The sequence below is a fragment of the Micromonospora sp. NPDC053740 genome, from assembly GCF_040677775.1.
GTDB lineage: Bacteria > Actinomycetota > Actinomycetes > Mycobacteriales > Micromonosporaceae > Micromonospora > Micromonospora alfalfae.
On record NZ_JBFASO010000009.1, the window covers coordinates 1 to 57,671 of the forward strand.

The 57,671-nt window shown below is 72.8% G+C and carries 41 protein-coding genes, 1 tRNA gene and 2 pseudogenes (1 of these 44 running past the window's edge); 37 read left to right on the top strand and 7 right to left on the bottom strand.

Annotation, left to right across the window (positions count from 1 at the left end; all coding sequences use genetic code 11):
• Window positions 1–472 precede the first annotated feature (472 nt).
• Entirely contained in the window at window positions 473–2,170 is a 1,698-nt protein-coding gene (locus tag AB0K35_RS22830; protein WP_363887392.1) for a hypothetical protein, read from the bottom strand.
• Here AB0K35_RS22830 and AB0K35_RS22835 point away from each other — a divergent pair.
• A pseudogene (locus AB0K35_RS22835) lies at window positions 2,159–2,830 on the top strand (hypothetical protein); the annotation flags it as partial. The gene AB0K35_RS22830 and the pseudogene AB0K35_RS22835 overlap by 12 nt on opposite strands.
• Before the next feature lie 401 nt (window positions 2,831–3,231).
• The gene (locus AB0K35_RS22840) at window positions 3,232–4,263 is read left to right on the top strand and encodes an HAD-IIA family hydrolase (protein ID WP_238670860.1); all 1,032 of its coding nucleotides are present in this window, start codon (window positions 3,232–3,234) and stop codon (window positions 4,261–4,263) included.
• Window positions 4,264–4,275: 12 nt separating this feature from the next.
• On the opposite strand, the gene AB0K35_RS22845 is transcribed toward AB0K35_RS22840, so the two are convergent.
• On the bottom strand, window positions 4,276–4,614 hold the full coding sequence (locus AB0K35_RS22845) for an SCP2 sterol-binding domain-containing protein (RefSeq protein ID WP_238670859.1): 339 nt from the start codon (window positions 4,612–4,614) through the stop codon (window positions 4,276–4,278).
• Window positions 4,615–4,725: 111 nt separating this feature from the next.
• On the opposite strand from AB0K35_RS22845, the gene AB0K35_RS22850 reads away from it, so the two are divergent.
• The 5 genes from AB0K35_RS22850 to AB0K35_RS22870 all read left to right on the top strand — a co-directional run bounded on the left by AB0K35_RS22850 (window position 4,726) and on the right by AB0K35_RS22870 (window position 11,358).
• A complete protein-coding gene (locus AB0K35_RS22850; RefSeq protein WP_238670858.1) occupies window positions 4,726–5,316 on the top strand; it encodes a hypothetical protein in 591 nt (196 codons plus the stop codon).
• Window positions 5,313–5,588: a hypothetical protein gene (locus AB0K35_RS22855; RefSeq protein WP_238670857.1), complete on the top strand. Its 276-nt coding sequence runs from the start codon at window positions 5,313–5,315 to the stop codon at window positions 5,586–5,588. The genes AB0K35_RS22850 and AB0K35_RS22855 overlap by 4 nt, the downstream gene beginning before the upstream one ends.
• Before the next feature lie 38 nt (window positions 5,589–5,626).
• The gene (locus tag AB0K35_RS22860; RefSeq protein WP_238670856.1) at window positions 5,627–6,487 is read left to right on the top strand and encodes a TlyA family RNA methyltransferase; all 861 of its coding nucleotides are present in this window, start codon (window positions 5,627–5,629) and stop codon (window positions 6,485–6,487) included.
• 109 nt (window positions 6,488–6,596) lie between these two features.
• Entirely contained in the window at window positions 6,597–7,481 is an 885-nt protein-coding gene (locus AB0K35_RS22865) for an NAD kinase (protein WP_238670855.1), read from the top strand.
• A gap of 157 nt (window positions 7,482–7,638) precedes the next feature.
• The gene (locus AB0K35_RS22870; protein WP_363887397.1) at window positions 7,639–11,358 is read left to right on the top strand and encodes a S8 family serine peptidase; all 3,720 of its coding nucleotides are present in this window, start codon (window positions 7,639–7,641) and stop codon (window positions 11,356–11,358) included.
• A gap of 79 nt (window positions 11,359–11,437) precedes the next feature.
• Here the strand turns inward: AB0K35_RS22870 and AB0K35_RS22875 are convergent, their stop codons facing one another.
• Window positions 11,438–12,457, bottom strand: coding sequence for a helix-turn-helix domain-containing protein (locus AB0K35_RS22875; RefSeq protein WP_238670853.1), 1,020 nt, complete (start codon window positions 12,455–12,457; stop codon window positions 11,438–11,440).
• Window positions 12,458–12,546: 89 nt separating this feature from the next.
• Here AB0K35_RS22875 and recN point away from each other — a divergent pair, with 89 nt between their 5' ends.
• From recN to AB0K35_RS22920, 9 genes are all read left to right on the top strand, one after another.
• A complete protein-coding gene (gene recN, locus AB0K35_RS22880; protein WP_363887837.1) occupies window positions 12,547–14,304 on the top strand; it encodes a DNA repair protein RecN in 1,758 nt (585 codons plus the stop codon).
• A gap of 119 nt (window positions 14,305–14,423) precedes the next feature.
• Window positions 14,424–15,602 carry a putative cytokinetic ring protein SteA gene (gene steA, locus AB0K35_RS22885; RefSeq protein WP_091407271.1) on the top strand — a complete coding sequence of 393 codons (1,179 nt, stop codon included), beginning with the start codon at window positions 14,424–14,426 and terminating at the stop codon, window positions 15,600–15,602.
• A 27-nt stretch (window positions 15,603–15,629) separates the two neighbouring features.
• Window positions 15,630–16,571 (top strand): copper transporter, encoded by a 942-nt coding sequence (locus AB0K35_RS22890; RefSeq protein ID WP_238670852.1) that lies wholly within the window; start codon window positions 15,630–15,632, stop codon window positions 16,569–16,571.
• A gap of 67 nt (window positions 16,572–16,638) precedes the next feature.
• A complete protein-coding gene (locus tag AB0K35_RS22895; protein WP_363887400.1) occupies window positions 16,639–17,505 on the top strand; it encodes a hypothetical protein in 867 nt (288 codons plus the stop codon).
• Between the two features lies 1 nt (window position 17,506).
• Entirely contained in the window at window positions 17,507–19,195 is a 1,689-nt protein-coding gene (locus tag AB0K35_RS22900) for a lipid II flippase MurJ (protein WP_238670850.1), read from the top strand.
• Window positions 19,192–20,361: a glycosyltransferase family 4 protein gene (locus AB0K35_RS22905; RefSeq protein ID WP_363887402.1), complete on the top strand. Its 1,170-nt coding sequence runs from the start codon at window positions 19,192–19,194 to the stop codon at window positions 20,359–20,361. Before AB0K35_RS22900 ends, AB0K35_RS22905 begins: the two co-directional genes overlap by 4 nt.
• The gene (locus AB0K35_RS22910) at window positions 20,361–22,775 is read left to right on the top strand and encodes a hypothetical protein (RefSeq protein ID WP_238670848.1); all 2,415 of its coding nucleotides are present in this window, start codon (window positions 20,361–20,363) and stop codon (window positions 22,773–22,775) included. Before AB0K35_RS22905 ends, AB0K35_RS22910 begins: the two co-directional genes overlap by 1 nt.
• A 163-nt stretch (window positions 22,776–22,938) precedes the next feature.
• Complete coding sequence (locus AB0K35_RS22915) at window positions 22,939–24,690, top strand: CTP synthase (RefSeq protein ID WP_112697923.1); 1,752 nt, start codon at window positions 22,939–22,941, stop codon at window positions 24,688–24,690.
• A gap of 76 nt (window positions 24,691–24,766) precedes the next feature.
• Window positions 24,767–25,372, top strand: coding sequence for an NUDIX hydrolase (locus AB0K35_RS22920; protein WP_363887405.1), 606 nt, complete (start codon window positions 24,767–24,769; stop codon window positions 25,370–25,372).
• 83 nt (window positions 25,373–25,455) lie between these two features.
• Here AB0K35_RS22920 and AB0K35_RS22925 read toward each other — a convergent pair whose 3' ends face one another.
• On the bottom strand, window positions 25,456–25,797 hold the full coding sequence (locus AB0K35_RS22925) for a TM2 domain-containing protein (protein WP_091407251.1): 342 nt from the start codon (window positions 25,795–25,797) through the stop codon (window positions 25,456–25,458).
• Window positions 25,798–26,023: 226 nt separating this feature from the next.
• On the opposite strand from AB0K35_RS22925, the gene ald reads away from it, so the two are divergent.
• The 9 genes from ald to AB0K35_RS22970 all read left to right on the top strand — a co-directional run bounded on the left by ald (window position 26,024) and on the right by AB0K35_RS22970 (window position 34,826).
• Window positions 26,024–27,139 (top strand): alanine dehydrogenase, encoded by a 1,116-nt coding sequence (ald, locus tag AB0K35_RS22930; protein ID WP_238670846.1) that lies wholly within the window; start codon window positions 26,024–26,026, stop codon window positions 27,137–27,139.
• Window positions 27,140–27,177: 38 nt separating this feature from the next.
• On the top strand, window positions 27,178–28,143 hold the full coding sequence (locus tag AB0K35_RS22935) for a site-specific tyrosine recombinase XerD (protein WP_238670845.1): 966 nt from the start codon (window positions 27,178–27,180) through the stop codon (window positions 28,141–28,143).
• 179 nt (window positions 28,144–28,322) lie between these two features.
• Window positions 28,323–29,246: a ParA family protein gene (locus AB0K35_RS22940; protein WP_124817891.1), complete on the top strand. Its 924-nt coding sequence runs from the start codon at window positions 28,323–28,325 to the stop codon at window positions 29,244–29,246.
• 41 nt (window positions 29,247–29,287) lie between these two features.
• Window positions 29,288–30,361, top strand: coding sequence for a segregation/condensation protein A (locus AB0K35_RS22945; RefSeq protein WP_363887408.1), 1,074 nt, complete (start codon window positions 29,288–29,290; stop codon window positions 30,359–30,361).
• A complete protein-coding gene (gene scpB / locus AB0K35_RS22950) occupies window positions 30,354–31,454 on the top strand; it encodes an SMC-Scp complex subunit ScpB (RefSeq protein WP_363887410.1) in 1,101 nt (366 codons plus the stop codon). Before AB0K35_RS22945 ends, scpB begins: the two co-directional genes overlap by 8 nt.
• Window positions 31,441–32,211, top strand: a complete 771-nt coding sequence (locus AB0K35_RS22955; RefSeq protein ID WP_238659881.1) for a pseudouridine synthase — start codon at window positions 31,441–31,443, stop codon at window positions 32,209–32,211. Before scpB ends, AB0K35_RS22955 begins: the two co-directional genes overlap by 14 nt.
• A gap of 194 nt (window positions 32,212–32,405) precedes the next feature.
• Window positions 32,406–33,140: a (d)CMP kinase gene (gene cmk, locus AB0K35_RS22960; RefSeq protein WP_363887412.1), complete on the top strand. Its 735-nt coding sequence runs from the start codon at window positions 32,406–32,408 to the stop codon at window positions 33,138–33,140.
• Window positions 33,137–34,543, top strand: a complete 1,407-nt coding sequence (gene der, locus AB0K35_RS22965; protein ID WP_238670841.1) for a ribosome biogenesis GTPase Der — start codon at window positions 33,137–33,139, stop codon at window positions 34,541–34,543. Before cmk ends, der begins: the two co-directional genes overlap by 4 nt.
• Before the next feature lie 209 nt (window positions 34,544–34,752).
• Window positions 34,753–34,826: transfer RNA gene (locus AB0K35_RS22970), tRNA-Pro, on the top strand.
• 216 nt (window positions 34,827–35,042) lie between these two features.
• Here AB0K35_RS22970 and AB0K35_RS22975 read toward each other — a convergent pair.
• Window positions 35,043–35,537, bottom strand: a complete 495-nt coding sequence (locus AB0K35_RS22975; RefSeq protein WP_334510015.1) for an N-acetyltransferase — start codon at window positions 35,535–35,537, stop codon at window positions 35,043–35,045.
• Window positions 35,538–36,549: 1,012 nt separating this feature from the next.
• On the opposite strand from AB0K35_RS22975, the pseudogene AB0K35_RS22980 reads away from it, so the two are divergent.
• Window positions 36,550–36,921 (top strand): annotated as a pseudogene (locus AB0K35_RS22980) (transposase); the annotation flags it as partial.
• A gap of 66 nt (window positions 36,922–36,987) precedes the next feature.
• On the opposite strand, the gene AB0K35_RS22985 reads toward AB0K35_RS22980, so the two are convergent.
• Window positions 36,988–38,235 carry an MFS transporter gene (locus tag AB0K35_RS22985; protein WP_363887415.1) on the bottom strand — a complete coding sequence of 416 codons (1,248 nt, stop codon included), beginning with the start codon at window positions 38,233–38,235 and terminating at the stop codon, window positions 36,988–36,990.
• 437 nt (window positions 38,236–38,672) lie between these two features.
• On the opposite strand from AB0K35_RS22985, the gene AB0K35_RS22990 reads away from it, so the two are divergent.
• The 11 genes from AB0K35_RS22990 to AB0K35_RS23040 all read left to right on the top strand — a co-directional run bounded on the left by AB0K35_RS22990 (window position 38,673) and on the right by AB0K35_RS23040 (window position 57,456).
• Complete coding sequence (locus AB0K35_RS22990) at window positions 38,673–39,425, top strand: response regulator transcription factor (RefSeq protein WP_363887418.1); 753 nt, start codon at window positions 38,673–38,675, stop codon at window positions 39,423–39,425.
• A gap of 5 nt (window positions 39,426–39,430) precedes the next feature.
• The gene (locus AB0K35_RS22995; protein ID WP_363887420.1) at window positions 39,431–40,270 is read left to right on the top strand and encodes an aminoglycoside phosphotransferase family protein; all 840 of its coding nucleotides are present in this window, start codon (window positions 39,431–39,433) and stop codon (window positions 40,268–40,270) included.
• A 164-nt stretch (window positions 40,271–40,434) separates the two neighbouring features.
• Window positions 40,435–43,662 (top strand): amino acid adenylation domain-containing protein, encoded by a 3,228-nt coding sequence (locus AB0K35_RS23000; RefSeq protein ID WP_363887422.1) that lies wholly within the window; start codon window positions 40,435–40,437, stop codon window positions 43,660–43,662.
• Window positions 43,655–45,910, top strand: a complete 2,256-nt coding sequence (locus AB0K35_RS23005) for a beta-ketoacyl synthase N-terminal-like domain-containing protein (protein WP_363887425.1) — start codon at window positions 43,655–43,657, stop codon at window positions 45,908–45,910. The genes AB0K35_RS23000 and AB0K35_RS23005 overlap by 8 nt, the downstream gene beginning before the upstream one ends.
• Window positions 45,910–46,176, top strand: coding sequence for a phosphopantetheine-binding protein (locus AB0K35_RS23010; RefSeq protein WP_238668638.1), 267 nt, complete (start codon window positions 45,910–45,912; stop codon window positions 46,174–46,176). The genes AB0K35_RS23005 and AB0K35_RS23010 overlap by 1 nt, the downstream gene beginning before the upstream one ends.
• Window positions 46,176–49,568, top strand: a complete 3,393-nt coding sequence (locus tag AB0K35_RS23015; RefSeq protein WP_363887428.1) for an amino acid adenylation domain-containing protein — start codon at window positions 46,176–46,178, stop codon at window positions 49,566–49,568. The genes AB0K35_RS23010 and AB0K35_RS23015 overlap by 1 nt, the downstream gene beginning before the upstream one ends.
• A complete protein-coding gene (locus tag AB0K35_RS23020) occupies window positions 49,565–52,447 on the top strand; it encodes a type I polyketide synthase (RefSeq protein WP_363887431.1) in 2,883 nt (960 codons plus the stop codon). The genes AB0K35_RS23015 and AB0K35_RS23020 overlap by 4 nt, the downstream gene beginning before the upstream one ends.
• The gene (locus AB0K35_RS23025; RefSeq protein ID WP_363887433.1) at window positions 52,444–54,432 is read left to right on the top strand and encodes an amino acid adenylation domain-containing protein; all 1,989 of its coding nucleotides are present in this window, start codon (window positions 52,444–52,446) and stop codon (window positions 54,430–54,432) included. Before AB0K35_RS23020 ends, AB0K35_RS23025 begins: the two co-directional genes overlap by 4 nt.
• Window positions 54,433–54,794: 362 nt before the next feature.
• Window positions 54,795–55,628 carry a type II CAAX endopeptidase family protein gene (locus AB0K35_RS23030; protein ID WP_363887436.1) on the top strand — a complete coding sequence of 278 codons (834 nt, stop codon included), beginning with the start codon at window positions 54,795–54,797 and terminating at the stop codon, window positions 55,626–55,628.
• The gene (locus tag AB0K35_RS23035) at window positions 55,625–56,800 is read left to right on the top strand and encodes a histidine kinase (protein WP_363887438.1); all 1,176 of its coding nucleotides are present in this window, start codon (window positions 55,625–55,627) and stop codon (window positions 56,798–56,800) included. The genes AB0K35_RS23030 and AB0K35_RS23035 overlap by 4 nt, the downstream gene beginning before the upstream one ends.
• Window positions 56,797–57,456 (top strand): response regulator transcription factor, encoded by a 660-nt coding sequence (locus AB0K35_RS23040; RefSeq protein WP_238668632.1) that lies wholly within the window; start codon window positions 56,797–56,799, stop codon window positions 57,454–57,456. The genes AB0K35_RS23035 and AB0K35_RS23040 overlap by 4 nt, the downstream gene beginning before the upstream one ends.
• Window positions 57,457–57,587: 131 nt before the next feature.
• On the opposite strand, the gene AB0K35_RS23045 is transcribed toward AB0K35_RS23040, so the two are convergent.
• Window positions 57,588–57,671, bottom strand: the 3' portion of a protein-coding gene (locus tag AB0K35_RS23045) for an NAD(P)-binding domain-containing protein (protein WP_363887441.1). Its footprint extends 585 nt past the window's final position; 84 of the gene's 669 nt are visible here — the last part of the coding sequence; its start codon lies off the right edge, out of view; its stop codon occupies window positions 57,588–57,590.

Genomic DNA, 57,671 nt, shown 5'->3' on the forward strand with positions numbered 1-57,671 from the left:
CGATGGTACTGCACTCGTGAGGGTGTGGGAGAGTAGGACGCCGCCGGACAATCTTCCAGTCGAGGGCCGCCCCATCCGGGTCGGCCCTCGACTGCGTAGCGCCATTGGTGGCGCAATCAGGAAGGATGTACCTGTGAGTTCAGGACCGCAGGGCGGAGACCGTCCCCGTCGTTACGAAGACCGTACTGACGGCGCGGGCGGAAGCGACCGCGGCCCACGCCGCGATGATCAAGGCCGGCCCCCGTACCGGGGAGACCGCGACAGCGGCGGCGGCAGCCGAGGCGGATACGCCGGCGGCCGTGACTCTGGCTCCCGTGGTGGTGACCGGGACAGCTCGCGCTCCAGCGCCCCCCGTGAGGGCGGCTACCGTGGCGGCGACCGCCGTGAGGGTGGCTTCCGGGGCGGCGACCGCGACGGTTCGCGTTCCAGCGCTCCGCGTGAAGGTGGCTACCGTGGCGGCGACCGTGATGGGTCACGCTCGGGTGCTCCGCGTGAGGGTGGTTTCCGGTCCGGCGCTCCCCGTGAGGGTGGTTTCCGCGGTGGCGACCGGGACGGTTCGCGTTCCAGCGCTCCGCGCGAGGGTGGCTACCGTGGCGGCGACCGTGACGGTGGTTTCCGTGGCGGCGACCGCCGTGAGGGTGGTTTCCGGGGCGGCGACCGCGATGGTTCGCGCTCGGGCGCTCCCCGTGAGGGTGGCTTCCGGGGCGGCGACCGTGACGGTTCGCGTTCCAGCGCTCCGCGTGAAGGTGGTTTCCGGGGCGGTGACCGTGAGGGTGGTTTCCGTGGTGGTGACCGTCGTGAGGGCGGTTACCAGGGCGGTGACCGCACTCGTTCCGGCCCGCCGCGCGAGGGTGGCTTCCGCGGTGGTGACCGCGACGGTGGCTTCCGCGGCGGCGACCGTCGCGAAGGCGGTTTCCGGGGCGGCGACCGTGACGGTTCGCGTTCCAGTGCCCCCCGTGAGGGCGGGTTCCGCGGCGGTGACCGTGACGGTTCGCGTTCCAGCGCCCCGCGTGAGGGTGGTTTCCGCGGTGGTGACCGTGACGGTGGCTTCCGTGGCGGGGACCGTCGTGAAGGCGGCTTCCGCGGCGGTGACCGGGACGGTTCGCGTTCCAGCGCCCCGCGTGAGGGCGGTTTCCGTGGCGGCGACCGTGACGGTGGCTTCCGTGGCGGCGACCGCCGTGAAGGTGGTTTCCGGGGTGGCGACCGTGACGGTTCGCGTTCCAGCGCTCCCCGTGAGGGTGGTTTCCGGGGCGGTGACCGCGAGGGTGGTTTCCGTGGGGGCGACCGTCGTGAGGGCGGTTACCAGGGCGGCGACCGCACTCGTTCCGGCCCGCCGCGCGAAGGTGGCTTCCGGGGCGGGGACCGGGACGGTTCGCGTTCGGGCGCTCCTCGTGAGGGTGGTTTCCGTGGCGGCGACCGGGACAGCTCGCGTTCCAGTGCCCCCCGTGAGGGTGGTTTCCGCGGCGGCGACCGGGACGGCTCGCGTTCCAGTGCCCCGCGTGAGGGCGGTTTCCGGGGCGGTGACCGTGAGGGTGGTTTCCGTGGTGGTGACCGTCGTGAGGGCGGCTACCAGGGCGGCGACCGCACTCGCTCCGGCCCACCGCGCGAAGGTGGCTTCCGCGGTGGTGACCGCGACGGTGGCTTCCGCGGCGGCGACCGTCGCGAAGGCGGTTTCCGCGGCGGCGACCGGGACAGCTCGCGTTCCAGTGCCCCCCGTGAGGGTGGTTTCCGCGGCGGCGACCGGGACAGCTCGCGTTCCAGTGCCCCCCGTGAGGGCGGCTTCCGCAGCGGCGACCGGGACAGCTCGCGTTCCAGCGCCCCCCGTGAGGGCGGCTTCCGGGGCGGCGACCGTCGTGAAGGTGGCTACCGTGGCGGGGACCGTGACGGTTCGCGCTCGGGTGCCCCGCGTGAGGGTGGCTTCCGTGGCGGTGACCGCGAGGGCGGCTACCGGGGCGGAGAGCGTACCGGGGGTTTCCGGTCCGACGATCGGCCGCGTCGCGAGGGGGAGTTCCGTCGCGATGACCGCGCGGGTGGCTCCGAGTCGGCCGAGGGTGGGCGTAGCTCGGCCCCGGCGCTGCCGGACGACATTGTCGCGACCGACCTCGACAAGGACGTCCGCGCTGAACTGCTCTCGCTGAACAAGCCGGTCGCCGAGACGGTGGCCCGGCACCTGGTCGCCACCGGGCAGCTGATCGACGAGGACCCCGCCGAGGCGTTGGCGCACGCGCTGGCCGCCCGGCGGCTCGCGTCGCGCATCTCCGCTGTCCGTGAGGCGGTCGGCCTGGCCGCGTACCGCGCGGGAGAGTGGCAGTCGGCGATTGCCGAGCTGCGCACGTACCACCGGATGAGCGGACTGCAGAGTCACCTGGCCGTGCTCGCGGACTGCGAGCGGGCTCTCGGCCGGCCGGAGCGGGCCATTGACCTGTTCCGTGGCGCGGACCGGGAGAAGCTGGACCAGGCCGTGGCGATCGAACTGCTGATCGTCGCCGCCGGGGCGCGGGGTGACCTCGGGCAGAAGGACGCCGCTGTCGCGATGCTCCAGGTTCCGGACCTCACCAACGAGGCCACAGTGCCGTGGACGGCCCGGTTGCGGTACGCGTACGCCGACGCGCTGCTCGCGGTGGGTCGGCGCGAAGAGGCCCGCGAATGGTTCTCCCGCGCTGCCGACGTGGACACCGAGGGCGAGACCGACGCCGCCGAGCGGCTGCTCGAACTCGACGGCGTGCTCATCGAGGGTGACGACGAGGACGAGGCCGCCGAGGAGACCGCCGCGGGCCCGGGTGCTCCCGGCGCGGTGCCGGCCCGACCCGACGCCGACCTGGCCGGCGACGACGACGATCGCGACGACGACGATCGCGACGACGACGACGACGACGACGATGACGATCGCGACGACGACGACGACGACGATGACGATCGCGACGACGACGACGACGACGATGACGATCGCGACGACGATGACGATGACGACGACGACGATGACGATCGCGACGACGACGACGATGACGAGGACTTCGACGACGACGAGGAGGACGACGCTGTCGGCCGTCCCGCTGACGACGAAGGCTTCGACGACGAAGACGAGGACCGCCACCCCACCGAGAGCGGCAACGCCGACGCGGCCACCACTGGCGGCAGCGGCGTGACGGACGGGGACGCGGCGAGCAGCGACGCAGCGACCGCCGACGAGACCGTCCCGGCCCGGGACGACGAGTCGGGGTCGACGCAGCGGTGAGCGCGGGCGTGGGGGAGCGGCTGGTCGACGGGTACACCCTGGTCGTCTTCGACCTGGACGGCGTGATCTACCTGATCGACCGGCCGATCCCCGGCGCCGTCGATGCGGTGGCCCGGCTGCACGCCGAGGGACGGGCGGTGGCGTACGCCACCAACAACGCGTCACGCCGGTCCAGCGAGGTCGCGGACCTGCTGACCGGGATGGGCGTGCCGGCCCGGCCGGAGGAGGTCCTCACCTCCGCGGCCGCCTCGGCCGAGTTGCTGCGCGACCGGCTGCCCGTCGGCGCGTCGGTGCTGGTGGTCGGTGCGGAGGCGCTGCGCGCGGAACTGCGCGCGGTCGGCCTGAACCCGGTCACGCAGGCCGACGAGAAGCCGGCCGCGGTGGTGCAGGGGTACGGCCCGCAGGTCGGCTGGGCCGAGCTGGCCGAAGCGTCGGTCGCGGTGCGGGCGGGTGCGATCTGGATCGCCACCAACACCGATCGGACCCTGCCCAGTGGGCGGGGACCGCTGCCCGGCAACGGTTCGCTGGTCGCCGTGCTGCGTACGGCACTGGAGCGGGACCCCGACGTGGTGGTCGGCAAGCCGGAGCCGGCGCTGTTCGAGACCGCAGCCAAGCGCAGTGGCGGTGGGCGGAGCCTGGTGGTGGGTGACCGGCTGGACACCGACATCGAGGGTGCCCGCCGGGCCGGGCTGGACAGCCTGCTCGTGCTCACCGGCGTCAGCGGCGTACCGGAACTGCTGGCCGCCGAGCCGCGGCGACGTCCCACGTACGTCGCGAAAGACCTGGCGGGGCTCTTCGACCCGGCTGCCGCCGTGCGGGTCCCGGGCCCGGCGGACGCCGGCGGCTGGTCCGTGACCGACCGGGACGGCACGCTTGAGCTGGCCGGGGCCGGCCGGCCGCTGGACGCCCTGGCGGCGCTCTGCGCGGTGGCCTGGTCGGCGCCGGTGCCGGCGCTGCCGAAGATCCGTCCGGTGGGCGCGGACGCGGCCCACGCGGTGGAGAGTTTCGGGCTGACCGCGACGGCGTGAGCCGGGCGGTCGTCAGAGCAGCTTGCGCAACTTGAGCAGGTCGAACGGGTTGGCCTTGATCGACACCCGGCGGGAGGTCACCGCGCTGGTGACGTCCAGGTCGCCCCGGACCAGGGCGAGCAGGTCGTCGCTGGACGTGCTCATCGCGATCTTGGCCTTGGGGTCGTCGCCGTCGGTCAGCTCGACCAGTCGGCCGCCGGTGATCCGGCCGTGGAACGCGGTGTCCAGGTCGGTGATCCGGCAGGCGAGCGTCCGGTCCAGGTCGATCCGTTCGCGCACCGTCTCGGCGTTGCGATCCAACCGAGCGGCCAGCTCCTGCAACGCCTGCCGGCACTCGTCCACGCTGGCCACATCTCCCCCTCGCTGATCGCCACGCCGTCCTCGGCACCGTACCGCACGGGTCGGTCGGAGGTGCCCGGTAGCGTGACACCTGCACACCCCGCCCCGTGGAAGGACTCAGGCATGCAGGACGCGTGGCGCGCCTACCTCGAGCTGGCCATGGGCCTTGCGGAGGCGCCCCGGAAGAAGGCCCAGGACGTGGCACGTCGCCTCGTCGGCTCCGGCGGTGCGACCGCCGCCCAACTCCAGGCCCTCGGCGAGGAGCTGGTCACCACCGGCGCCGCCAACCGGGAGGCGCTGACCAAGCTGGTCCGCTTCGAGGTCGACCGGGCCCTCGGCGCTGTCGGTCTGGCGACCGCCGACGAGGTGGCCGAGCTGACCCGGCGGGTGCACGACCTGGAACGGCAGTTGCGGGAGGCGCGGTCCACCGAGCCGGCCGATGCGCCGACCGCCGGCCCCACGCCACAACCCGACCCGACCGTCGCCGCGCAGCCTGGCACCGGTCTCGTGCCGTCCGATACCGCGGCCGGTGCTCCGGTCTCCGCGCCGGTGGCGAAGAAGGCCGTCGCGAAGAAGGCGGTCGCGAAGAAGGCCATCGCCAAGAAGGCGCCGGCGACGATCAGCCGGACCTCCGACGAGGACGTCCCGACGCCGGCCGTGATGCCCGCCAAGAAAGCGGCGGTCCGCAAGCAGCGGCCGGACGACGCCGAATGACCCGCCCCGGTCCGCCGGCTGGCGGCTCGTTCCCGGCCCGACCCGGTCCGCCGGGTGGCGGCTCGTTCCCGGCCCGGCCGGGCCCGCCGGTGGGTGCCCGCCCCGGACCGCCGCCGGATCTCGGGGACGACGAGCCACGGCATCCGGCGGTGGACGCCGCCGTGCGGGCCATCGCCAACGCGGCGACGCTCGCTCCCGCCGACCAGATCGCCCAGTACGAGGCGGCCTACGAGACGCTGCGGGAAACCCTCGCCACAATCGACCAGACCTGAGCGGGACGACCAGGCCTGAGCAGACCGGAGAACCACCCATGGCACGTCGTAACCGGCTGGACGCCGAACTCGTCCGCCGCGGTCTGGCCCGCTCCCGTGAGCAGGCCGCCGCGTTGGTGGAGGCCGGCCGGGTCCAACTGCGGGGCGTGGTCGCCCGCAAGGCGGCCGCGATGGTCGACCCCGCCGACCCGCTCCTGGTGACCGGTGCGGACCCGGCCGAGGAGTACGTCTCCCGGGGCGGGCACAAGCTCGCCGGCGCGCTGGCCGCGTTCGCCCCCGGTGGGCTGCACGTGGCCGGGCGGCGTTGCCTGGACGCGGGAGCGTCGACCGGTGGGTTCACCGACGTGTTGTTGCGCGCCGACGCGGCCGAGGTGGTGGCCGTGGACGTCGGCTACGGGCAGCTCGCCTGGCCGCTGCGGACGAACGAGCGGGTCCGCGTCCTGGAGCGCACGAATGTCCGTACCCTCGATGCGGACACGATCGGTGGCCCGGTCGACCTGACGGTGGCCGACCTGTCGTTCATCTCGTTGCGACTGGTGCTGCCGGCGCTGGCCGGCTGCACCCGCGACGACGGTGACCTGGCGTTGATGGTCAAGCCGCAGTTCGAGGTCGGCAAGGACCGGGTCGGTGCCGGCGGTGTGGTCCGCGATCCGGAGCTGCGCGCCGAAGCGGTGCTGGACGTGGCCGCGACGGCCGCGCGGCTCGGCCTCGGACTGGCCGACGTTGCGGCCAGCCCGTTGCCCGGGCCGAGCGGCAACGTGGAGTTCTTCGTATGGTTGCGCCGGGGCGCACCAGAGGCCGACCCGGAGCGGGTGCGGGCCGTGGTGGCGGCCGGGCCGGACGGCTCGACGACGGCCGGCGACGTGCCGGACGTGGCGGCGGAGGAGGTCGCAGGGTGAACGCGCGCAGTGAGGGCGTCGCAACGGGCCGCGCGGTGACACGCGGCAGTGCCGAGGTGTCGTCGCCGGTGGCGCGACGCCGCCCGCTCCGGCGTGAGTGGGCGGCCCGATGAGCCGGACCGCGCTGCTGGTGACCCACACCGGCCGTCGGCGCAGCACGGAGCACGCCCGGTCGGTCGCCGCCGACCTGATCGACGCCGGTTTCGAGGTACGGGTGGTCGCCGACGAGGCCGACGACCTCGACCTGCCCGGCGTGGTGCCGGTCGCCGGCCCAGAGGCCGCCGAGGGCGCCGAGATCGTCTTCGCGCTCGGTGGGGACGGCACCTTCCTGCGCGCCGCCGAGCTGGCCCGGCCCGCCAAGGCGCCGCTGCTCGGCATCAACCTCGGCAAGGTGGGCTTCCTGGCGGAGGCGGAGATCGACGATCTGGACACCGCCGTCCGGGACGTCGTCGGCCGCAACTACACGGTCGACGAGCGGTTGACCCTGGACGTCACCGCCGAGTTCGACGGTGGGCCGACGATCGAGTCCTGGGCGCTCAACGAGATCAGCATCGAGAAGGGCGAGCGGGCCCAGATGCTTGAGCTGCTCGTGGACGTGGACGGCCGGCCGCTGTCGCGTTACGGCTGCGACGGTGTCGTCTGCGCCACTCCCACCGGCTCCACCGCGTACGCGTTCTCCGGTGGCGGCCCGGTGGTCTGGCCGGAGGTGGAGGCGCTGCTGCTGGTGCCGATCAGCGCGCACGCGTTGTTCAGCCGCCCGTTGGTCACGGCCCCGACGTCCACCTTCGTGATCACCGTGGACCCGTTCACCACCCTCGCCGTGCTCTCCTGCGACGGCCGGCGCGTCTACGACCTGCCACCCGGCGCGCGGGTGACGGTGCGCCGGGGCGCCCTGCCGGTACGCATCGTGCGGCTGCGCCCCCGCCCGTTCACCGACCGGCTGGTGGCCAAGTTCGGCCTCCCCGTGCACGGTTGGCGTGGCAGCCGCCGGTGACCGCGGCGCACACTGTCGGTGGATGTCGGTTGTCCACCTGACGACATGTCGCCGCTGCGGCGGCGGGCGACTAGTGACCTGATGACACGCTCCGACGCAGACTCCGATCGGCCCTCGTCTACGGATGACGGCCTGGAGGAGTAGAGGAGCCCATCGCATGCACTGGTCCCCACGCTGGCTCGCCGTCGGCGCGGTCGGCGCGTTGGTGGTCGGCGTCGCCGCACCGGCGTCCGCCGACCCGCCCGCCCGGCCCACCGGCCCGACGTCGGGCACGCCCGCCCAGCACGCACCCGTCCGCATCACCCTGATCACCGGCGACCAGGTCGACCTGGTGCAGGCGGCACCCGGTCGGGTCGCCGCCACCGTCCACCCCGGCCCGGGGCGCAACCGGATCGCCTTCCAGACGGTCGAGGCCGACGGCGGGTTGCGGGTTCTGCCCAGCGACGTCATGCCGTACCTCTCCGCGGGGGTGCTCGACCCCGATCTGTTCGACGTGCAGGAGTTGGCGGCCGACGGGTACGGCGACGCCGCGCAGGGCGCGTTGCCGCTGATCGTCCGCTATCAGGAGCCGGCCGCCGGACGGGTCAGGCCGCTGGCCGGCGCGACCGACGCGCGTCCCCTGGAGAGCATCAACGGCGCCGCGCTGCGGGTTGGCAAGGGTGACCTGGGTGGTCTGTGGACGTCGCTGCGCGGCGCGCCCGGGCAGCGGGTGACAGCCGGTTCGCCGGCCCGGCTCGGCGCCGGCGTCGCACGGATCTGGCTGGACGGGAAGGTCCGCCCGACGCTGGAGCACAGCGTGCCGCAGATCGGTGCCCCGATCGCCTGGGCCGCCGGCCGGGACGGTGCCGGCGTCAAGGTGGCGGTGCTCGACACCGGCGTCGACGCCACCCACCCCGACCTGGCCGGCCGGGTCGCCGAGGCGCAGGACTTCTCCGGCAGCGGCAGCGCCCGCGACGGGCACGGCCACGGCACCCACGTGGCCGCCACCATCGCCGGCAGCGGGGCGGCGTCCGACGGGAAACGCAAGGGCGTCGCCCCGGGCGCGCGGTTGCTGGTCGGCAAGGTGCTCGACGACGGTGGCTCCGGCTACAGCTCGTCCATCATCGCGGGCATGGAGTGGGCCGCCCACTCCGGCGCGAAGGTGGTCAGCATGAGCCTCGGTGGCGACCCGACCGACGGCACCGATCCGATGAGCCAGGCGGTGAACGACCTGACCGCTGAGACCGGCGCGCTGTTCGTGGTCGCCGCCGGCAACTCGGGCGCCGCGCGTACCGTCGGCGCGCCCGGCGCGGCCGCGTCGGCGCTCACCGTCGGCGCTGTGGACGGTGCCGACAACCTTGCGGAGTTCTCCAGCAGGGGCCCTCGCCTCGGCGACAACGGCCTCAAGCCGGAGATCACCGCGCCGGGCGTCGGCATCGTCGCCGCCCGGGCCGCGGGCACCGCCATGGGTACGCCGGTGGACGACGCGTACACGACCGCGTCCGGCACCTCGATGGCCACCCCGCACGTGGCCGGGGCGGCGGCGATCCTCGCCCAGGAACACCCCGACTGGTCCGCCGCGAAGCTCAAGGACGCGTTGGTCAGCACCACGAAGGCGAACCCGGCGTTGACCGTCTTCGAGCAGGGCGCCGGCCGGGTCGACGTGGCCCGCGCGCTCGGCCAGCGGGTGTACGGGTCCGGCACCGCGGACTTCGGCCGGCTCAGCACCGGTGGTGCACCCGCCGAGCGGACAGTGACGTATACCAACGGCGGCACGGCCCCGCGGACCCTGCGGTTGGCACTGGAGCTGCGCAACCTGGACACCCGGGCGGCCGAGACCGACGGGGTCGCTGTCGGCGGCGCCGAGGTGACAGTGCCGGCCGGCGGCAGCGTCGCCGTGCCGCTGCGGGCGGACCCGGCGAAGCTGGACCGTGGTGTGCACAGTGGATGGCTGGTGGCCACCGGCGCGGACGGCGTCGCCGTGCGTACCGCTGTCGCGCTCACCCTCAGCGGTCCGCTGCACACGGTGACGGTGAAGGCGCTGGACATGCAGGGTCAGCCCGGTCTCGCGTCGGTGCTCACCCTCTTCGGTGAGCAGCCCGAATCCGACTGGCTCGGCTGGGTGGGCGGCGAGGTGCAACTCCAGGTCGAGGAGGGCCCCTACCTGGTCGAGGCGTTGATCGAACACGGCGCACCGCTGGACGAGCAGATCACCCTGGTCACCGACCCGGAGCTGCTGGTCGACCGGGACCTCACGGTGGTGCTCGACCCGCGCAAGGGCACCCCGGTGCGGATCGAGACGCCGAAGCCCACCGAGCAGCGCTCGACGATCAGCTTCTACGAGCACCGGGTCTTCGGCAACGGCCGGCAGGTCGACCACGGCGTGATGACCTACAGCACCATTCAGCAGGTCAACGTCACCCCGACCCGCCCGCTGCGGCAGGGCGAGTTCGAGTTCGCGTCGCGCTGGCAACTGGTCGCGCCGATGGTGGACGCGAAGATCAGCGGGGTGTCCGGTCCGCTGGACATCAACCTGATGGGCTACTCGCCAGCGACGGCCGACCGGCGCAGGCTGCCGCTGATCTGGGCCGGCACCGGCACCCCCGCCGAGCTGACCCGGGTACGCGGCGCCGCGGCACTGCTCACCACCAGCCCGGACGCCTCGGAGGAGGAGCAGATCGCGGCGGCGGCCGCCGCTGGCGCGATTGTGGCGCTTGTCGTCCGACCCGCCGACCAGAGCGCGTGGACGTCGTGGACGCCGTTGGGTGACCGGCTGCCGATCCCTTCGATGGCGGTGGCGTACGACGACGGGCAGAAAATCATCGCGGCGGTCCGGAAGCGCCACACGACGCTGGATCTGACGTTGACAGTGGAAAGTCCGTACCTGTACGACGTGTGGCAGGTCTCGAAGGACCGGGTCCCGGAGCGGATCCTGCACAAGGTCACCGAGCGCAACACCGCCGAGGTGACCAGCCACTACGGGAACGTCGGCGGGGAGTGGGCCAGCGAGCAGCGGTTCGGGTGGCGTCAGTGGCAGGACACCGCGTGGAACGACAACCAGCGGCTGGTCCGCGCCGGCACCACCCGGCGAGAGTTCGTCAGCTCCGGCGACAACTGGTGGCAGCAACGGGTGCTGCACAAGCTCATGTTCATGCAGTGGGGGCAGCTGACCGGTGGCCTGACCCAGCAGCCCCGGCGCTACGCCGCCGACGACCGGGTGACCGAAACCTGGCACGCGCCGGTGCTCCGGCCGGCCGTCCCGGCCAGCGGGGCGCGGGTGCCCACCCGCACCGGTGACAACCTGGAGTTGTGGGTGCCCGAGTTCGTCGACGCCGAGGGGCACTACAGCGTGGCCGGCGAGAGCGAGGAGTCGGACACCGTCACCGCACGGGTCAGCCGCGACGGGCAGCAGATCGCGGACCTGTCCGACGGTTGGGCGTCGGTGCCCACGACCGCCGGGGCCGCCCGCTACCGCCTGGACGTGACCACCCAGCGGTCCTCGGCCGACTGGCGTTACGGCACGCGGACCGACACGGCCTGGGAGTTCACCTCGGCCCGACCGGCGGGCGACACCGCCACGCCGTTGTCGCTGCTCCAGGTGGACTACCGGGTGCCGGCCGACCTGCGCGCCACGGTACGCGGCAACCGGCCGCACCAGCTCGGGCTGACAGTGCGGCAGCCGGCCGGGGTGCTGGCGCCGACCGGTACCAGCGTCCGGGTGCAGGTCTCCTTCGACGGGGGCGTCACCTGGCGCAACGCGCCGACCACGGGGTCGGGCACCCGGTACACCGCTACCGTGCCGGCGGGGCGCGGAACGGTGTCGCTGCGGGTGCGCGCCGCCGACCGGGCCGGGAACACCGTCGACCAGACGGTGCTCCAGGCGTACGGGCTGCGCTGATCGGGTGGGGCGGGGCGGCCTGGCCGTCCCGCCCCGCCGGTTGAGGGTCCGCCGTCGGTCGACGGCGGGCCCTTTGGCGTCAGAGCCAGCCGCGTCGGGCCACCTGGAACGCCAACCCGGGCCGGGTGTCCACGCCGGCGGCGGCCATCAGGTCGGCGATCCGCCGTTGCACTGTCCGCCGGCTCACCCCGAGCTGGGAGGCGATGGACTTGTCCGGTACGCCCGCCACGAACAGCGACAGCAGCCGGGCCTCGTCGGCGTCGGGCTGGTAACCGTCGCCCGGCTGCTCCGCGGGCTCCGGCCGTCGAGCCTCGGGGGCCGCGACGGCGAGGGGGTCGTCGAGGCGCAGCCGGGTGGCCACCCGCCAGTGACTCTCGAAGAGGGCGAGCAGCGCGTCGAGCAGTTGGCTGCGGCCGATCACGGCGGCGCTCGGTTCGCCGCCGTCGCGGTCGGGCACCAACGGGCAGATGGCCGTGCTGGCGTCCACTATGGCCAGTCGGACGGGCAGCCGGTCCAGGACGCGGGCCTGCTCCCCGGCGGCGACCCCCTTGGCCAGGTCGGCCAACGCGCCCGGCTCCAGCAGCAGGTCACGCTCGTAGATGGCCCGGTAGCTCACCCCACGGGCCAGCGCGTCGAACTCCTCGACGTTCTCCGGGCCGGCCATGGCCAGGGGATTCGCCCGGCAGAACCAGAGCACCTCGGTACGCGCCGAGTTCTGCAGGTCGCGCAGGCGGTCGCGAAGAACCCGGGCGCCGGTGATCACCTCGACCAGATGGTCGACGTGGTGTCGGCGCAGCCCGGAGCGGTACTCCTCGGCCAGTTGGGTGACCAGTCGGCGGGCCGACTCCAGGTCCTCCTGACGCCGCAGCAGCGTCCCGCCGAGGGCGACGTCCGGGGCGGTCGGGCGCAGCGGGGCGTCCGGGTCGTTGTCGCTGCGCTGCACGAGGCCCTTGCCGCGCAGTGCCTCGACCTGGGCGACGACCTGCTCATGGGGTCGGTGCAGGCGACGGGCCAACTCGTCGATGCGGGCCGTGGTGAGCTGGAGCAGGCAGCGGTAGAGCTCCTCCTCAGCCGAGGTCAGGCCGATCACGTCCAACACGGGGCAGAACTGTACGTCGGCCGGGTACGGGCCGTACCCGGGCCCGTCGGCTGGTCAATTGTCGGGCCTCGCGTCTACTGTCGGTGGCTGTGCTGGAAGAGCTGCGCATCACCGGACTGGGCGTCATCGAAGACACCACGCTGCCGTTGACCGGCGGCATGAACGTCATCACCGGCGAGACCGGTGCGGGCAAGACGATGGTGGTCACCGGCCTCGGCCTGCTCTTCGGCGGCCGGGCCGACGCCGGGCGGGTCCGCGCCCAACCCGGCCGCGCCGTGGTGGAGGGGCGGCTGCGGCTGCACGGGCGGGTCGCCGACGCCGTGCACGCGCGGATCGTCGAGGCCGGCGGCGAACCCGACGAGGACGGCTCGGTGCTGCTGAGCCGCACGGTGACGGTGGAGGGGCGCTCACGCGCCCACGTCGGCGGCCGGAGCATGCCGGTGTCGATGCTCGGTGAGGTCGGCGAGCAGGCGGTCGCCGTGCACGGCCAGTCCGACCAGCTGCGGCTGCTGCGCCCGGCCGAACAGCGGGCCGCACTGGACCGGTTCGCCGGCCCCGCGCACGAGAAGCTGCTCGACGCGCTGCGCGAGGCGTACACGGGGTGGCGTCGGGTCGTCGACGACCTGGCCGACCGCCGACGCAACGCCCGCGAGCGCAACCAGGAGGCCGACCTGCTGCGGTTGGGCCTCGACGAGATCACCCGGGTCGATCCGCAGCCCGGTGAGGACGACGAGCTGAAGACCGAGGCGCAGCGGCTGGAGCACGCCGAGGGCCTGCGGACGGCCGCGCAGATCGCCCAGCAGTGCGTGGCCGGTGGCGCGGAGGCCGCCGAGGAGACCCCGGACGCGGCGGGGCTGCTCGGCACCGCCCGGCGGACGCTGGAGGCGCAGTCCGGCACCGATCCGGCCCTCGGTGAGCTGGCGGCCCGCCTGGAGGAGGCGGCCACGCTGGTCACCGACGTGTCCGCGGAGCTGTCGGCGTACCTGGCGACGCTGGACGCGGACCCGGCCCGGTTGCAGCACGTCTATGAGCGGCGGGCGGCGCTGCGCGGGTTGACCCGCAAGTACGCCGACGACGTCGACGGGGTGATCGCCTGGGCCGATCGGGCGCGCACCCGACTGTCCGACCTGGACATGTCCGACGACGTGCTCGACGAGTTGGAGCGGGAGGGCCAGCGGCTCGCCGTCGAGGTGGCCGACCTGGCCGGGCGGGTGTCCGCCTCCCGGCAGGAGGCGGCGGTCCGCTTCGCCGACCAGGTCACCGTCGAGCTGGCCGGGCTGGCCATGCCGCACGCGCGGATCGAGGTGGCGGTGCTGCCCCGTCCGGCCGGGCGTGCCGAGCCGACGCTTGCGGTGAACGGCGTCGAGGTGGGTGTCACTTCGGACGGCGGTGACGAGGTGGAGCTGCGGTTGCTGGCCCACCCGGGCGCGCCGTCGCTGCCGTTGCAGCGCGGCGCCTCCGGCGGTGAGCTGTCCCGGGTGATGCTCGCCATCGAGGTCGTGTTCGCCGGCTCCGGCGGCCCGCCCACGTTGGTCTTCGACGAGGTCGACGCGGGGGTCGGCGGGCAGGCGGCGGTGGAGATCGGCCGCCGGTTGGCCCGGCTGGCCCGCAGCCACCAGGTGCTGGTGGTCACGCACCTGCCGCAGGTGGCCGCCTTCGCCGACCGGCACCTGGTGGTGGCGAAGGACACCGGCGGCGCGGTGACGACCAGCGGGGTGCGGGTGGTGGAGGACACCGAGCGTGCCCGGGAGTTGGCGCGCATGCTGGCGGGTTTGCCCGATTCAGATCTGGGTATCGCCCACGCCGAGGAGCTTCTGGCAGTGGCCGCCAAGGAAAGGCGGTTGTGACGCCGCGTATTGTGAGCGCAAGCACACCGGCTTGTGCCGGTGTGTGCTTCCCTGGGTAGGCGGCCCTGCTCAGGCATGTCGCGACAGAAAAGCCTGCCTCACATGCCAGGATGGTCACGATGCGTCTACCCACGTTGCGCCGGAACCGGAACTCCGAACCGGGCAGAGTCCTCGGCACCGCGCGCCTTGATCGCCGGACGAAACGCCTGGTCGGTCGGCTGCGCCCCGGTGACATCGCGGTCATCGACCACGTCGATCTGGACCGGGTGGCGGCCGACTCGCTCGTCGCCGTCGGGGTCGCGGCGGTGCTCAACGCCAAGCCCTCGGTCTCCGGCCGTTACCCGAACCTCGGCCCGGAGGTGTTGATCGCCGCCGGCATTCCGCTCCTCGACGACCTGGGGGAGGGCGTCTTCGAGCGCATCCGCGAGGGCGACCAGGTGCGCATCGAGGGCAACACGGTCTTCGCCGGTGACGAGCCGGTGGCCCACGGCAGCCTTCAGGACGCCGAGTCGGTCGGCAAGGCGATGGCGGACGCCCGGGAGGGTCTGTCGGTGCAGTTGGAGGCGTTCGCCGCCAACACGATGGACTACCTGCGTCAGGAACGTGACCTGCTGCTCGATGGTGTCGGGGTGCCGGACATCGAGACCCAGATGCAGGGTCGGCACTGCCTGATCGTGGTGCGCGGCTACGACTACAAGGCCGACCTTGACGTGCTGCGCCCGTACATCCGGGAGTTCAAGCCGGTGCTCATCGGCGTCGACGGCGGCGCGGACGCCCTGGTCGAGGCCGGCTACACCCCCGACATGATCATCGGGGACATGGATTCGGTCACCGACGACGTGCTGCGCTGCGGCGCCGAGGTGATCGTGCACGCGTACCCGGACGGGCGCGCGCCCGGCCTGCCCCGGGTCAACGGCCTCGGTGTGCCGGCGATCACCTTCCCGGCCGCGGCGACCAGCGAGGACCTGGCCATGCTGCTCGCCGACGAGAAGGGCGCCTCGCTGCTGGTGGCGGTCGGCACCCACGCCACCCTCGTCGAGTTTCTCGACAAGGGTCGCGGCGGGATGGCCTCGACGTTCCTGACCCGGCTGAAGGTCGGTGGCAAGCTTGTCGACGCCAAGGGGGTGAGCCGGCTCTACCGGCAGAGCATCTCCGGCTCGTCGCTGCTGCTGCTGGTGCTGTCGGCGATCGCGGCGATGGCGTCCGCGGTGGCCGTGTCGACAGTCGGAAAGGCGTACCTGGGCGTGGTCGCCGAGTGGTGGGACAATTTCGTGTTCCAGCTGTACCGGCTTTTCTAGTTCCCGACCGATCAAGAGGCTGCAAGCGTGATCAACTTCCGCTACCACGTGGTGTCCCTCACCGCGGTCTTCCTGGCTCTGGCGATCGGCCTGGTGGTCGGCACAGCCGCCCTCAACGGCCCGGTCGCCGACTCGCTCAAGGAGCAGGTCACCGGGCTACGCAAGGACAACCAGCAGTGGCGTCAGACGGTCAGCAACATGGAGAAGCAACTCGCGCTGGAAGAGGAGTTCGCCGAGGAGACCTCCCAGATCCTCCTTCCCGGCACCCTCACCGCGCGTCGGGTCGTGGTTGTCAGCCTGCCCAACGGGCGCGACCACACCGAGAGCGTGCTCAAGAAGCTCCAGCAGGCCGGGGCGACCATCACCGGCCAGGTCGACCTCCAGGACAAGTTCATCAACCCGGACAACAACTCCAACCTGCTGGAGTTGGCCGTCACCGCCGCCCGCCCGACCGCGCAGACCACCGGCCTGCCGGGCAACGGGCACGGCGTGGAGACCTCCAGCGCGCTGCTGGCCAGCGTCCTGCTGGACCGGGCCCAGGGCGTCGCGCCGGTCAGTGACGCCGACCGCCGGGCGGTGCTCGCCGCCTACAACAACGCCGGCTACCTGACCACCGACAGCAACAAGGTCACCGCCTCGGCCGAGGCGGTCGTCGTGGTCAGCGGTCAGCCGTACGTCGACAAGGACTCCGACAAGCGGGACGAGTCGGTGGTCAAGATCGCCGAGCAGTTCGACCGCACCGGGGCGATCGTGGTGGCCGGCAATGGTTCCGTCGGCGGCAACCTGGTCGGCGTGGTGCGCGGCGACCCGGTGCTCGCCCAGACCATCTCCACGGTCGACAACGCCAACACCGTGCAGGGCCAGGTGGTCACCACCCTCGCCCTGGTGCAGCAACTCACCGAGAAGAAGGCCGGGCAGTACGGCGTCGGCGACAACGCCGCGTCGCTGCTGCCTAGACTGCCCCAGTGAGCGAACGACGTACCCCCGTGTCCGGATCCGACCAGGTGGCGCGTGACCGAGCCAGTGAGGTGACGGCGTGAGCACCCTGGGCCGCCTGCTGATCGCCGGCGCGGGCGCCGCGGCGGCACGCTACGCGCTGCGTGAGGCGCGCACCTCGCCGGCCGGCCCCGCGCTGGAGCGCACCAACTTCCGTGGCCGCACGGTGAGCCTGGCCGCCGGGCCGGCGCTCGCCGTCGGCGTTGCCGCCGCCGGTGCGTTCGGTGCCACCGGCGGTGCCGCCGGTGGGGCCGCAGTGGTCGCCGGTCTCGGCGCGGGCGGCGTCGGCCTGTACGACGACGTGGTCGGCGCGCGGCCGGAGCAGAAGACTGCCAAGGGCTTCGCCGGGCACCTCGCCGCGCTGCGCGAGGGGCGGGTCACCGCCGGTCTGGTCAAGGTCGTCGGGGTGGGCGCCGCCGGGCTGGGCGCCGCCGCGCTGCTCGCCGCCGACTCCCGGGTCGCCGCGCACCCGCGCCGGCAGCGGCACGGTGCGTTCGGCCGGGGTGTCGACGTGCTGCTCGGCGCCGGCGTGATCGCCGGCACGGCCAACCTGCTCAACCTGCTCGACCTGCGGCCGGGCCGCGCCCTCAAATCCGGGCTGCTGCTCGCCGCGCCGCTGACCGGCGGCCCGCAGGGCGGGATCGCCGCGGGCGCGGCCGGCGCCGCCGCCGGCCTGCTCCGCGACGACCTGGCCGAGGACGTGATGCTCGGCGACAGTGGCGCGAACGCGCTCGGGGCGGTCCTCGGCGTCGCGCTCGCCGCCCGTACCGGCCCACTCGGCCGGGCCGGTCTGCTCGCCGTCCTGGCCGGGCTCACCGCCGCCAGCGAGAAGGTCAGCTTCACCGCGGTGATCCAGCGGACCCCGGGGCTACGCGAACTCGACGCACTGGGCCGACGCGCCGACTGACGTGAACAGACCGGCACCCCTCGCCGGCGCCGGCCGGCTGGCCGGGGCAGCCGCGCTCATCGCCGTCCTCACCGTGGCCAGCCGACTCGCCGGCTTCGGTCGCACCGCAGTGTTCACCTGGAGCTTGGCGCCCACCGACCTCGGTGGCACCTACGTGGTGGCCAACGCGGTGCCGAACTTCATCTTCGAGATCGTCGCCGGGGGAGCGCTGGCCAGCCTCGTCGTGCCGCTGCTCGCTGGCGCCGTCGCGGCGGGCGACCGGACGGCCGTGGCCCGGACCACCGGTGCGCTGCTGACCTGGACGCTGGCCCTGCTGGTCCCGCTGGCGCTGCTCGTGGTGCTGCTCGCCGGCCCGGTGGTCGAGTCGCTGGGCCATCACCTGACCACCGCCCAGCAGCAGAGCGGCGTGCGGATGCTGCGGGTCTTCGCGCCGCAACTGCCGCTGTACGGGGTCGGCATCGTGCTCACCGGCGTGCTCCAGGCACACCGCCGTTTCGCCTGGCCGGTGCTCGCCCCGTTGCTGTCCAGCCTCACCGTCATCGTCGTGTACCTGGGCTTCACCGTCACGCAGGGCCGGTACGCCACTGTCGGCGGGGTCAGCCCCGGCGGTGAGCTGCTGCTCTCCGGCGGCACCACCCTCGGCGTGGTGGTGCTGTCGCTGTCGTTGTTGATTCCGGTCCGCCGGTTGCGCCTCGGGCTGCGGCCCGGGTTCGGGTTCCCCACCGACGCGCGGGCCCGGGTCGGCGGGTTGGCGGTGGCCGGCGCGGTCACCGTCACCACCCAGCAGATCGCTCTGATCGTCAGCCTGAACCAGGTCACCGCCGGTGCGCGGAGCAACCCGGGTGTCTACAACCTGGCGCAGACCGTCTACCTGTTGCCGTGGGCGGTGCTGGCGGTGCCGCTGGCCATCGCCGCCTACCCGACCCTGGCGGCGGCGCGGGCCGCCGGGGACGAGCAGACCTACCGCACGACCCTGGCACCGGCAGTCCGCGGTGTGCTCCTGTTCAGTTGCCTCGGCACGGCCGCGTTGATCGGGACCGCCGGGCCGGTCGGGCACTTCTTCTTCCCGTCGGACACCGCGTCGACCGCCGCCGCCGCGATCATCGGGTACGCCCCCGGCCTGGTCGGCTACGGCCTCTTCGCGGTGCTCACCCGGGCGCTCTACGCCAGGGGCGAGACCCGGGCGGCGACGCTGGCCACGGCGGTCGGCTTCCTGGTGGTGCCGGCTGTCGTCCTGCTGCTCGGCGCGGTGCTGCCACTGCGGGACCGGGTGCTCGCTGTGACGTCCGCGAACTCGGTGGGGATGCTGGTGCTCGGCGCCCTGCTGCTCCTGGCGGTGCTGCGCAGCGCCGGCCGTCCCGCCCTCGCCGGAGCGGCACGGGCCGCAGCGGCCGGTGGCCTCGCCGGTGTGCTCGCCGGGCTCGCCGGGTGGGGCCTGAGCCGTTGGCTCGACCAGTCGGACGGCGGCACCCCGACGACGGCGGCGGCGTTCGGTCAGGGCATGCTGTCCGGGGTTCTGGTTGGGGTTGTGTTCCTCGCCGTGGTCTGGTTCGTCGACCGGCGGGACGTACAGCCACTGCTCGCCGGGGTGCTGCGGCGTCTGGGCCGGCGGAGGCCGTCCGACGGTGCGCCGACACCGGGCGCGGGCTCCGCGGAGCGGGGCGACGGGAAGGAGACGGCGACGCGATGACTGAGCCAGCTCTGCCTGCCGGCTGGTCGGGCACCGTCGCGTTGGTGCTCGCGTCCAGCACCGGCGGGGTCGGCCAGCACGTCCGTTCGGTGGCCCGTGGCCTCGTCGCGGGCGGCACCACCGTCCTGGTCTGCGGGCCCGCCGCCACTCAGGAGCAGTTCGACTTCACCGGTGTCGGTGCGCGGTTCGCGCCGGTGGAGATCCCGGCCAGCCCGACTCCGGCCGACGCGCGGGCGGTGCTCGCGCTACGCCGGGTGCTCGCTGCCGCTCACGTCGACGTGGTGCACGCGCACGGCCTGCGGGCCGGGTTGGTCGCGGTGCTGGCCCGTCCGGCCGCCCCGTTGATCGTCACCTGGCACAACGCGGTGCTCGCGGGGGGACTGCGGGGCGGTGTGTCCCGGCTCGTCGAACGGGTGGTCGCCCGGGGCGTCCGGGTGGCGCTCGGCGCCTCCGCGGACCTGGTGCGACGGGCCGCCGAGGTGGGTGCCGCCGACGCCCGGCTCGCCCCGGTCGCCGCGCCGACGCTGCCCGCGCCGCGTCGACGCCCGGCGGCGGTACGCGCCGAGTTCGGCGTCCGCCCGGACCAGCCGTTGATCGTCTCGGTTGGTCGGTTGCACCCACAGAAGCGCTACGACGTGCTGATCGACGCGGCGGCCCGCTGGCGTACGCGTACCCCGCCGCCGGTCGTGGTGATCGCGGGCAGCGGGCCGGCGTATCTGCCGCTGGCCGCCCGGACCTCCGCCGCCCGCGCCCCGGTGACCCTGCTGGGGCACCGCACCGACGTGGCCGACCTGCTCGCCGGCGCCGACCTGGCCGTGGTGACCAGCGACTGGGAGGCGCGACAACTCTTCGCCCAGGAGGCGCTGCGCGCCGGTGTGCCGCTGGTGGCCACCGCTGTCGGCGGGCTCCCGGACCTGGTCGGCGACGCCGCGACGCTTGTCCCCGCCCGTGACGTGGACGCTGTCGACGCGGCCGTCCGCGCGCTGCTGGACGATCCGGCGGCTCGGGCGGAGTTGGGCCGGCGTGGCGCCGAACGGGCGGCGACGTGGCCGACCGAGGCGGACACCGTCGCCACGCTTGCCGCCCTCTACGCCGAGCTGGCCGGGAACCCCGGTGGTCCGGCGGCCGCCCCGGGCTCCGACGCCCCGAGAACGGGACACCGGTGATGCTGCGCCGAATCGCCCCCGCCCTGTTGACAGTGCTAGTGGTGGCGCTGGGCGTCACAGCTCTCGCCGCCCGCCCACCCCGTGGCACCCCGCAACGCACCGCCGACTTCGTGGTGCTCGCCGGGATCGCCGGGCTGCGCTGGGAGGACGTGGATCCGCAGAGCACCCCGACGCTGTGGCGGATGGCCCAGGACGGCTCGATCGGCTCGCTGTCGGTGCGGTCCGCGCACCGGCCCACCTGCCCGGTGGACGGCTGGCTGACCCTGGGGGCGGGCAGCTTCGCCGCGTGGAACGGCAGCCGGTCGGTCGACGGTTGCCCGTCGGCGGCGGTGACTGTGGAACAACCGGACGGCATCGGCGCGAACCTGCCCGACCAGGAGAGCGTGGTCCAGTACAACCAGCAGCGGCTGCCCTGGGGAGCCCTGCCCGGCTCGCTGTCCGAGTCGGTGCGGTGCTCCGTGGCCGTGGGCCCGGGCGCGGCGGTGGCCGCCGCCCGACCGTTCGGCCGCGTCGACCGGTACGCCTCGGGGTTGCCGGCCGACCCGCGGTCGCTGCTCGGCTCGTGTGTGCTGAGCATCGTCGACCTCGGCACTGTCAAGGGGGCCGACCCGGCCACCCGCGCCGAGGAGGCCCGCGCGGCGGACGCCGAACTGGCCCGGGTGCTGGCGGCGCGACCCCCACGGTCGTTGGTGCTGGTAGCGGGGATCTCCGACACCACCCAGCCGGCCCGGCTGCACGTGGCGGTCGCCGACGGGCCGGGCTGGGAGCGGGGGTGGCTCACCTCGGCCAGCACCGGCCGGGACGGGTATCTGCAACTTGTCGACCTCGCGCCGACCGCCCTCGCCGCGTTGGGCCGGCCCATGCCGGAGCGGCTCTTCCTCGGCCGTCCGGCGATCAGCACCGGCGGCCGTCCCGCCGACCTGGCCGAGGCCGTCAACGCGCCGGCGAACGCCGACCGGGAGGCGGCCGCCCAGCGTTCCGTCTCCGGGGCGTTCTTCGCGTTGCTCGCCGGGGTGCAGGTGCTGCTGGCGATCGCGATCCTGCCGCTGCTGCGCCGGGCCCGTCCGCACGCCGGCCCGGCCGGCCCGACGCCCGTCTCCGGGCGGATCGTCGCGGTGATGGAGCTGCTGCTGGTCGCCGTGGCGTTGACAGTGCCGGCGGCGCTGCTGGCCGACGCGGTGCCCTGGTGGCGCGGCGAGCACCCCGGGTGGATTTTCGCCGGGGTGACAGCGCTGCTGGTGGCCGCCGGCACCGCGGCGGTGCGGTTCGCCCCCGGGTACGCGAACACCCTCGGGCCGCTCGGAGCGGTGGCCGGCCTCAGCACGCTCGTGGTCGGGCTGGACGTGCTCACCGGGGCCCGCCTCCAGCTCAACAGCGTGGTCGGCTACTCCGCGTTGCAGGGCGGCCGGTACGCCGGGCTGAGCACTGTGGGGTTGGGGGTGTTCCTCGCCGGTGCGCTGGTCACCGGTGGCTGGTTCGCCCAACGGGTGCACCGGGGCTGGCGGCCGGCGGTGATGGTGGCGGTGGGTGGCCTCGCCGTGGTGGTGGTCGGCAGCCCGTACCTGGGCGCCGACCCGGTCGGCGCGATCGCGCTCACCGCCGGGGTGAGCGTCGCCGCCGTGATCAGCGCCGGTGGCTGGTTGACGATCAGCAGGCTGGCCTGGGCCACCATGGCCGCGCTGGCGGTCGGTATCGGGTTCGCTGTGGTGGACCTGCGGCGTCCTCCGGCGGAGCGAGGCAGCCTGGGCCGGTTCCTCTCCGCGCTCGGTGACGGCACCGGCGGGTTCGCCGTGCACCGGTCCAGCACTGAGAATTTCGAGACGTTGGTCAACAGCCCGCTGACGGTGCTGGCGCTGGTCGGCGGGTTGCTGGTGTGGTTCGCCCTGTTGCAGCCGTGGGGTGGGCTGATGCGGCTGTTCGGCATCTACCCCGCGGTCCGGGCCGCGCTGGCCGGCACCGTTGTCGCCGCGATACTCGGTGGTGTGCTCGACGGCGCGGCCCTGGACGTGATGGGCGCTGCCGCCGCCCTGGTGGTCCCGATGGCCGCCCTGGCGTCGCTGCGGGTGCTCGGGCACGCCGCGGACCGGACCCGCCCGGTAGCGGGCCGCCCCCGCGCCAGCGGCGCCGACGACGACTCGGGGTCCGGCGGGGTCGGCCCGGTCGGTGGGGGCGACGGTCCGACCGGTGGCGGTGGGCCACTGGGTGCTGTGCACCCCCGTCCGATCGCCGGCCCGTCTCCGAGCGCCCCGGCGACCCTCGCCCAACCGGCGTCGGACAGTCCGGGCGAGCGTCACGGGGACGCCGACGAACCGGACGAGCCGACCGCGAGCCTGTCGACGCCGGACGCCGCGCCGACGGTGCCCGTGCCGCCCCGGCAGGTCTCCCGGTCATCGACGGAGGTTGCCGCGTCCTGAGCGTCGGGCCTCGCCAAGATGGCCCGGAGGTGTCGCAGCCGGGGTGCGGCCTGCGGGTACCCGGCCGGGAGGTGTTACCGTCGAATCCCGTGGATCGCGTGATCACTTTGCTGATCAAGCACGGCGGTCTGCATGACCGCGACAGACGACACGGGAGCAGGCCTTGGCCCCATCAGCACGGACGACCAGGCACATTTTCGTCACCGGGGGCGTCGCCTCCTCGCTGGGTAAGGGCCTCACCGCCTCCAGCCTCGGCAACCTGCTGACCGCGCGCGGGCTGCGCGTGGTGATGCAGAAGCTCGACCCCTACCTGAACGTCGACCCGGGGACGATGAACCCGTTCCAGCACGGTGAGGTCTTCGTCACCGAGGACGGCGCCGAGACCGACCTCGACGTCGGGCACTACGAGCGGTTCCTCGACCGGGCGCTGTCCGGCAAGGCGAACGTCACCACCGGCCAGATCTACTCCGACGTGATCGCCAAGGAGCGGCGCGGCGAGTACCTGGGCGACACCGTCCAGGTCATCCCGCACATCACCAACGAGATCAAGTCGCGGATCCTGGCGATGGCCGACCCGGACGAGGACGGCCAACTTCCCGACGTGGTGATCACCGAGGTCGGTGGCACCGTCGGCGACATCGAGTCGCTGCCATTTTTGGAGGCGATCCGTCAGGTCCGCCACGACCTGGGCCGCGACAACTGCTTCTACCTGCACGTCTCGTTGGTGCCGTACCTGGCGCCCTCGGGTGAGCTGAAGACCAAGCCGACGCAGCACTCGGTGGCGCAGCTACGCAACATCGGTATCCAGCCGGACGCGATAGTGCTCCGCTGCGACCGGGAGATCCCGGTGAAGCTCAAGGAGAAGCTGTCGCTCTACTGCGACGTGGACGCCGAGGCGGTCGTCGCCGCCCCGGACGCCCCGAGCATCTACGACATCCCGAAGGTGCTGCACCGGGAAGGGCTCGACGCGTACGTGGTGCGCCGGCTCGGCCTGTCCTTCCGGGACGTGGACTGGGCCAGCTGGGACGACCTGCTGGAGCGGGTGCACCGCCCCCGGCACACCGTCACCGTCGCCGTGGTCGGCAAGTACGTCGACCTGCCCGACGCGTACCTGTCGGTGAGTGAGGCAATCCGGGCGGCGGGCTTCGGCCACCGGGCCCGGGTGCAGCTGCGGTGGGTGCCCAGCGACGAGTGCGTCACCCCGGCCGGCGCCGCCGCGGCGTTGGCCGGCGTGGACGGCATCCTCATCCCCGGCGGCTTCGGCGTCCGCGGCATCGAGGGCAAGATCGGCACCGCCCGGTACGCCCGCGAGGCCGGCATCCCGCTGCTCGGTCTCTGCCTCGGCCTGCAGTGCATGACCATCGAGGTGGCCCGGCACCTGGCCGACCTGGATGGCGCCAACTCGTTGGAGTTCGACGAGCAGGCGGCCCACCCGGTCATCGCCACGATGGCCGACCAGGAGGACATCGTCGCCGGCCGGGGCGACCTGGGCGGCACCATGCGGCTGGGCGCGTACCCGGCGACGTTGACCGAGGGCTCGATCGTCGCCGAGGCGTACGGCAGCACCGAGATCAGCGAGCGGCACCGGCACCGCTACGAGGTGAACAACGCCTACCGGGACGCGCTGACCAAGGCGGGCCTGCACATCTCCGGCACCTCGCCGGACGGCCGGCTGGTCGAGTTCATCGAACTGGACCGGAGTCTGCACCCGTTCTTCGTGGCCACCCAGGCGCACCCCGAGTTGAAGAGCCGCCCGACCCGCCCGCACCCGTTGTTCGCCTCGTTCGTCAAGGCCGCTGTGGCGTACTCGCAGGCCGACCAGCTGCCTGTCGACCTGGACGCGGCGGCGGAGGCCCCGACGACGCGCAAGGCCGCCCGCAACGGGGCCGCGACGAAGGCGTCGTCGGCCTCGTGAGCGAGCGCAGCGAGCGAACCAGCAGGCTCAGCAGCGTGGCGCCTCGCGCCGTCGTCGAGCGCAGCGAGGCGACGGCGTGAGCGAGCTGGAGCACCGCTACGAGGTGCGTTCCCGGCAGGAGCGGTACCGGGGGCGGATCTTCGACGTGGTCACCGAGGAGGTGACCATGCCGGGCGGTGGGACCGGGCTGCGGGACCTCGTCCGGCACGTCGGGGCGGTGGCAGTGGTGGCGCTCGACGACGCCGGCCAGGTGGTGCTGATCCGGCAGTACCGGCACCCGGTGGGGCGGCACCTGTGGGAGCTGCCGGCCGGTCTGATGGACGTCTCCGGCGAGGAGTTGCCGGTGGCCGCGCTGCGGGAGCTGGCCGAGGAGGCCGACCTCACCGCCGGGCGGGTCGACGTGCTGGTGGATCTGCACAGCTCGCCGGGGTTCACCAACGAGATCGTCCGGGTGTTCCTGGCCCGCGACCTCGCCGACGTGCCGGCCGACGAGCGGCACGAGCGCCACGACGAGGAGGCCGACCTCCAGGTCGTCCGGATCGACCTGGACGAGGCGGTCGCCATGGTCCTGGCCGGTGAGATCACCAACGCGTCAGCGGTGGCCGGGCTGCTGGCCGCGGCCCGCGCCCGGGACACCGGCTTCGCGCAGCTGCGTCGGGCGGACGCGCCGCTGCCGCGCTGAGCGTCGCCGCCGGTCCAGCCGGTGGGGGAGTACGCACGAGAGGGGCCCCGCGGTCAGCCGCGGGGCCCCTCTCGCTGGTTGGTCTAGGAGTCGCGCAGCGGACGGCCCTGCGCGTCCGTGCCGCCGTTGACCAGGATGAGGATGCCGTCGACGACGCCCCAGAGAGCGCCGACGCCGCAGGTCACCAGGCTCACGACGAGCTGGAGAACGGCGATCTTGGTGTGTCCGGTGTAGAACCGACCGGCACCGAAGGTGCCGAGCAGGATGCCGAGGATGCCCGCGACGATCTTGCTCTTGTCGGAGACGCCCTGGGGGTACCCCGGCTGGGGGTAACCGGGCTGGTAAGGAGGAGTGGTCATGGGCGGACACATTAGTGATCCACTCGCCGGCTGTCCGCACCGCCGCCCGGCAGATGGGACGATAATGGTGAAACACTGTCCTGTTGGCTGAGGTGACGCCCGGCCGCCGAATCTCGGCGCCGCCCTGACACTTCGTCAGGACACCCGGGCACCGGGTGCCACTGTGCTGGCTCGCGGCGGCACCGGGCGCGCCTAGACTGCCGCCGCAGGACCGGTGTACCGCGATGGCAAAGGGGCCGTCGTGGCACCGAGCAGTCGGGGGAGAGCAGCCCCGAAGAGAGGTGTCTGCATCGTGAAGGTCGGAATCCCACGCGAGGTCAAGAACCACGAGTACCGCGTGGCGATCACGCCAGCGGGTGTCAACGAGTTCACCCGCAGCGGCCACCAGGTCTTCGTCGAGTCCGGCGCCGGGGTTGGCTCCAGCATCACCGACGAGGAGTTCGCCGCCGCCGGCGCGAAGATCCTCGCCACCGCCGACGAGGTGTGGGAGACCGCCGAGCTGGTGCTCAAGGTCAAGGAGCCGATCGCCGAGGAGTACCACCGGATGCGCGAGGGGCAGGTGCTCTTCACCTACCTGCACCTGGCCGCCTCCAAGGAGTGCACCGACGCGCTGATCGACCGCCGGGTCACCGGCATCGCGTACGAGACCGTCGAGCTGCCCGACCGGTCGCTGCCGCTGCTCGCCCCGATGTCCGAGGTGGCCGGCCGGCTCGCCCCTCAGGTGGGCGCCTTCTACATGATGCGTACCGGCGGTGGGCGCGGTGTGCTGCCCGGCGGCGTCTCCGGCGTGTACGCGGCCAAGACCGTGGTCATCGGCGCCGGCGTCTCCGGCATGAACGCCGCCGCGATCGCGCTGGGTCTGCAGTCCGAGGTGCTGCTGCTGGACAAGAACGTCGCCCGGCTGCGGCAGGCCGACGCGATCTACCGGGGCCACCTGCAGACCGTCGCCTCCAACGCGTACGAGGTCGAGCGTGCCGTGCTCGACGCCGACCTGGTCATCGGCGCGGTGCTGGTGCCCGGCGCGAAGGCCCCGACGCTGATCTCCAACGAGCTGGTCTCCCGGATGAAGCCGGGCAGCGTGCTGGTCGACATCGCCATCGACCAGGGTGGCTGCTTCGAGGACTCGCGCCCCACCACCCACGCCGACCCGGTCTACAAGGTGCACGAGTCGATCTTCTACTGCGTCGCGAACATGCCCGGCGCGGTGCCGAACACCAGCACCTACGCGCTGACCAACGTCACCCTGCCGTACGCCCTGGAGCTGGCCAACCAGGGCTGGCGCGAGGCGCTGCGCAACGACCCGGCGCTGGCGTTGGGCCTCAACACCCACGCCGGGCAGGTCACCTACGGCCCGGTCGCCGAGTCGCACGGCATGGACGTGCTCCCGCTGGCCGACGCGCTGGCCTGAGCGGTGGCGGGCTGACCAGCGGCACGGACTCCGCCGGCGTGGGCACAGCACCCACGCCGGCGCTGCGCCGTGCCGTTCGCGGTTACCTCGACCACCTGACCGTCGAGCGTGGCCTCTCCGCCAACACGCTCTCCTCGTACCGCCGGGATCTGGACCGCTATCTCGCCACCCTGGCCGATGCCGGCGTCACCGACCTCGCGTCGGTCGGCGCCGGCCTCGTCGAGTCGCACCTGGCGCGGCTACGCGCGGGCGACGACGCGCACCCACCGCTGGCGGTCTCCTCCGCCGCCCGCGCGGCCAGCGCGGTACGGGGCCTGCACCGCTTCGCGTTGCGCGAGGGCCTGGCCGGCGCCGATCCGAGCCGCGACGTCCGCCCGCCCACGCCGCCCCGCCGGCTGCCCAGGGCGCTACCTGTCGACGACGTGGTCCGGCTGTTGGAGACCACCGGCCCGATCACCGCGACCGGCGACGACGCGCCCCTCGCGCTGCGCGACCGGGCACTGCTGGAGTTCCTGTACGGCACCGGCGCGCGCATCTCCGAGGCTGTCGGCGCCGCGGTGGACGACCTCGACACCGACGACGGCGCTGTGCTGCTGCGCGGCAAGGGCGGCCGGGTGCGGCTGGTGCCCATCGGCGGGTACGCCGTCGACGCCGTCCGCGCCTACCTGGTCCGGGCCCGCCCCGGGCTGGCCGCCGCCGGCCGGGGCACCCCGGCGGTGTTCCTCAACGCCCGCGGCGGCGCGCTGTCCCGCCAGGGCGCCTGGGGCATCCTGCGCCGCGCCGCCGACCGGGCCGGGCTGCCCGTCGACGGACCGGCCGCGGTCTCCCCGCACACACTGCGCCATTCCTACGCCACCCATCTGCTCGACGGCGGCGCCGACGTTCGGGTGGTCCAGGAGCTGCTCGGTCACGCGTCGGTGACCACCACCCAGGTCTACACGTTGGTCACCGTGGAGCGGTTGCGCGAGGTGTACGCGACCGCCCACCCCCGCGCCCAGGGCTGAACCGGTCGCTGTCGACGCCGACACGCCGGGCCGGTGCCGAACCCCCTGCTGGTCGGTGGCGTACAGTCGGCATCGGCGCGGACCTCCTGGAGCGACACGACCGGGGTGCGCAGCGGCGCCGCGAAGGACGTCGGACGGCTCCGACGCCGGGTGGGTCGTCGGGAGGGGGCAACGAGCACATGGCTGGCAACGGTGACCGTGCCGAGACCTGGACGTCGGAGCTCCGCGAGCAGCAGGCCACGCTCGGCGCGGACCTGGGTCCTGCGGACCCGGCTGCCTACACGATGCGCAAGCCCATTCCCGAGCCGATGCCCACCGACCGGCACGGCCCCGCGCGCATCATCGCGATGGCCAACCAGAAGGGTGGCGTCGGCAAGACCACCACCACCATCAACCTGGGCGCCGCGCTCGCGGAATACGGTCGCAAGGTGCTGCTCGTCGACTTCGACCCGCAGGGCGCCCTCTCGGTGGGCCTGGGCGTCAACCCGCACAACCTCGACCTGTCCATCTACAACCTGCTCATGCAGGACGACATCCTCGCCGAGGACGTCGTCATCAAGACCGACGTCGCGGGACTGCACCTGCTGCCGGCCAACATCGACCTCTCCGCCGCCGAGATCCAGCTCGTCAACGAGGTCGCCCGGGAGATGGCCCTGGCCCGGGTCCTGCGCACGGTCCGCAAGGAGTACGACTACATCCTGATCGACTGCCAGCCGTCACTCGGCCTGCTGGCGATCAACGCGCTGACCGTCGCGCACGGCGTGCTCATCCCGCTGGAGTGCGAGTTCTTCAGCCTGCGCGGTGTGGCACTGCTGCTGGACACCATCGACAAGGTGCGCGAGCGCCTCAACTTCGACCTGGAGCTCGAAGGCATCCTCGCCACCATGTACGACAGCCGCACCACGCACTGCCGCCAGGTCCTCCAGCGGGTCGTGGAGGCGTTCGGCGACAAGGTCTACCAGACGGTCATCACCAAGACGGTGAAGTTCCCCGAGTCCACCGTGGCCGGTGCCCCCATCACGACGATGGATCCGGCCTCCTCCGGGGCACGTAACTACCGTCAGCTGGCCCGCGAGGTGATCGCCGCCCAGTCGGAGCGGTAGCCGGAACGCCCGGTGCCCGACTCGTGGACTACGGTCGTCCGGTGACCGCGCCACCCCTCGACCCACCAGAGACCGCCGACGCGGCAGTGGTCGACGGTGTGCCGCCCGCCGACCCGGTCGCCAGCGGTTTCACGGTCCGGCTGGCCAACTTCACCGGCCCGTTCGACCTGCTGCTGCAACTGATCGGCAAGCACAAACTCGACGTCACCGAGGTGGCCCTGCACACGGTCACCGACGAGTTCATCGCCTACATCAGGGCGATGGGCGACAACTGGGACCTGGACGAGGCCAGCGAGTTCCTGCTGATCGCCGCGACCCTGCTCGATCTGAAGGCGGCCCGGCTGCTGCCCGCCGCCGAAGTCGAGGACGAGGCCGACCTCGCCCTGCTGGAGGCGCGGGACCTGCTCTTCGCCCGGCTGTTGCAGTACAAGGCGTACAAGGAGGCGGCGGCGCACATCGCCGAGCTGGAGGCCGTCGGCGGCCGACGCTATCCGCGTGCGGTCAGCCTGGAGGCCCGCTACGCCGAGGCGCTGCCCGATCTGGTGCTCGGCATCGGCCCCCAGCGGCTGCTGAAGCTGGCCGTGAAGGCGATGACCCCGAAGCCGGTGCCGGAGGTCTCCATCGCCCACGTGCACATGGTCCGGGTCAGTGTCCGGGAACACGCGGCGATTCTCGCCGCCCGGCTACGCCGGGCCGGCACCGCCACGTTCTCGCTGCTCTGCGCCGACTGCGAGGCCACCCTGGAGGTGGTGGCCCGGTTCCTCGCGCTGCTGGAGCTGTACCGGGAGGGCCTGGTGTCGTTCGTGCAGGAGCAGGCCCTGGAGGAGCTGACTGTGCGCTGGACCGGCCCGGTCGACGGCGACACCGAGCTGCACGTCGACGAGTACGCCGGCACCCCGGCCGACCCGGAGTCGCCTGGGCCTGGGCCGGCGGTGGTTGGCCCTGAGCCGGCGGTGGCAGAACCTGCGGGGAATGGGCCTGAGCTGGCGGGGGCTGGGCCTGGGCCTGAGCTGGCGGCGGCTGGGCCTGGGCCTGCGGGGGCTGGGCCTGAGCCGGCGGTGGAGGCCGGCGGGCCGGACGGGACGGGAACGATGGAGGGTGCGCGGGATGAGTGACGAGCAACGTCGGGACTCGCTGGCCGACCAGGCCGCCGCCTGGGTCCCCCCGTGGGACCGCCCCCGCCCGCCCGCCGCCGACACCCCCACGGAGCCGGACGAGTCAGCCGCAGCACCCGACATCGAGGAGTTGGCCGAGCCGACCACCGATCGGGCCGCGTCGGCCGAGGCACTGCCCGAAGCGGCGGCGCGCCGACCGGAAATCGACGCCGCCGCCGATTCCGCCGAGCCGGACATGGTCGCGTCGGGTTCTGCGCAGGTTGACCCGGATGGGCCGGGCCCAGACGACGCGGGCCCGGGTGGACCAGGCCCTGTCGAGGTGACCGCGGGTGGGCCCGATCCCCTTGAGGTGGCCTCGGACGAGGCGGGCCCGGGTGAGCCAGATCGCGTTGAGGCGGCCGCGGACGAGGTGGGCCCTGCGGGACCGGGCCTCGGTGCGGTGACCGACGGCACGGTGGGGGAGCCGGGTGGCGCTGGGGGCGTACCCCGGCGGCAGCTGGCGGGGCGGCGGCGGGCGACCGTCGCCGCGGAGCCCGCGCCCGAGCTGTCCGACCCGGAGCTGCGCGGCGCGTTGGAGGCGATCCTGCTGGTCGTCGACGAGCCGGTCAGCGAGCTGGTGCTGGCCCAGGTGCTGGAGCAGCCCGCCGAGCGGGTCGGGCCGATGCTCGACGAGATCGCCGCCGGTTACACGGCGGCCGGGCACGGGTTCGAGCTGCGCCGGGCGGCCGGCGGGTGGCGGCTGTACACCCGGCCGGAATACGCTACGTACGTTGAGCGGTTCGTGTTGGACGGGCAGTCCGTGCGGCTGACCCAGGCGGCGCTGGAGACGCTCGCCGTGGTTGCGTACAAGCAGCCGGTGACCCGTTCGCGAATCTCAGCCATCCGGGGTGTGAACTGCGACGGGGTCATCCGTACGCTGGTCACCCGTGGCCTCATCGAGGAGTGCGGCACCGAAACGGACAGCGGGGCGTTCCTCTACCGGACCACCACGTTGTTCCTGGAGAAGCTCGGGCTGAACACCGTCGACGAGCTGCCGCCCCTCGCACCCTTCCTGCCCGACGACGTAGAAGAGCTTGCTGATGCGACCCGATAACCGTTCCCCCAAACCCGACGCGCCCGTCTACGAGGGGGCTGAGCGCCTGCAGAAGGTGCTCGCCGCCGCCGGCGTGGGCTCCCGGCGTGCCTGCGAGGATCTGATCTTCCGTCGCCGGGTCACCGTGGACGGGCGGGTCGCCAAGCTCGGCGACAAGGTCGACCCGGCCACCTCCGTGATCCATGTGGACGGGGAGCGCCTCCAGGTCGACATTCGCCTGGTCTACGTGGCGATGAACAAGCCGCGCGGGGTGGTTACCTCCATGGCGGACGACAAGGGGCGCAACGAGCTGGCCGAGTTCATCGGCAACCGGGTGGAGCAGCGGGTCTACCACGTGGGGCGGCTCGACGCGGACAGTGAGGGCCTGCTGCTGCTCACCAACGACGGCACCCTCGCGCACAAGCTCATGCACCCCTCGTACGAGGTGCTGAAGACCTATCTTGCCGAGGTGGTCGGGCCGATCCCGCGCAACCTGAGCAAGCGGCTGCTGGCCGGCGTCGAGCTGGAGGACGGGCCGGTGAAGGTCGACTCGTTCAAGGTGGTGGACACTCTGGGTAAAAGCGCCCAGGTGGAGCTGAGCCTGCACGAGGGCCGCAAGCACATCGTCCGACGGCTGATGGAGGAGGTCGGACACCCGGTTACCCGGCTGGTGCGTACCTCGATCGGTCCTATCCGGCTGGGTGAACTGCGGACCGGACGGATCCGGCGGTTGACGAACGCCGAGGTCGCCGCCCTGTTCAACGCGGTGGGTGACTGACCCCCGAGTTCGGGGTACGGCAGCCGGTAGGCTCCACCGATGGCCGGGACGCGGCCGCCGGGTGGCGTGGGTCGCCTCCGGCGGCGTCGCGCGCGGGTCCGCCAATGGACCCGGGCATGATTGATGACGATTGACAACCGCTTGCGGCGCCAGCTCACCGGGCGATCCGTGAGGTACGGGCTGAGGAGGACACGGTGGAGGAAAACGTACGGGCCGGGCGATGTGTGGTCGCTGTGGACGGGCCGTCCGGTTCGGGTAAGTCCACCGTGTCGCGGCGGCTCGCCGCGAGCATCGGTGCGCGCTACCTGGATACCGGGGCGATGTACCGGGCGATCACGTGGGCCGTGCTGCGCTCCGGCGTGGACCTCACCGACGCCGCGTCGGTGGCAAAGGTCGCCGGCGAGGTCAACCTGCGCATCGGCACCCACCCGCAGGGGTACGCCGTGACAGTCGACGGTGTGGGCGTGGACGCGGACATCCGTGGCACCGAGGTGACCGGCGCGGTTTCCGCCGTCGCCGCCGTGCCGGCTGTCCGTGAGCTGCTCGTCACCAGGCAGCGCGAGATGATCGCCAACGCTGGTCGGATGGTGGTCGAGGGTCGCGACATCGGCTCGGTGGTGGCGCCGGACGCCGACCTGAAGGTCTTCCTGACCGCCTCCGAGGCGGCCCGTGCCGCCCGGCGCAGCGCCGAGGACGCCGCCGACGTGGCGGCCACTGCCGCCGATCTGGCCCGGCGGGACCGTCTCGACTCGACCCGCAAGGTCAACCCGCTGGCCCAGGCGCCCGACGCGGTGGTGCTGGACACCACCGAGCTGGGCATCGACGAGGTCGTGGCGCGGATGCGTGAGCTGCTCACCGAGCGGGGCGTGGCGATGAGCCGTGCTGTTGTGTCTCATGACGGTCCGGAGCGAAGCGGAGGAGCGGCATGAGTAGCGATGGCGGCGGGTGGGTCGAGCTGCGTGAGCCCGAGGTCGTCCTCGAGGAACCGAGCGGCCCGCAGCCGGTGGTGGCCGTGGTCGGCCGCCCCAACGTGGGCAAGTCGACGCTTGTCAACCGGATCATCGGCCGCCGGCAGGCGGTCGTCGAGGACGTCCCCGGCGTGACCCGTGACCGGGTGCCGTACGACGCGCAGTGGAACGGCCGGGCGTTCACAGTGGTGGACACCGGCGGTTGGGAACCGGACGCCAAGGACCGGGCCGCGGCCATCGCGGCGCAGGCCGAGACGGCCGTCGTCACCGCCGACGTGGTGCTCTTCGTTGTCGACGCGATGGTGGGCTCCACCGACGTCGACGAGGCCGCTGTGAAGATGCTGCGGCGCAGCGCCAAGCCGGTGATCCTGGTGGCCAACAAGGCCGACAACAATTCCATCGAGATGGAGGCCACCTCGCTGTGGTCGCTCGGCCTCGGTGAGCCGTTCCCGGTGTCCGCGCTGCACGGACGCGGTTCCGGCGACCTGCTGGACGCCATCCTCGCCGCGCTGCCGGAAGCACCAGCGATCGTGGAGAACCGCCCGCGTGGACCGCGCCGGGTGGCGCTGGTCGGGCGGCCGAACGTCGGCAAGTCCAGCCTGCTCAACCGGTTCTCCGGTGAGGAGCGGGCGGTCGTCGACTCGGTGGCGGGCACCACTGTGGACCCGGTGGACAGCCTGGTCGAGATCGGTGGTCAGACCTGGCAGCTGGTCGACACGGCTGGGCTGCGCAAGCGGGTCGGCAAGGCCAGCGGCACCGAGTACTACGCCAGCCTGCGTACCGCCGGCGCGATCGAGGCCGCCGAGGTGGCAGTGGTGCTGCTGGACTCCAGCGAGCCGATCAGCGAGCAGGACCAGCGGATCCTGTCGATGGTGACCGAGTCGGGCCGGGCGCTGGTCATCGCGTTCAACAAGTGGGACCTCGTCGACGCCGACCGCCGGTACTACCTGGACAAGGAAATCGACCGGGAGCTGCGCCGCATCCCCTGGGCGATCCGGCTGAACCTGTCGGCGATGACCGGCCGTGCCGTGGACAAGCTGGCACCGGCCCTGAACAAGGCGCTGGCCAGCTGGGAAACCCGGGTGCCGACCGCACACCTCAACCAGTGGCTGACCGCGCTGGTGCAGGCCACCCCGCACCCGGTGCGTGGTGGGCGGGCGCCGCGGATCCTGTTCGCGACGCAGGCCGGTGTGGCACCGCCACGGTTCGTGCTCTTCACCACCGGCCCGCTCGACGCCGGCTACCAGCGCTTCGTCGAGCGCAAGCTCCGCGAGGAATTCGGGTACGAGGGCAGCCCGATCGAGATCTCGGTCCGCCCGCGCAAGAAGCTCGGCCCCGGCGGCCGAGGCAAGGCGCACGGCTGACCTGCCCTGTTCGCTCGATTTGCCGGATGGGTGGTCCCCGCCCATCCGGCATTTCTTTCAACCCCACCCTCCTAGGACGCTCTAGAGGGTGTGTGGTGGCTCCTTGTGGGTTGGTTCGGCTGCCTCGCGACGCCGGTGGGGCCTGTGCGGACGACTCGGAGCTGCTGCGCTAAGCTGTACCGGCTGCCGCGGGGGAAACCACGCGGGGGCGGGACGTGGCGCAGCTTGGTAGCGCACTTGACTGGGGGTCAAGGGGTCGTCGGTTCGAATCCGGCCGTCCCGACGCAGGTCAGAGGGCTGATCCGGAAATCGGGTCGGCCCTTTCGCCGTTCTGGGGACCAAGATCAGTCAAGTTGGAGTGTGTCTAGCGCTGCTTGACCGCTGGTCAAGCCATGTGGCCAGCCCTGTTGCCCGCCGAATTGCTCTCTTCGCATCGTCAAGGCGACCCCGTCGCGGGCCGCCTTGACGACGCCGGACCTGGGCCGGGCCGATGGCCTCCCTAGACGCGCGGCAGCGCGAGCCAGTCCTGCCAAGTAATGTCGCGGCCCAGATAACGGGGCTGCTGGAAGGGCCAGTCGGCGGCAATCCATTGCGGCACCAGCGCGTCGAGCGCGCGCTCCACCTCGCTGCCTACGAGGTCGTCCACCACCCACCAGGAGACCTCTCCGTCGGAGCCGGTGCGCTCGGGCGGATCGATGTAGACGCAGCCGAAGATCGTCGTCTCCTCGTCGTCCAGCAGCGCGTAGTTGAACGACTGGTGCGCGGCTATCTCCTTCTCGTGCCGCAGCAAGTCGATGCGGTCCTCTTCATAGGTCATCGTCTCCTTGGGCCAACCCCAGGCCGGGCCGAAGATCTCCCACAAGCGCTCTCGGGAGCCCATCACGGCGGGGTAGTCGATCGCGGTGTCCGCCTCCCGGATCGGCCGTAGGTGAAGCGCGGTGTTGGGCACGGGTACGTAGACGGGGTGGACGAAGTCCTCAGGCAGCCAACTCATAGGGGTCGAGGCTACAACCGGTCGACGCGGGATGATCTAGGCGCTTGGACGTGGCGGCCAGTGTGGCGAGGCAGGTCAAGCTAGGCCGCCGCCGTGCGACTTCCGGCCGGGTCCGCACTTCCTAAATCGCGTGTTGCAGTCGCCGAGGGTGTCAGCGCTCTGGGGACCAGGTGGGGACCTCACGGTGTGCGCGATGGTGTCCGGCATGCCGTCGACTGCACGGCCTGATCGTGGGATAGCGTGCGTGACGTGCGTGGACGTGTGGCGAATCGTCCTGGGGGTCAAGGGGTCGTCGGTTCGAATCCGGCCGTCCCGACAGAAAAAAGCCCTGACCAGCGGAAACGCTGGTCAGGGCTTTAAGTTTGCCTATGGGGTTTTGAACCGCCCCCCGAAAACCCCCCACTTACCGGGATCGGCAACCAGGTTCGTCACCCCTGCCCATCGTTGGGCAATGCGCGTGTGGGACGTCGCCCGCGGTCGGCGCCGAGTCGCTCGAGGATGTCCGAGACGTCCGGGGCTTGGGCGGGCTTGGCGATGTAGTACGTGGCGGTGACCTCCTCGCTGGAGTGTCCCAGTTGTGCTGCTGCGCTTTTCGTGTCGGTCTTTACAACACCCCCGTACCGCTGGGCAACATACATCGCCACCCGTTCTGTCGCCTCAGATTGAGGAGGCCGGGCGGACTATCGATCGGGCCGAACGTCTCTGACGGTGTACGCCGCCGCTACCTGTCGCGCGGTTGTAGCTGTTCCGGCAAGGTCGAGGCACCGAGCCCGCACGCTTCTGCTGGCCGAAAGCATCGCGGGACCGCTTGCCTGCAGGCTCTCACTAGGCAGGCCGAGAAGGTAGAACACGTTGTTCTCGCGGTGACGGGAGGTCCCGGTTGCGGGGGAGCGGGGCGCTGTTCGAATTGGCGACGTGCTGTCGGCCTGCCCCCGTTTACCCCGAAAACCCCCGCTTCCGGCTGACAGCCAGTGACAAAGGACGATCACTGCTGGTTGTATCTGTGCAGCTCGCGCTGTGGCGTGATGACGGCACCGACCAGGTGATCCAGGATCTGCTGCGCTGCCAGATGCGGGAGAAGGCCGGCCGCCGGGAGGATCCGACCGCGGTGGTGGATACCCAGTCGATTTGGGCGGCCAACCACGTCCCAGCCGCCACGACCGGCAAGGACGCCGCGAAGAAGGTCCCGGGCCGTAAACGGGGCCTCGCGGTCGACGCGCTCGGGTTGATCATCGCGGTGGTGGTCACGGCGGCGTCGGTCACCGACAACGCGATCGGCATCCGGCTGCTGGACAACGTCCTCGCGCACACCCCGACGGTACGCCGGGACCGCGCCGATGCGCGCCAACTGTTCGCCCTGGCCCCGCCGACGACCTCGGCGTAACCCCACCAGCAGGGCCTCCAACGAGCTGCCAAGCCCACATCAGACAAAGGCTCCCGAACCACCCTCTCAGGTCGTGGAGGCCGAGGCCGTCTCGCGGACCAGCGTGACAGCGCTGCGGTTGGCGGCCGGAATGATCAGCGCCGATGCGACGAGCGCGGCGACGGCGATGCCCAGCCATCCCCAGAAACCGAAGGCGATGACCAGGCCGGAGAGCGCCGCCGGGCCGATGATGTTCTGTGTGATCACGTGCAGGTCGAATGCCCCCAGGTACTCGCCCTGAGCGTGCTCGGGGGCGAGGCCGAACGCTAGCCCCCAACCGGAGGCGGCCTGCATCACCTCGGCCACGGAGAGGATCAGCACGGCGGCGACGATCGCCACGGACGCCAGGACCACGTTGTCGTCGAGCGTGGTCACCGCCAGGACCGCGCAGCCGCCGGCCAGCCAGTAGCCGGAGCGCCGGGCGAGCCGACCGGCGCCGTGCACGGTGTCCGCGCCCCGGCTGGCCCGTACCTGGAACAGGATGACGAACCCGGTGTTGACGATCAGCAGCAGAGGAATCAGGAAGTGCGGCAGGTCGGTGCGGTTGAGCGCCCAGAGCGGCATCGTCACCAGGATGATGCTGACGTGCGAGGCGAGGATCGTCGAGACGCCGATCACCGCGAGGAAGCGTGGGTCGCGGACTGCGGCGAAACGCTTGAAGCCCACCGGTGCGGGACGCGGCGGCACGTCGGGCAGGCGGGTGACGAGGAGCGCGGCGCCGGCCATCAACGCGGCAGTGGTGAGGGGGATCAGCACGAGCAGCCGTTGGCTGAGGGCGGCGACGGCTGCAACGCCGATACCGATGCTGAATCCAATGTTGAACACCGACCGCATCATGGCCTTGAGCTTCACCCGCTCCTCGGCGGGCACGAGGTTGCCGATGAGGGCCCCGTTGGTCGGGCCGGTGCCGTACTCGAGGAAGCCGACGGTGACCACCAGCGCGAAGAAGGCGGTCGCGCTGTCGACAAGGCTGTAGAGCCCGAATCCGACCGCCAGCGCGGCGAACAGGATGACGAGCAGGCGGCGGGCGCCCACCCGGTCGGCGATCACACCGAACAGGACCGACGAGAGGAAGGCGGACAGGCCGGCGGCTGACAGGCCCAGGCCCACCTGCCGGGCGTCGAGTCCGACACGCAGCGTGAAGTAGACGACGCTGCCGCTGAGGAAGACTCCCTTGCCGATGGACTCGGCCAGTCGGATCGCGATCAGCTTCCTGCGGAGCGGGTCGGTCGGTACCAGGCCGGCGACAACGTCCGTCACTCGTGACAAGGGCATGGGTCAATCCTGGCGACGGCGGTGTCCGGCGGACAGGGCGACAGGTGTAGCGCGGACGGGACGACGTCCCGGATCGGCCGGGAATTTCTCCCGTGGACTCCCGGGGTCGGCGGCACGTCGACCGCCCGTGAGAGGTCCGCTGTGGACGGCTTCGTCAGGGCCAAGACGGAAAGTCTGGTTCGGTTTTTCGATGCGTCAAAAGGCTGACCGAGCCCGTTCCCGGGATCACTTCTTGTGTTGTTCTGTTGGCCGTGAGTAGATGTTCATCACGACGCGGGGTCGGCGCTACCGCGGCGTTTCCCCGCGCGACTAAGACACCGCGGGCCGTTCGGACGGGGTGAGGTGGATAGATGGTCAGCGTTGGCTCGGTCTCGGAACTGACTCGGAACATGAGGCGGTGTCCGGAGGAAGTCACGGCGGAGTCACAACCCGACGCGGTGACGGTGGTCCTGGCCGACGCTCAGCCGGTGGTGCGCAGGGGCCTGCACGCCCTGCTGTCGCCGTCGGCTGAGGTCGCCGTGACAGGTGAGGCGGCGTCCGCGCGGGAGGCGTTGGCGCTGGCCACCGCCACACGTCCCGACGTGCTCGTTCTCGATGTCGAGCTGCCGGGGTTCCAGGCGGGGGTGACGATCCAGGAGATCAACCGGGTGTCGCCCTCGACAGCGGTGCTGGTCTTCACCGCGGTCGAGGACGAACACGCGATCCTCGCGGCCATGTGGGCGGGCGCCCGGGGCTACGTGCTCAAGAGCTGCCCGGGCGACGGCATCGTCCGGGCGATCCGGGGCCTCGCGACGGGTGAGGTCATCCTCGGCCCCCGGGTGGCCGACAAGCTCATCGGGCAACTGAGCCTGGAGCCCCGCAATCAGCAGCTCTTCCCGGAGCTGACAGTCCGCGAGCGGGAGGTGCTGGAATTGATTGCCTCGGGTATGCGCAACGTGGCGATCGCCGCGAAGCTGAATCTGTCCCCGAAAACGGTCAGCAATCATATTTCCATCATCTTCAGCAAATTGAACGTTTCTGACCGGTACGAGGCGATCGAGGTCGCCCGCCGGGCGCGGTTGGGGCGCCCCGGCCCGCCCGGCTCCCATTCACCAGTGGTGCCTGGTGGCAGCGTTCTGCTGACCGGCAGGCGTGGTGTCGCGGCGCCGGGCGCGGCCGCGTACGCCGGCGCGCGGTCGGTGCGGGGGTGAGCGGGATGAGCCTGGACCTGGACGCGATCGCCAACCGACTGGAGCCACGGTTCGGCCGGGCCGCGCACCGCTGGGTGAGCACGCTGCGCCAGCGGCTCGACGACCTCGTCGAGCAGTGGGAGTTAACTCTCGGTGACCGGCTCAAGTCCGGCAACTCCTCAGTCGTGTTCCGGTGCGTGGGCCCGCTCGGCGACGCGGTGCTCAAGCTGTCCCCGGACAGCTACGCCGTGCGGGAGGAGGTGGACATGCTGCGCCAGTTCGCCTCCAGCGGACGGGTGCCGGCGGTGCGGGAGTCGGCCAAGGGCGCCGTCCTGCTCGAAGCGATCCACCCCGGCACCCTCGTGGAGAAGATGCCGCAGCCGCCCTCACCGCAGGAGTACGCCGCCTTCCTCACCGATCTGCACGGCGCGGGCGACCCGGCTGCCGCTCCCCGTCAACTGGCGGACTGGATCGACGTGCTGTTCAACTCGGCGACGCGCCGGGGCGCCGACCTGAGCGGGTCCAAGCGGCTGCGCGACGACCTGTTCGCGGTGCCCACCGACACCGTGCTGCTGCACGGGGACCTGCACCTCGGCAACGTGCTCAACGGCGGAGGCAGGGGCCTGGTGGCGATCGACCCGATGGCGTGCGCCGGTGACCCCTGCTTCGACGCCGTGGACTACGTGCTGGAGGGTCTGGACCGCGCGGAGATGGTGCGCCGCCGCGACGAACTGGCGAGCGCCGCCGGCATCGACGTGGGCCGGCTCGACGCCTGGTGCCGGGTGACGGCCCCGATCGGCGCCACGTACGTCAGCAATCCCGTGCACTCCGCCGAGCTGGCGGCCTTCGGGCGCGGCGAGTACTGACCGGTCGAGCACCGCCCCGGTCCGACGGCAACCCGCGTCGGGCCGGGGCCGCGCCATGCCGGGGACCCGCGTCGACGTGTCGCCGACGCGACCGGGAGCTTTTCCTGGTGGGGCAGGAGAACGTGCTCTGCCGCGCGGGACGTGCCGGGGCGCACGATCGGTGCATGGTTCGTACCGGTCGTGCTTCGTTCGCCCAGGAACGCCTCTATTTCCTCGATCAGCTCCAGCCCGGAAACCCGGCGTACGTGGTGGCCTTCGCGGTGCACCTGCGCGGTGCGCTGCGACCCGAGGCCCTCTGCACGGCCCTGACCCGGGTGGTCGCCCGGCACGACGCGCTGCGCACCACGTTCGCGGTGGTCGACGGTGTCCTCAACCAGCGGGTGTCGTCGACGCCCGCTGTGGACGTCGACATCACCGCCGACGGGTGGGTCGATCGCGCCACCCAGGAGGCCCACCTGCGGACGCTCGTCGCCGAGCAGGCCCGGCAGCCCTTCGACCTCGCCGACGGCCCGGTGGTACGGGCCTTCCTGCGCTCCTGGGGCCCGGACGAGCACGGCCTCGCGGTGCTCGTGCACCACATCGCCTGCGACGGGTGGTCGGTGGGTCTGCTCCTGCGCGACCTGGCCGCCGAGTACGACGCCACTGTCGACGGGTCGGTGGCCGCCTACGACGAGCCGGCCGAGTCCTACCTGGCGTACGCCGAGCGGCAGCACGAGACGTGGCGGCGGGACAGCTCGGGCCTCGACTTCTGGCGTGCGGCGCTGGTCGACGTGCCACAACTGGCGCTGCCCACCGACTTCCCCCGCCCGAGCGTGCTCGGCTCGACCGGCGCGGTGCTGCGCCGCCCGGTCGAGCCGGAACTGGTGCGGAGGCTGGGGGAGTGGGGGCGGGCGCGGGGCGTGACGCTGTTCGCGGTGACGCTCGCCGCGTACGCCTCGGTGCTGTCCCGGTACGCGCGCCAGGACGAGGTGGTCGTCGGCGTTCCGGTGGCGAACCGGATGGACGACGCCGAGGAGCGCCTGGTCGGCTGTCTGGTCAACACGCTGCCGATCCGGCTCGACGTGTCCGGCCGGCCGAGCTTCACCGAGCTGGTGGGCCGGGCACGACGGACCAGCATGGCGGCCTTCGCCAACCAGGACGTGCCGTTCGAGCAGATCGTGCGGGCCACCGTGGGGGAGCGACAGCTCAGCCACGCGCCACTGTTCCAGACCTCGCTGACGGTGCAGAACTTCCCGTTCGCGTTCCCCGAGTTCGCCGGGGTACGGCTGACCGAGGTCGACGTCGAGATCGACGTCACCAAGTTCGACCTGGGCCTGACCCTCGACGTCTCCACCGACGTGCCGTTCCTGCGCGCCGAGTACAGCACCGAGCTGTTCACGGCGGAGACCGTCGGCACGCTGCTCACGCACTACCTGACGTTCCTGCGGTCGATCGTCGACGAGGAGCAGCGGGAGCCGTCCATGGTGGACGAGGCCGAGCGGGCGCAGCTCACCGAGGGGGTGAACCCGCCGCTCGCGTCGGCGCCGGTCACGCACCCGTCGGTGCTGCGTCGCTTCGCCGACCACGCGGCGGCGACCCCGGACGCGGTGGCCGTACGCCACCGGGACGTCGAGATCACCTACGCCGAGCTGGACCGGTGGGCCGGGCGGATCGCGGCGGGCCTGGCCGACCGCGGTGTCCGCCCCGGTGTCCGGGTGGGGCTGCTGCTCGGCCGTTCACCGGCGGTCGTCGCGGCGATCCTGGGCGTGTGGAAGCTCGGCGGCGTCTACGTGCCGCTGGACCCGGAGTACCCGCGCCAGCGCCTCGAACTGATCGCCGCGAACGCCGGGATGGCGGTGCTCGTGGTGGACCCGGAGACCGCAGAGGCGGCCGCGGCGCTCACCCGCGACAGCGGGACCCCTCTGGCCGACGCGGACACCCTCGACGGAATCTCCGTGCTCGAGGAGACCTTTCCCGGGCCGGACGACCCGGCGTACGTCATCTACACCTCCGGCTCGACCGGCGTACCGAAGGGGGTCCTGGTCGGGCACGGCGGCCTGGACGCGCTGAACAGCCCGACCCCGGCGGGCCTGGACGTCACGGCCGCCGACGTGTGGCTGGCGGCCAGCTCGTTCTCGTTCGACGCGTCGGTGTGGGAGATGTGGGGCGCGCTGACCACCGGCGCCCGGCTGGTCATCGCCGACCGGGTCGACCTGGTGGACCGGGAACGGCTGGCCCGGCTGGTGCGCCGCGAGGCCGTCACCGTGCTGTTCCAGACCCCGGGCGCGCTCTACCGGTTGCTGCCGCCGTACCTGCGGGCGCTCGAGGAGGACGAGACCTCCCGCATCCGCTACGTCGTCCTCGGCGGTGAGGCGCTGAGCTGGTCGCGGCTGGCGTCGCTGATCGCGGACGCGCCGGGTCTGCAAACGGTGTTCGTCAACATGTACGGCATCACCGAGGGCACCATCCACGTCACGATCTTCCAGGCGTCGGCCGCCGACGTGCCCCGGGTCCCCGAGGGTGCCATCGGCGTGCCGTTACCGTCGGCGCGCTGCTACGTCCTCGACGAGGACCTGCGGCCGACCGGCCTCAACGTGCCCGGCGAGCTGTACTGCGGCGGCGCGCTCGTTGCGCACGGCTACCTGGACAACCCGGAGCTGACCGAGGCGCGGTTCCCGCCCGACCCGTACGGCGGCGGGGTCATGTACCGCACCGGCGACGTGGTGAAGTGGGGTCTCGACGGGAGCATGGTGTATCTCGGCCGCAACGACACGCAGGTGCAGTTGCGCGGCTACCGCGTCGAGCTGGCCGAGGTGGAGGGCGCCCTGCTCACCCACCCCGCGGTGCGGTCGTGCGCCGTGGCCGCCGAGGACGACGAACTCGTCGCGTTCGTGGTCCACGGGATCGGCCCGGACGCCGAGCACGACCTGCGGGCGCGCCTGCGCGAGACACTGCCGGCGTACATGGTGCCGTCGCGGATCCTGACCGTGGCGACCATCCCGCTCACCGCGCACGGCAAGGTGGACCTTCCCCGCCTGCTGGCCGACAGCCGCGCGGCACGGACGGCCACCGCGCCGTCGCCGCTACCGGCCGCAGCGGTCGGCACCGGGTTGGAGGAACGGATCCGGGCCTGCTGGGTCGAGGTGCTGCGGCGGCCCGACGTCGGGCTGCACGACAACTTCTTCGACCTGGGCGGCCACAGTTTCGCGCTGATCGCGCTCCAGCAGCGGATGTCCGAGGAGGGTCTGGACGTCTCGGTGACCGACCTCTTCCGCTGCGGCACGATCGCCGGCTGCGCGGCGGCGCTCCAGCACACCGCGCCCGTCGTCGCGGCCCCCAACGCGGCGCAGCGCCGCCAGGGCCGCGCCCTGCTGGCCGACCGGCGGCGCAGCGTGGGAGCCGGCCGTGGCTGAGCTGGACGACAACGCCGCGGTGGCGGTGGTCGGCATGGCCATCCGGGTCCCCGGCGCCGAACGCGACCTGGACCGGTTCTGGCGACACGTCCACGACGGCGTCGACGCCGTCAGCGTCTTCACGCCCGAGCAGCTCGTCGGTTGGGGCGTACCCAAGGATCTGGTGGAACGGTCGGGCTTCGTGCCGGCCCGCGCGGTGCTCACCGACGCGGACCGCTTCGACCACCGGCTGTTCAGCTACTCACCGTCGGACAGCGCCCTGATGGACCCCCAGCAGCGGATTCTGCTGGAGTGCGCCTGGGCGGCCCTGGAGCACGCCGGCCACCCGCCGGTCGCCGCCGACGGCAACCGGGTCGGGGTGTACGTCGGCACCGGACTCAACGTCTACCTGCTGGACAACGTGTGGCCCAACGAGCGCGCGGTCGAGGCGGCCGGTGGCCTGGGCGTGATCATCGGCAGCGACAAGGACTTCGCCGCCACCCGGATCGCCTACAAGCTGAACCTCCAGGGGCCGGCGCTGACAGTGCAGACCGCCTGCTCGACGTCGCTCGTCGCGGTGCACCAGGCGACGCAGGCGCTGCTCACCTACGACGCCGACGTGGCGCTGGCCGGCGCGGCCACCGTCGCCCCGCCGACCCGGCGCGGACACCTGCACGAGCCCGGCGGCATCTTCTCCGCCGACGGTCGCTGCCGCGCCTTCGACGCCGCCGCCGACGGGACGGTACCGGGCGACGGAGCGGGCGTGGTGGTGCTCAAGCGCCTCACCGACGCGCTGCGTGACGGCGACACGGTGCACGCGGTGATCCGTGGCTCCGCGGTCAACAACGACGGCGCCCGCAAGGCCGGCTTCACCACGCCCGGTCCGACCGGTCAGGCCGCCGTCATCGCGGCGGCGTTGGAGGTGGCCGACGTCGACCCGGACACCGTGGGCCTGGTCGAGACGCACGGCACCGGCACCGCGCTCGGCGATCCGATCGAGGTGGCGGCGCTGCGGCAGGTGTTCGACTCCGCCCGGCCCGACCGGGCGCCCTGCGCGCTGGGCGCCGTCAAGTCGGTCGTCGGACACCTGGACACCGCCGCCGGGGTGGTCGGCATGATCAAGACGGTCCTGGCCCTGACGCACCGGACGATTCCTCCGATCGCCCACCTCCGTACGCCCAACCCGGCGATCCAACTGGACGGCTCGGTGTTCGAGCTGCCGACGACCGCCCGACCCTGGGCGCCTGTCGACGGCGTACGCCGCGCCGGGGTGAGCGCCTTCGGCATCGGCGGCACCAACGCCCACGTAGTGCTGGAGGAGGCCCCGCCAATCGCGGCCCGACCTCGCCGGCACGTCCCGCAGCTCGTCCTGGTCTCTGCGAAGACCGCCGCGGTGGCGCAGGAGAGCCTGGACCGGGTGACCGCGTTCGCGGCGGGAACCGCCCCCGGGGACCTGGCCGACCTCGCGTACACACTGCGGACCGGCCGCGCCGAGCTGCCCTGGCGGGCCGCCGTCCTGACCGGCGTGACCGACGGGGTCGCCCGGCTGCGAAAGGTCGACGCGACGGCTCGGGCGCGCGGGGTGGCGCTGCACCTCACCGGGGCCGGTGCGGTGACCGGCAACCGACCCAACTACGACGCCGACCCGGTGTACCGGCGGACCGTCGACGAGGGCGTCGCGCTGCTGCGTGGCCACGACCTGGACGATTCGGTCCGGGAACGCGGCGACCGGCTGCTGGCCTGCGTCGGCCTGACCCGGTCGCTGCGCAGCCGGGGCGTCACCCCGCGCGCCCTGGCCGGCGACGGCGTCGGCGCGCTGGCCGCCGCCGTCGTGGCCGGGGTGATGTCGCTCGCGGACGCGCTGGCGCTGCTGCGCCACACCGACGACCCCGGGGTACGCCTGCACCCCGCCGCTCTGCCCCTGCTCATCGACGGGCGCCCCGACGACAGCGCCTTCTGGCGGGCCGCCGCCCTTCGTCCCCCGACGTCGACGCCGCCCCCCGACGTGCCCGACCCGGTGCTCTGGATCGAGGTCGGCACCACCGTCACCCCGCACCTGGACGCCGACCAGCCGGCACTTCCCGCCAACCGGCACGCCCGCCTGCTGGCGACCGTCGGCGCGCTGTGGCAGCTGGGTCTCACCGACGACTGGGACCCCGTGCACGACACCGGCCGCCGCCGGCTGCCCGCCCCCACCTACCCCTTCGCGGCCACCCGGCACTACCTGGACGCACCCGGAGCCAACCCGACCACAGAGAGGCGACACTGATGCGCGACGTACACGACCGGACCTGGGTGGCCGAGTTCGAGGAGCTGTGGATGGAGGTGCTCGGCGTCGACACCGTCGACGACGACGACGACTTCTTCGACCTCGGCGGCCATTCGCTCAGCGCGCTGCGGCTGAGCACCCTGATCCGCCAGGAACTCAACCTCGCGGTGATGTTCGGCCACGTGCTGGAGAACCCCCGCTTCGCCGACCTGCGCAAGGTCGCGAGCGAGGTGCCGCTGGAGCGGACCCCGGCGGAGACCGCCTGATGCTCGCCCCCGACCTCGCCGCCTGGGCGCCGCTCGCCGCACGGGTGCTCGGCGGCACCCCCGAACAGGTGAGCGCGGTGGCCGCCACCGAGTCGTTCGTCGCCCTGGGCGGCACCTCGCTCCAGGCCATCGCCCTCGTCGCGCTGGGCCAACGCGAGCTGCGGGCGGACGTGGACAGCGCCCGCCTGCTGTCGGCGCTGCCACTGGCCCAGGCCCTCGCCGGCGCCGTGGACTTCGTCGACACCGCGCCACCCGTCGTCGCGCGGCGGCCGGCAGAGCGGGAGCTGCTGCCGGGTCAGCGGTCCATGCTGGCCGCGCACCTGCTGGACCAGGACGCGCCGTACCACCTGATGTTCACGGTGGAGGCGGACGGGCCCCTCGACCCGGCCCGGGTCCGGTGGGCGCTGCGCGAGCTGGCCACCCGACACGAGGCGCTGCGAACACGCTTCGTGCGCGACCCCCGCCAGGCCCGGATCGTGCTGCCCGCGCCCTACGAGCCGCGCCTGCTGCACCAGACGCTGCCCGACGACGACGCGGTACGCGCCGTGCACGACCTGTACGGCCCGGCCGCCGCGCGTCTGCTGCGCCCCTTCGCGCAGCCACCCGTGGTGTTCGTCCTGACCCGAACCGGCCGGCGCGACCTGCTCACCATGCTGGTGCACCACACGGTCAGCGACGGCTGGAGCGTCGGACTGTTCGCGCGGGAGTTCGCCGAGTTCTACGCCGGGGACGGCCCGGCCGAGGCGGCCCCGTCGCCGGACTGGGTCGGCACCCGGCTCGCCGCGCAGGAGTCGTCCGGCGCGCTGGAGTCCGCCCTGACCCGGGTCGCCGCGCGGCTGGACGGGGCACCGTGGACGGTGACGCTCCCCACCGACCTGCCGCCGGTCGCCGAGGCCGACGGGCGGGGCGCCCGACTGCGCTTCCACCTGGACGAGACGGCGGCGGAGGCGACGACCGGGTTGGCCCGGGAGTGCGGGGTGACCGTCACGTCGGTGGCCCTGGCAGCCTGGGCGTTGACAGTGTCCCGCCGCGCCGGTCTGGACGATCTGGTGCTCGGGGTGCCGGCGGCGGGCCGGTTCGAGGCGGGCATGGATCGCCTGGTGGGCCTCTGCACCCGGGTCGTCCCGGTCCGCTGCGCGGCGACCGACGACAGCACCGTCCGGGAGTTCGTCCGCGGGATCGCCGACGCCCTGGCCGCGGCGGTCGCCGACGCCGACGTGCCGTTCGAGACTGTCGTCTCCGCGCTGGGCGCCGGCACCGACCCGGGACGGAACCCCCTGGCCCAGCTCGGCTTCGCCGCCCACCACGAGCTGGTGCCCGACGAGCTGGTGGTGGGCGACCGTACCTGGCGGGTGCACGAGAGCCACTGCGGCGGCGCGGTGTTCGACGCCCTGCTCTACCTCCAGTCGTGGTCGGATCGTCCCCGGTTCGCGCTGGAATACGCGACAGCCCTGCTGACCGCCGCCGACGCCGGGGAACTGGTCGAGTCGTTCCAGGCGGCGGTGCGGGAGTTGACCGCCGACCCGGACGCGAGGGTGCGGGACGTCACCACGCTCTCGGCGGGTCAGCGCGCCCGGTTGCGCGAGCTGGGCTCGGGCGGGACGTACGACACCGCCGACGACGTGTGGCACCGGTTCGCGGCGTACGCGGAGTCGGCGGGCGAGCGGTCCGCGCTCGTCGACGCGCACACCGGGCTGACGCTCACCTACCGGGACCTGCACGACGCCGCGGTCGAGCAGTCCCGTCTCCTGCAGGGCCACGGGGTGCGTGCCGGCGACGCGGTTCTCCTGGAGGTGCCCCGCTCGGCCGCCGAGGCGGTTGCGGTGCTGGGCGTGCTGCGACTCGGCGCGCACTACGTGGCCGTGGACCAGCACGCAACCGCCGAGTGGCGTACCCATCTGGCGGCGACCGTCGCGGCGCGGGCCCGCCTCGGTGTGGGCGAGCCCTGGCCGGGAGTCGTCGACTGCCCGCTCGTCGATCCGCGGACGCCCGTCGGGGCAGACCCGGTCGAGGCGGCGCCGACCGACCCGGCGCGCACCGCGTACGTCTCCTTCACATCCGGTTCGACGGGCGTGCCCAAGGGCGTCGTCGTGCCGCACCGGGCGGTGCTGCGACTGGCCGACGACCCGGGGATGTTCGCCGAGCGGCCGGGTATGCGGATGCTGCGGCTGTCCCCGCTGGCGTTCGACGCGTCCACCCTGGAGCTGCTGGTGCCCCTGGCCACCGGCGACACGGTGGTGGTCTTCCCGCCGGAGGACCCGACGCCACGCGGGCTGGCCGACGTCCTGAGCTCCGCCGGGGTCACCCACGCCTGGCTCACCTCGGGCGTGTTCCACCTGGTCGCCGACCACCGTCCGGACGCGTTCGCCGGGTTGCGGCAGCTGTTCACCGGCGGGGGAGTGGTGTCACCGCCGCACGTGCGCCAGGTGTTGCGGGCCTGCCGGGGCCTGCGCCTGACCAACGGGTACGGCCCCACCGAGAACACCACCTTCACCACCACGTACTCCGTCGAGCACGCCGACGCGACGCCCGACCCGCTGCCGATCGGTGCTCCGGTGCACGGCACCGACCTGTCCGTCGTCGACGCGTCGGGTCGTCTCGTCCCACCGGGCGCCGTCGGCGAACTGCTGGCCGGCGGCACCGGTCTGGCCGACGGGTACCTGGGCGACCCGACGAGGACGGAAGCCTCCTTCGTGCGCCACGACGGGGAACGCCGTTACCGCACCGGGGACCTGGTGCGCTGGGGCACCGACGGCCAACTGCGCTTCCTGGGCCGCAACGACCGCCAGGTGAAGATCGCCGGACACCGGGTGGAGCCGGTCGACGTCGAGCGCCGGTTGCGGGCGCAGCCGGGCGTCCGCGACGCCGTGGTCTTCCCCACCGGTGACCCGGCGAGCGGGGTACGCCTCTGCGCGGCGCTCAAACCCGACCCGGACGGCGTCGACGTGGCCGCCGTGCGTCGCGCGGTGGAGCCCGACCTCGCCCCGTACGCCCGGCCGCAGCAGTGGGTGACGGTGGCGGAGTTCCCGCTGGACCGCAACGGCAAGGTCGACCTACGGGCGCTGGGAGCGCTGGCCCAACCGGCCGCGCCGCCGGAGACCTCGGCCGCGCCGGCCCGGGTTCCCGCCCAGCGCTCGGCGTCGCTGGCCGAGTTCGAGGAGCTGGTGACGGGCGTCTGGGTGGAGGCGCTGGGCACCGACGACTTCGACGTCGACGAGGCGTTCTTCGACGTCGGCGGTGAGTCGCTGCGCCTGGCGATCGTGCGCCGGCTGCTCCAGGAGCGGCTGGCCGGCCGGACCATCCCGCTCACCGACCTCTACCGCTTCCCGACCGTCCAGACCCTGGCCCGGCATCTGCACGCACAGACCGAGAGAGCAGGCGCACCCTCATGAACGACGACATCGCGATCGTCGGCCTGGCCGGTCGGTTCCCCGGCGCCGTCGACGTCTGGGAGTACTGGTCGAACCTGGTCGCCGGGAAGACCACTGTCAGTGCGCTGACCCGAGGTGAACTCCTGGCCGCCGGGGTGCCCGCCGACCGGCTCGACGACCCGGCGTACGTGCCGGCGCGCGGCGTCCTGGCCGACCCGGACCTGTTCGACGCGGCCTTCTTCGGCATCACTCCGAGGGAGGCGCAGACGATGGACCCGCAGCACCGGCTGCTGATGCAGACGGCGTGGGCCGCGCTGGAGTCGGCGGGGCTCGCCACCGAGCGGCCGTTTGGTCGGGTCGGCGTCTTCGCCGGGGCCGGGTTCAACTACTACGCGCTGCACCACGTGTTCGCCCAGCCCGACGTCGTCGAGTCGCAGGGGCTGCTGTCGGTCGTGCTGGGCAACGAGAAGGACCACCTGGCCGCGAAGATCGCGTACCGGCTGGACCTGGGCGGACCCGCCATCACCGTGCAGACCGCCTGCTCGACGTCGCTGGTGGCGGTGCACCTGGCCTGCCAGAGCCTGCGCGGCGGCGACTCGGACGTGGCGCTCGCCGGTGGCGCCTGCGTGGCCGTGCCGCAGCAGGCCGGATACCTCTACGAGACGAAGGGCATCATGTCGCCGGACGGCACGTGCCGGCCCTTCGACGCCGCGGCCGACGGCACCGTGCCCGGCAACGGGGTCGCCCTGGTGGTGCTCAAACGCGTCGCGGACGCCCGCCGGGACGGGGACACCGTGTACGCGGTGATCAAGGGGTCGGCGGTGAACAACGACGGTGGGATGAAGGTCGGCTACACCGCGCCGGGCATCGCCGGGCAGGTCGACGTGCTGACCCGCGCGTACGCCTCCGCCGCCGTCGACCCGGCGACAGTGGGCTACCTCGAGGCGCACGGCACCGCGACCGAGGTCGGCGACGCCATCGAGCTGGCCGCGCTGACCGAGGTGTTCCGTCGCGGCGAGCGACAGTGCTCGATCGGCTCGGTCAAGGCCAATGTCGGGCACCTCGACGCCGCCGCCGGTGTCGCCGGTCTCATCAAGGCAGCGCTGGCCCTGCACTTCCGGCAGATCCCGCCGCTTGCCGGCCTGAAGCAGGCCCGGCCCGAGCTGCTGGACGGGTCGACGCCGTTCACTGTGGACACCGTCGCCCGCCCCTGGGAGGCCGCCGGTGGTCCGCGCCGCGCGGCGGTCAGCGCCTTCGGTCTGGGTGGCACCAACGCGCACGTGGTGCTGGAGGAGGCCGACGGCCCGATCCCGCCGGAGCCATCGGCCGCCGACGGCCCCGCCGAGCTGATCGTGCTGTCCGCGCGGACCCCGGAGGCGGTCCGCGAGGCCGCCGATCAGGTGCACGAGTACGTCCGGCAGCGCCCCGACCTGTCCCTGCGGGACGTCGCGGTGACGGCGCAGACGTACCGCCGGCACTTCCCGCACCGGTTGGCGGTGGCCGCGCGGGACGTCCCGGCGGCGCTCGCCGGGCTGCGCCGGGCGCGGGTGCGCGCGGCGGCCCGCCGACCCCGGGTGGTGTTCCTGTTCCCCGGGCAGGGCGCCGAGTTTCCCGCCATGGCGCGGGGCCTCTACGACCACTACCCGTCGGTGCGGGCCGACCTCGACCACGGGGCGGAGCTGCTGGCCCCGGTCCTCGGGCTGGACCTGCGGGACGTTCTCGTCGACGACGACCCGCACGGTGTCGTACACCGTACGGACGTCACCCAGCCGGCCCTGGCGCTGTACGAGGTGGCGCTCGGCCGGCTGCTGCTGTCGTGGGGCGTCCGTCCGGCGGCGATGATCGGCCACTCGGTTGGTGAGTTCCCGGCCGCCGCGCTCGCCGGTGAGCTGGCCGACGACGACATGCTGCGTCTGGTCGCCAGCCGGGGCCGGCTCATGCAGGACGCCCCGGAGGGTCACCTGCTGGTCGTGCTGGCCGGGCCGCGCACCGTGGAGGAACACCTCGCGGGCCTGGACGCCCTCGACATCGCCGCCCGCAACGCGCCGGAGGTCACCGTCGTGGCCGGACCGCCGGCCCCGCTCGCCGCGTTCCGCGAACGCCTGGACGCGGCCGGCGTGCCCTGTCGGGCGCTGCCCGCGCAGCGCGCCTTCCACACCCGGATGATGACCGACGCGGCCCGGCTGCTCGGCGTCGAGGCCGACCGGGTGCCCCACCGACCCCGGACCATCCCGGTGGTCAGCAGCGTCGACGGCGCGCTGCTCGACGCCGGCCGGGCGCGTGCCGAGGGCTACTGGGCGGCACAGTTGCGCAGCCCGGTGCGCTACCACGACGCCCTGCTGACCGCGCTGGAGCTACCCGACCCCGTGCTCGTCGAGGTCGGTCCCGGCACCGCGCTGACCAGCATGGCCCGGCAGACACCGCAGGGACGGGGGGTGCCCGGGTTCGCCATACAGCCGCGACCGACGACGCGGGCCGACGCCGCCGACGTCCTCGCCGGGCTAGGTGGACTGTGGACGGCCGGGGTGACGGTGGACTGGCCGGCGGTGCGCGGCGACACCCCGGCGCGACGGGTGGCGCTGCCCACGTACCCGTTCGCCCGTACCCGCCACTGGCTGGAGGCGACACCGCCACCGGCCCCGGACACCGCCGAACCGTCGCCGCCTCCCGCGGCTACCGGGGAGAGCACGGTGGTGGGCGAGATCGTGGAGCTGTGGGGCCGGTTGCTCGGCTCGCCCGACATCGGGCCGGACACCGACTTCTTCACCGTCGGCGGTGAGTCCCTGCTGTTCATCCGCATGGTCAACCAGGTGCAGCGCCGCTTCGCCGTCCGCATCCCGATGGAGAAACTGTCCGCGCGACCCACGCCGCGCGTCCTGGCCGAGCTGGTGACCGCATGACCGACCCCACCGACCTGGCACACGCGGCAGCGGTGGCGGCCGTGCTCGCCCACCGCCTCTCCGGCGCGACGTCGGTAACGGTGCGCGGCCCGCACGGCGACCACACGCTGCGCGTGCACCCGGACACCACACCGACAGAGGTACGCGCGCAGACGCGGACACCGTCACCCGAGCTGTGCCCGGTGGACGTGGCGCTGGTGACACCCGGCCCACCGGGCGGGGCGGCGGGAACGGTGGGCCCGGTGCCGGTCTGGCTCGCCGGCGACCACTGTCATCCCACCCATCTCCAGGAACGACTGGACACCCTGAGCGGATGGCTCACCGCCCATCCCGACCGCCCGGTGCGCGAGGCGGTGCTCGTCGGTCCCCGGGAGCGGGCCACGCTGCTCGGCTTCAACCCCGCGCCGACCCCGGCCCCCCGGACACCCGTGCACGAGGCGATCTGCCGGCAGGCGGAGCGCACCCCGGACGCCGTCGCGCTGCGCGGCGGGGGACGCGACCGCAGCTACCGGGACCTGCTCGACGAGGCAGCGGCGCTGGCCGGGCGACTGCGCGCCGAGGGCGTGGGCCCCGGCTCGGTCGTCGCCCTGTGCACCGAGCGGAGCCCGGAGATGGTCGTCGCGGTGCTCGGTGTCCTGCTGGCCGGAGCGGCGTACCTGCCACTGGACCCGTCCCACCCGAGGGTCCGGCTGGACCTGATGCTCACCACCGCCGACGCCGCGCTGGCGCTCGCCGACGACGAGGGACGGGCAGCGCTCGGCACCGGCGTAGCCCCGGCCGTTCCGGTGCGACCACTGGCCGGCGCCGACCTGCCCGCCCTGCCCGTCGACTGGCGTGGCTACCGCGCGCCGGAGGAGGTGGTGGACGGGCTGTCGTACGTGATCTTCACCTCCGGGTCGACCGGGGCGCCGAAGGGTGTGCAGATGACCCATCTGTCGCTGGCGAACCGGCTGGCGTGGATGCAGGAGGAGTACCGCATCGGGCCCGGCGACGTGGTGCTGCAGAAGACGCCGTACACCTTCGACGTGTCGGTGTGGGAACTGCTCTGGGCCTTCCTGGCCGGCGCGACGCTGGTCACGGCCGAAGCCCAGGCGCACCGCGACCCGCAGGAGATGGCCGCCGTCATCGCGCGCGAGGCGGTGACCACAGTGCACTTCGTGCCGTCGATGCTCGCCCTGTTCGTCGAGGAGCCCGGGGTCGCCGCGTGCGCAGCCCTGCGCCGGGTGATCTGTAGCGGGGAGGCCCTGCCGCCGAAGCTCGTCAACAAGCTCACCGCCACCCTGCCGACGGTGCGGGTGGACAACCTGTACGGCCCCACCGAGGCCGCCATCGACGTCACCGCCTGGCCGTGCCGCCGACCCGAACCGGACCCCACCGTCCCGATCGGCAGGCCGATCACCAACGTCACGGCATACGTGCTGGACGACGACGGTGCGCTGGCCCCGCTGGGCGTACCCGGGGAACTGGTGGTCGGCGGCGACTGCCTGGCCCGGGGGTACGCCGGACGGCCCGACCTGACCGCCGAACGGTTCGGCACCGTGCACGTCGCCGGGCGTCCCCAGCGGGTGTACCGCACCGGCGACCTGGCCTGGTGGTCACCACAGGGGTACCTGAACTACGGCGGGCGCATCGACACGCAGGTGAAGATCCGTGGGCAGCGGGTGGAACTCGGCGAGATCGAGTCGGTGCTGAACAGTCACCCGCTCGTCGCGAACAGCGTGGTGCTGCTCCGCGACGACCTGGGTGCGGCCCCGACCCTGGTGGCGTACGTGGTGACCGAGCGGCACGCCGACGCGGGCGACGTGAGCGAGGCGGCGCTGCGGGCGTTCCTGGCCGAGCAGCTTCCCGACCACATGGTGCCGCTGCGCCACGTGGTGCTGCCCGAGTTGCCCGCCACCGCCAACGGCAAGGTCGACCGCAGGGCTCTGCCCGCCCCGCCGGCCCGGGTCCGCCGGCCGGTACGGGTCGGGTCACCCTCGGCGTAGGGCGTCGGGAGCGGAGGAGTCCGCAACGGGTCCGAGGGATTTGGCGACGCGCTGCTCCACGGCCTGTGCGACCTGGACCGCGGGTCCGGTTTTGGATCGTGGCCGGCGTGTGCGTGGCCGTCGGCCTGGGCATGTTGTACTCGGATTTTCTGGCGGTCGTTGGATAAGAGCCACGCGACAAGACTTGTCGCGCGCCAGTACGTCTGCTGACGTTCGAGTGGTGCTGCCCGGTGCTGCCGAGTCTGTCCCCCGTGCGAGCTACCTGCGAATGTCCACCGTGCGGTGACTACTTTGGGCGGGCAAATCCATAGCGTTTGGGGTACCCCGCGACGCTCCCGCCGCGGCATCTCAAAGGAGTCATCGTGCGTCTGGTATGGCAGCTCTTGGCGGTTGCGGCGGTCTGGATCCTCGGCAATCTGGGCACGGCGGCGGTGAAGGACACCCCCTGGCTGGCGCTCGTCGCCGGCCTGCTGACGGCCGTCGTCGGGGTCCTGGTCTACGGCTGGGTGGTGCGGCGAACCGAGCACCGGGTCCCCCTCGAGGTGTCGCTGAAGGGAGCAGGTGCCGGGATCAGCTGGGGCACGCTGCTCGGCATTGCGCTGTTCGGGGCAGTCATCGCGAACATCGCCTTCTTCGGTGACTACACGATCAACGGCCTGGGCTCGCCGGCGAGCGCCGTCAGCCTGCTCGGGATCATGGCGGGTGCTGCTGTGGCCGAGGAACTGGTCTTCCGCGGTGTCCTGTTCCGCAACATCGAGCGCTGGACCGGAACCTGGATCGCGCTCGCGCTGACCGGCTCGCTGTTCGGCCTGATCCACCTGGCCAACGCGAACGCGACCCTGTTGGGCGCCGTCGCTATCGCCATCGAGGCAGGCGGGATGCTGACCGCCGCGTACATCGCCACCCGCAAGCTGTGGGTGCCGATCGGTCTGCACTTCGGCTGGAACATCGCCGCGAGCGCCATCTTCAGCACCGAGGTGTCCGGCAGCAACACCGCGCAGGGCCTGCTGGACGCGACGATCTCGGGTCCCGCGCTGGTCACGGGCGGCGACTTCGGACCGGAGGCCAGTGTCTACGCGGTGGTGTTCGGCGTGCTGGCCACCGGCGTGTTCATGTGGCTCGCCTACCGGCGTGGTCACGTGGTCCCCGTCCGTCGCTCGGCCCGAGCGGACGTGGCCGCTAGGCTCTCCCGGTGATCGATCTCGGGCGGGTCCTGGACCGGTGGCGGCAGCTCGATGTCACGGTCCGGGACCTGCCGCTCGCGTTGCTGCCGGCGGTCGCATCGTTCGTGCCGGCGTTGCACGGGGTGGGGACGGAGGTCGGCGCGCTGCCGACCCGTCCCTTCGACGCGCTGGCCGTCGTGGCGATCGTCGTCCAGTGCTTCCCGCTCGCCGTTCGCCGGCGGTGGCCGGCCGCCTGCCTCGTCCTGGTGTTCCTCGGCTTCACCCTCGATCAGCTCCGGGGTTACCACACGCTCGCGGGCGCCGGGCTCGCTATCGCGCTGCTGAGCGCGGGTGCCCACCTGGAACGCCGTCGCCGTACGGTCACGATCCTCCTCTCGGGTGCCTATGTGGTGCTGGCGCTCGCGATCGACCTGGTCGGCGGGACCGAGCGGGCGGACGGGTACCTGACGTTCTACCTGGCGCTGGTCCTCGTGTGGGCCGTCGGCTCCTGGCTGCGCTCCACCCGGGTCGCCGAGACCGAACGGCGCCTCCGGGTCGCCGAGGAGGCCCGCACCGCGGAACGCATGCGGATCGCCCGCGAGCTGCACGACGTCGTGACGCACCACGTGACGGCGATGGTCGTGCAGACAGAGGCCGCCAGGTACCTGACAGACGCCCCCGATCGTCTCGACGAGACACTGAATGCGGTCACCGACACGGGCCGGCGGGCGATCGGCGACCTCCGAAACCTCCTGGACCTGCTCGACCCGGGCCACGACGGCGCGGCCCAGGCACCGTTCCTCCGGGACCTGCACACGCTCGTCGAGCAGACCCGTCAGGCCGGGCAGCCGGTAGAGCTCACCGAGGAGGGCACGCAGTCGAAATCCGCCGGGAGCGCCGAGCTGGTCGCCCACCGGGTGGTGCAGGAGTCCCTGACCAACGCCCTCAAGCACGCCCACGGCAGCCCGACGGCGGTCGGCGTGCGCTACGACGAACGGGAGATCACCGTGCAGATCAGCACTGCCGGGACCGGATCTGAGCAGGCCCCCGTCGGCGCCCGCCCGCGGTCTCCCGGCGGGAGCGGTCGAGGGCTCGTCGGGCTGCGGGGAAGGGTGGAAGCCCTGGGTGGCGAGTTCAGCGCGGACCGCGGGGCCGACGGCGGATTCGTCGTCCTGGCGCGCATCCCCACCGGGAGCCGGTCGTGAGTGCGCCGATCCGGGTCCTGGTGTGCGACGACCAGGCGCTGATCCGCACCGGGTTCGCGACGATCATCGACGCCCAGCCCGACCTCGAGGTGGTCGGCGAGTGCGAGGACGGGCGGGCCGCCGTCGACCTCGCTGGGCGACTGAACCCGGACGTCGTGGTGATGGACGTCCGGATGCCGGTGCTCGACGGTATCGAGGCGACCCGCCTGCTGGCCGGCGCCGGGGTGGCGCGTCCCGTCAAGGTGCTCGTGGTGACCACGTTCAACCTGGACGAGTACGTCTACGAGGCGCTGCGCGCCGGGGCGAGCGGGTTCCTGCTCAAGGACGCCCCGGCGGCGCAGCTGCTGAACGGCATCCGCACTGTCGCCTCCGGGGCGGCGCTGCTGGCGCCCGAGGTGACCAGGCAGCTCGTCGGCAGGTACGCGACGCGGATCCGGCCCACCGAGGGTGCCCCCGGCGACACGGCGCTGACCCGGCGCGAGCTGGAGGTGCTGCGTCTGATCGCCGACGGCCTGTCGAACGGCGAGATCGCCGCGGCCCTGGTGATCAGCCAGGAGACGGTCAAGACGTACGTGTCGCGCCTCCTGGCCAAGCTCGGCCTGCGCGACCGCGTGCAGGCGGTGGTCTACGCCTACCGCAACGGGCTGGTGACCTGAGGGTTTCGCACGGCGACGCCCGTGTACAGGCTGTGCACGGGCGTCGCCGTCAGCGTCAGCGACACGCGGTCGTCACTCCGCCCCGAGCGCTGCCACGGGTGAGGTGCGGGCCGCGGCCCGCCAGCTTGCGGTTATCGCGTTGCGGTGGCCAGTGCCGCGCGGATGGCGTCCGCGCCGGCTGGCCGGCCCTTCTCGCTCGAGGCCGGCCCGTACGG

Coding starts and splice junctions, on each gene's coding strand:
- AB0K35_RS23015 (WP_363887428.1), top strand. CDS start 46,176: ATGCTCGCCCCCGACCTCGCCGCCTGGGCGCCGCTCGCCGCACGGGTG.
- AB0K35_RS22995 (WP_363887420.1), top strand. CDS start 39,431: ATGAGCCTGGACCTGGACGCGATCGCCAACCGACTGGAGCCACGGTTC.
- der (WP_238670841.1), top strand. CDS start 33,137: ATGAGTAGCGATGGCGGCGGGTGGGTCGAGCTGCGTGAGCCCGAGGTC.
- AB0K35_RS23000 (WP_363887422.1), top strand. CDS start 40,435: ATGGTTCGTACCGGTCGTGCTTCGTTCGCCCAGGAACGCCTCTATTTC.
- AB0K35_RS23020 (WP_363887431.1), top strand. CDS start 49,565: ATGAACGACGACATCGCGATCGTCGGCCTGGCCGGTCGGTTCCCCGGC.
- steA (WP_091407271.1), top strand. CDS start 14,424: ATGCGTCTACCCACGTTGCGCCGGAACCGGAACTCCGAACCGGGCAGA.
- AB0K35_RS22860 (WP_238670856.1), top strand. CDS start 5,627: ATGGCACGTCGTAACCGGCTGGACGCCGAACTCGTCCGCCGCGGTCTG.
- AB0K35_RS22940 (WP_124817891.1), top strand. CDS start 28,323: ATGGCTGGCAACGGTGACCGTGCCGAGACCTGGACGTCGGAGCTCCGC.
- AB0K35_RS22910 (WP_238670848.1), top strand. CDS start 20,361: ATGCTGCGCCGAATCGCCCCCGCCCTGTTGACAGTGCTAGTGGTGGCG.
- AB0K35_RS23025 (WP_363887433.1), top strand. CDS start 52,444: ATGACCGACCCCACCGACCTGGCACACGCGGCAGCGGTGGCGGCCGTG.
- AB0K35_RS23010 (WP_238668638.1), top strand. CDS start 45,910: ATGCGCGACGTACACGACCGGACCTGGGTGGCCGAGTTCGAGGAGCTG.
- AB0K35_RS22975 (WP_334510015.1), bottom strand. CDS start 35,537: ATGAGTTGGCTGCCTGAGGACTTCGTCCACCCCGTCTACGTACCCGTG.
- AB0K35_RS22865 (WP_238670855.1), top strand. CDS start 6,597: ATGAGCCGGACCGCGCTGCTGGTGACCCACACCGGCCGTCGGCGCAGC.
- scpB (WP_363887410.1), top strand. CDS start 30,354: ATGAGTGACGAGCAACGTCGGGACTCGCTGGCCGACCAGGCCGCCGCC.
- AB0K35_RS22850 (WP_238670858.1), top strand. CDS start 4,726: ATGCAGGACGCGTGGCGCGCCTACCTCGAGCTGGCCATGGGCCTTGCG.
- AB0K35_RS22870 (WP_363887397.1), top strand. CDS start 7,639: ATGCACTGGTCCCCACGCTGGCTCGCCGTCGGCGCGGTCGGCGCGTTG.
- AB0K35_RS22985 (WP_363887415.1), bottom strand. CDS start 38,235: ATGCCCTTGTCACGAGTGACGGACGTTGTCGCCGGCCTGGTACCGACC.
- AB0K35_RS22955 (WP_238659881.1), top strand. CDS start 31,441: ATGCGACCCGATAACCGTTCCCCCAAACCCGACGCGCCCGTCTACGAG.
- AB0K35_RS22905 (WP_363887402.1), top strand. CDS start 19,192: ATGACTGAGCCAGCTCTGCCTGCCGGCTGGTCGGGCACCGTCGCGTTG.
- AB0K35_RS22855 (WP_238670857.1), top strand. CDS start 5,313: ATGACCCGCCCCGGTCCGCCGGCTGGCGGCTCGTTCCCGGCCCGACCC.